Source organism: Streptomyces sp. NPDC031100, assembly GCF_055570785.1.
Genome location: NZ_JBVIGN010000009.1, coordinates 55318 through 111297 on the forward strand (window position 1 = coordinate 55318; position 55980 = coordinate 111297).

52 protein-coding genes, 1 tRNA gene and 3 pseudogenes (2 of these 56 cut by a window edge) are annotated in these 55980 nt (G+C 71.0%); 24 read left to right on the forward strand and 32 right to left on the reverse strand.

The window, feature by feature from the left end:
* The 6 genes from ACZ5DS_RS24840 to ACZ5DS_RS24865 all read left to right on the forward strand — a co-directional run.
* Positions 1-264: the 3' end of a phosphatidylglycerol lysyltransferase domain-containing protein gene (locus ACZ5DS_RS24840; protein WP_468242310.1), read on the forward strand. 1551 nt of this gene lie to the left of the window's left edge; the window shows 264 of its 1815 coding nt (coding positions 1552-1815); its start codon lies beyond the left edge, outside the window; its stop codon occupies positions 262-264.
* A gap of 136 nt (positions 265-400) precedes the next feature.
* Complete coding sequence (gene folP, locus ACZ5DS_RS24845; RefSeq protein WP_468242312.1) at positions 401-1261, forward strand: dihydropteroate synthase; 861 nt, start codon at positions 401-403, stop codon at positions 1259-1261.
* Positions 1258-1797, forward strand: coding sequence for a nuclear transport factor 2 family protein (locus ACZ5DS_RS24850; protein WP_468242314.1), 540 nt, complete (start codon positions 1258-1260; stop codon positions 1795-1797). The genes folP and ACZ5DS_RS24850 overlap by 4 nt, the downstream gene beginning before the upstream one ends.
* A gap of 249 nt (positions 1798-2046) precedes the next feature.
* Positions 2047-2406: a dihydroneopterin aldolase gene (folB, locus tag ACZ5DS_RS24855; RefSeq protein ID WP_359064435.1), complete on the forward strand. Its 360-nt coding sequence runs from the start codon at positions 2047-2049 to the stop codon at positions 2404-2406.
* On the forward strand, positions 2403-3014 hold the full coding sequence (gene folK / locus ACZ5DS_RS24860; RefSeq protein WP_468242317.1) for a 2-amino-4-hydroxy-6-hydroxymethyldihydropteridine diphosphokinase: 612 nt from the start codon (positions 2403-2405) through the stop codon (positions 3012-3014). The genes folB and folK overlap by 4 nt, the downstream gene beginning before the upstream one ends.
* Positions 3015-3072: 58 nt before the next feature.
* Positions 3073-3561, forward strand: a complete 489-nt coding sequence (locus ACZ5DS_RS24865; protein ID WP_468242319.1) for a DUF3180 domain-containing protein — start codon at positions 3073-3075, stop codon at positions 3559-3561.
* A gap of 22 nt (positions 3562-3583) precedes the next feature.
* Here the strand turns inward: ACZ5DS_RS24865 and folE are convergent, their stop codons facing one another.
* The 6 genes from folE to dacB form a co-directional block, all read right to left on the reverse strand.
* A complete protein-coding gene (gene folE / locus ACZ5DS_RS24870) occupies positions 3584-4189 on the reverse strand; it encodes a GTP cyclohydrolase I FolE (protein WP_100827524.1) in 606 nt (201 codons plus the stop codon).
* Positions 4190-4321: 132 nt separating this feature from the next.
* Positions 4322-6361, reverse strand: coding sequence for an ATP-dependent zinc metalloprotease FtsH (ftsH, locus tag ACZ5DS_RS24875; protein WP_468242321.1), 2040 nt, complete (start codon positions 6359-6361; stop codon positions 4322-4324).
* Between the two features lie 195 nt (positions 6362-6556).
* Positions 6557-7117: a hypoxanthine phosphoribosyltransferase gene (gene hpt, locus ACZ5DS_RS24880; RefSeq protein WP_031165039.1), complete on the reverse strand. Its 561-nt coding sequence runs from the start codon at positions 7115-7117 to the stop codon at positions 6557-6559.
* An 83-nt stretch (positions 7118-7200) separates the two neighbouring features.
* Positions 7201-8271 (reverse strand): tRNA lysidine(34) synthetase TilS, encoded by a 1071-nt coding sequence (gene tilS, locus ACZ5DS_RS24885; RefSeq protein ID WP_468242324.1) that lies wholly within the window; start codon positions 8269-8271, stop codon positions 7201-7203.
* Between the two features lie 193 nt (positions 8272-8464).
* Positions 8465-9598 (reverse strand): zinc-dependent metalloprotease, encoded by a 1134-nt coding sequence (locus ACZ5DS_RS24890; protein ID WP_468242326.1) that lies wholly within the window; start codon positions 9596-9598, stop codon positions 8465-8467.
* A gap of 99 nt (positions 9599-9697) precedes the next feature.
* On the reverse strand, positions 9698-11299 hold the full coding sequence (dacB, locus tag ACZ5DS_RS24895) for a D-alanyl-D-alanine carboxypeptidase/D-alanyl-D-alanine endopeptidase (RefSeq protein WP_468242329.1): 1602 nt from the start codon (positions 11297-11299) through the stop codon (positions 9698-9700).
* 79 nt (positions 11300-11378) lie between these two features.
* Here dacB and ACZ5DS_RS24900 point away from each other — a divergent pair, with 79 nt between their 5' ends.
* Complete coding sequence (locus tag ACZ5DS_RS24900; protein ID WP_067316824.1) at positions 11379-11870, forward strand: inorganic diphosphatase; 492 nt, start codon at positions 11379-11381, stop codon at positions 11868-11870.
* A 194-nt stretch (positions 11871-12064) separates the two neighbouring features.
* A complete protein-coding gene (locus ACZ5DS_RS24905) occupies positions 12065-13726 on the forward strand; it encodes a threonine/serine exporter family protein (protein ID WP_468242331.1) in 1662 nt (553 codons plus the stop codon).
* 5 nt (positions 13727-13731) lie between these two features.
* On the opposite strand, the gene ACZ5DS_RS24910 is transcribed toward ACZ5DS_RS24905, so the two are convergent.
* The gene (locus ACZ5DS_RS24910; RefSeq protein ID WP_468242334.1) at positions 13732-14661 is read right to left on the reverse strand and encodes a DedA family protein; all 930 of its coding nucleotides are present in this window, start codon (positions 14659-14661) and stop codon (positions 13732-13734) included.
* A gap of 140 nt (positions 14662-14801) precedes the next feature.
* Between ACZ5DS_RS24910 and ACZ5DS_RS24915 the strand changes: the two genes are divergently transcribed.
* On the forward strand, positions 14802-15167 hold the full coding sequence (locus ACZ5DS_RS24915) for a YbjQ family protein (RefSeq protein WP_404061080.1): 366 nt from the start codon (positions 14802-14804) through the stop codon (positions 15165-15167).
* Between the two features lie 21 nt (positions 15168-15188).
* Here the strand turns inward: ACZ5DS_RS24915 and ACZ5DS_RS24920 are convergent, their stop codons facing one another.
* A complete protein-coding gene (locus tag ACZ5DS_RS24920) occupies positions 15189-15950 on the reverse strand; it encodes a MerR family transcriptional regulator (RefSeq protein WP_468242336.1) in 762 nt (253 codons plus the stop codon).
* A gap of 122 nt (positions 15951-16072) precedes the next feature.
* On the opposite strand from ACZ5DS_RS24920, the gene ACZ5DS_RS24925 reads away from it, so the two are divergent.
* Together ACZ5DS_RS24925 and ACZ5DS_RS24930 are read left to right on the forward strand one after the other, a co-directional pair.
* Entirely contained in the window at positions 16073-17278 is a 1206-nt protein-coding gene (locus ACZ5DS_RS24925) for a chloride channel protein (protein WP_468242338.1), read from the forward strand.
* 77 nt (positions 17279-17355) lie between these two features.
* The gene (locus tag ACZ5DS_RS24930) at positions 17356-18762 is read left to right on the forward strand and encodes a glutamate decarboxylase (protein WP_468242341.1); all 1407 of its coding nucleotides are present in this window, start codon (positions 17356-17358) and stop codon (positions 18760-18762) included.
* 188 nt (positions 18763-18950) lie between these two features.
* Here ACZ5DS_RS24930 and ACZ5DS_RS24935 read toward each other — a convergent pair whose 3' ends face one another.
* The 6 genes from ACZ5DS_RS24935 to ACZ5DS_RS24960 form a co-directional block, all read right to left on the reverse strand.
* Positions 18951-19727, reverse strand: a complete 777-nt coding sequence (locus tag ACZ5DS_RS24935; protein ID WP_468242343.1) for an ABC transporter permease — start codon at positions 19725-19727, stop codon at positions 18951-18953.
* Positions 19727-20692, reverse strand: coding sequence for an ATP-binding cassette domain-containing protein (locus tag ACZ5DS_RS24940; protein WP_468242346.1), 966 nt, complete (start codon positions 20690-20692; stop codon positions 19727-19729). Before ACZ5DS_RS24940 ends, ACZ5DS_RS24935 begins: the two co-directional genes overlap by 1 nt.
* Before the next feature lie 120 nt (positions 20693-20812).
* The gene (locus ACZ5DS_RS24945; protein WP_468242348.1) at positions 20813-21454 is read right to left on the reverse strand and encodes a PadR family transcriptional regulator; all 642 of its coding nucleotides are present in this window, start codon (positions 21452-21454) and stop codon (positions 20813-20815) included.
* Between the two features lie 24 nt (positions 21455-21478).
* A complete protein-coding gene (locus ACZ5DS_RS24950; RefSeq protein WP_468242351.1) occupies positions 21479-22018 on the reverse strand; it encodes a DinB family protein in 540 nt (179 codons plus the stop codon).
* A gap of 121 nt (positions 22019-22139) precedes the next feature.
* Entirely contained in the window at positions 22140-23600 is a 1461-nt protein-coding gene (locus ACZ5DS_RS24955; protein ID WP_468242353.1) for an aldehyde dehydrogenase family protein, read from the reverse strand.
* Between the two features lie 93 nt (positions 23601-23693).
* Entirely contained in the window at positions 23694-24518 is an 825-nt protein-coding gene (locus tag ACZ5DS_RS24960; protein ID WP_468242982.1) for a helix-turn-helix domain-containing protein, read from the reverse strand.
* A gap of 354 nt (positions 24519-24872) precedes the next feature.
* Here ACZ5DS_RS24960 and ACZ5DS_RS24965 point away from each other — a divergent pair, with 354 nt between their 5' ends.
* Positions 24873-25397, forward strand: coding sequence for an ATP-binding protein (locus tag ACZ5DS_RS24965; protein ID WP_468242355.1), 525 nt, complete (start codon positions 24873-24875; stop codon positions 25395-25397).
* Between the two features lie 131 nt (positions 25398-25528).
* On the opposite strand, the gene ACZ5DS_RS24970 is transcribed toward ACZ5DS_RS24965, so the two are convergent.
* From ACZ5DS_RS24970 to rpmG, 8 genes are all read right to left on the reverse strand, one after another.
* A complete protein-coding gene (locus ACZ5DS_RS24970; RefSeq protein ID WP_388793180.1) occupies positions 25529-25798 on the reverse strand; it encodes a DUF397 domain-containing protein in 270 nt (89 codons plus the stop codon).
* 146 nt (positions 25799-25944) lie between these two features.
* Entirely contained in the window at positions 25945-26418 is a 474-nt protein-coding gene (locus tag ACZ5DS_RS24975; RefSeq protein WP_468242358.1) for an SRPBCC family protein, read from the reverse strand.
* On the reverse strand, positions 26415-26762 hold the full coding sequence (locus ACZ5DS_RS24980) for an ArsR/SmtB family transcription factor (RefSeq protein WP_468242360.1): 348 nt from the start codon (positions 26760-26762) through the stop codon (positions 26415-26417). Before ACZ5DS_RS24980 ends, ACZ5DS_RS24975 begins: the two co-directional genes overlap by 4 nt.
* 7 nt (positions 26763-26769) lie before the next feature.
* Entirely contained in the window at positions 26770-27144 is a 375-nt protein-coding gene (locus ACZ5DS_RS24985; RefSeq protein ID WP_468242363.1) for a VOC family protein, read from the reverse strand.
* Between the two features lie 65 nt (positions 27145-27209).
* Positions 27210-27443 (reverse strand): 30S ribosomal protein S18, encoded by a 234-nt coding sequence (rpsR, locus tag ACZ5DS_RS24990; RefSeq protein WP_468242365.1) that lies wholly within the window; start codon positions 27441-27443, stop codon positions 27210-27212.
* On the reverse strand, positions 27443-28618 hold the full coding sequence (locus ACZ5DS_RS24995) for a CobW family GTP-binding protein (protein WP_468242367.1): 1176 nt from the start codon (positions 28616-28618) through the stop codon (positions 27443-27445). The genes rpsR and ACZ5DS_RS24995 overlap by 1 nt, the downstream gene beginning before the upstream one ends.
* Positions 28615-28869, reverse strand: a complete 255-nt coding sequence (locus tag ACZ5DS_RS25000; protein WP_094218349.1) for a type B 50S ribosomal protein L31 — start codon at positions 28867-28869, stop codon at positions 28615-28617. The genes ACZ5DS_RS24995 and ACZ5DS_RS25000 overlap by 4 nt, the downstream gene beginning before the upstream one ends.
* 9 nt (positions 28870-28878) lie before the next feature.
* On the reverse strand, positions 28879-29043 hold the full coding sequence (rpmG, locus tag ACZ5DS_RS25005) for a 50S ribosomal protein L33 (RefSeq protein ID WP_468242370.1): 165 nt from the start codon (positions 29041-29043) through the stop codon (positions 28879-28881).
* A 61-nt stretch (positions 29044-29104) separates the two neighbouring features.
* Between rpmG and rpmB the strand changes: the two genes are divergently transcribed.
* The 4 genes from rpmB to ACZ5DS_RS25025 all read left to right on the forward strand — a co-directional run bounded on the left by rpmB (position 29105) and on the right by ACZ5DS_RS25025 (position 30872).
* Complete coding sequence (gene rpmB, locus ACZ5DS_RS25010; protein WP_468242372.1) at positions 29105-29341, forward strand: 50S ribosomal protein L28; 237 nt, start codon at positions 29105-29107, stop codon at positions 29339-29341.
* Entirely contained in the window at positions 29341-29646 is a 306-nt protein-coding gene (rpsN, locus tag ACZ5DS_RS25015) for a 30S ribosomal protein S14 (protein WP_468242375.1), read from the forward strand. Before rpmB ends, rpsN begins: the two co-directional genes overlap by 1 nt.
* 99 nt (positions 29647-29745) lie before the next feature.
* Complete coding sequence (locus tag ACZ5DS_RS25020) at positions 29746-30231, forward strand: hypothetical protein (RefSeq protein WP_468242377.1); 486 nt, start codon at positions 29746-29748, stop codon at positions 30229-30231.
* Between the two features lie 125 nt (positions 30232-30356).
* Positions 30357-30872: a DUF4232 domain-containing protein gene (locus ACZ5DS_RS25025; RefSeq protein ID WP_468242380.1), complete on the forward strand. Its 516-nt coding sequence runs from the start codon at positions 30357-30359 to the stop codon at positions 30870-30872.
* Between the two features lie 39 nt (positions 30873-30911).
* On the opposite strand, the gene ACZ5DS_RS25030 is transcribed toward ACZ5DS_RS25025, so the two are convergent.
* Positions 30912-32018, reverse strand: a complete 1107-nt coding sequence (locus ACZ5DS_RS25030) for a DUF2786 domain-containing protein (RefSeq protein ID WP_468242382.1) — start codon at positions 32016-32018, stop codon at positions 30912-30914.
* Between the two features lie 152 nt (positions 32019-32170).
* Here ACZ5DS_RS25030 and ACZ5DS_RS25035 point away from each other — a divergent pair, with 152 nt between their 5' ends.
* The 3 genes from ACZ5DS_RS25035 (at position 32171) to ACZ5DS_RS25045 (ending at position 35366) form a co-directional block, all read left to right on the forward strand.
* Entirely contained in the window at positions 32171-32797 is a 627-nt protein-coding gene (locus ACZ5DS_RS25035; RefSeq protein ID WP_468242384.1) for a LysE family translocator, read from the forward strand.
* A 94-nt stretch (positions 32798-32891) separates the two neighbouring features.
* The gene (locus tag ACZ5DS_RS25040; protein WP_468242386.1) at positions 32892-33635 is read left to right on the forward strand and encodes a Clp protease N-terminal domain-containing protein; all 744 of its coding nucleotides are present in this window, start codon (positions 32892-32894) and stop codon (positions 33633-33635) included.
* Between the two features lie 48 nt (positions 33636-33683).
* Positions 33684-35366, forward strand: coding sequence for a bifunctional 3'-5' exonuclease/DNA polymerase (locus tag ACZ5DS_RS25045; protein ID WP_468242389.1), 1683 nt, complete (start codon positions 33684-33686; stop codon positions 35364-35366).
* Positions 35367-35412: 46 nt separating this feature from the next.
* Here the strand turns inward: ACZ5DS_RS25045 and ACZ5DS_RS25050 are convergent, their stop codons facing one another.
* The 3 genes from ACZ5DS_RS25050 to ACZ5DS_RS25060 all read right to left on the reverse strand — a co-directional run bounded on the left by ACZ5DS_RS25050 (position 35413) and on the right by ACZ5DS_RS25060 (position 41829).
* Positions 35413-38583, reverse strand: coding sequence for an AfsR/SARP family transcriptional regulator (locus ACZ5DS_RS25050; RefSeq protein WP_468242391.1), 3171 nt, complete (start codon positions 38581-38583; stop codon positions 35413-35415).
* Between the two features lie 474 nt (positions 38584-39057).
* Positions 39058-39951, reverse strand: coding sequence for a glycosyltransferase family 2 protein (locus ACZ5DS_RS25055; protein ID WP_468242393.1), 894 nt, complete (start codon positions 39949-39951; stop codon positions 39058-39060).
* A gap of 195 nt (positions 39952-40146) precedes the next feature.
* Positions 40147-41829 (reverse strand): hypothetical protein, encoded by a 1683-nt coding sequence (locus tag ACZ5DS_RS25060; RefSeq protein WP_468242396.1) that lies wholly within the window; start codon positions 41827-41829, stop codon positions 40147-40149.
* 315 nt (positions 41830-42144) lie between these two features.
* On the opposite strand from ACZ5DS_RS25060, the pseudogene ACZ5DS_RS25065 reads away from it, so the two are divergent.
* The 4 genes and pseudogenes from ACZ5DS_RS25065 to ACZ5DS_RS25080 all read left to right on the forward strand — a co-directional run.
* A pseudogene (locus ACZ5DS_RS25065) lies at positions 42145-42507 on the forward strand (hypothetical protein); the annotation flags it as partial.
* A gap of 796 nt (positions 42508-43303) precedes the next feature.
* Positions 43304-43648, forward strand: a complete 345-nt coding sequence (locus tag ACZ5DS_RS25070; RefSeq protein ID WP_468242398.1) for a hypothetical protein — start codon at positions 43304-43306, stop codon at positions 43646-43648.
* A gap of 131 nt (positions 43649-43779) precedes the next feature.
* Positions 43780-44424, forward strand: a complete 645-nt coding sequence (locus ACZ5DS_RS25075) for a NucA/NucB deoxyribonuclease domain-containing protein (protein ID WP_468242401.1) — start codon at positions 43780-43782, stop codon at positions 44422-44424.
* 79 nt (positions 44425-44503) lie between these two features.
* Positions 44504-44956 (forward strand): hypothetical protein, encoded by a 453-nt coding sequence (locus tag ACZ5DS_RS25080; protein ID WP_468242403.1) that lies wholly within the window; start codon positions 44504-44506, stop codon positions 44954-44956.
* 91 nt (positions 44957-45047) lie between these two features.
* On the opposite strand, the pseudogene ACZ5DS_RS25085 reads toward ACZ5DS_RS25080, so the two are convergent.
* A pseudogene (locus ACZ5DS_RS25085) lies at positions 45048-46104 on the reverse strand (mobilization protein); the annotation flags it as partial.
* Position 46105: 1 nt separating this feature from the next.
* Between ACZ5DS_RS25085 and ACZ5DS_RS25090 the strand changes: the two are divergent.
* A pseudogene (locus tag ACZ5DS_RS25090) lies at positions 46106-46498 on the forward strand (tyrosine-type recombinase/integrase); the annotation flags it as partial.
* Positions 46499-46623: 125 nt separating this feature from the next.
* Here ACZ5DS_RS25090 and ACZ5DS_RS25095 read toward each other — a convergent pair.
* The 5 genes from ACZ5DS_RS25095 to topA all read right to left on the reverse strand — a co-directional run.
* Positions 46624-46700 (reverse strand) — tRNA-Thr (locus tag ACZ5DS_RS25095).
* A 108-nt stretch (positions 46701-46808) separates the two neighbouring features.
* Positions 46809-48461: an alpha/beta hydrolase gene (locus ACZ5DS_RS25100; protein ID WP_468242406.1), complete on the reverse strand. Its 1653-nt coding sequence runs from the start codon at positions 48459-48461 to the stop codon at positions 46809-46811.
* A 96-nt stretch (positions 48462-48557) separates the two neighbouring features.
* Positions 48558-49763 carry a DNA polymerase III subunit delta' gene (locus ACZ5DS_RS25105; protein WP_468242408.1) on the reverse strand — a complete coding sequence of 402 codons (1206 nt, stop codon included), beginning with the start codon at positions 49761-49763 and terminating at the stop codon, positions 48558-48560.
* Between the two features lie 143 nt (positions 49764-49906).
* Positions 49907-53224: a dTMP kinase gene (gene tmk / locus ACZ5DS_RS25110; protein ID WP_468242410.1), complete on the reverse strand. Its 3318-nt coding sequence runs from the start codon at positions 53222-53224 to the stop codon at positions 49907-49909.
* 136 nt (positions 53225-53360) lie between these two features.
* On the reverse strand, positions 53361-55980 hold the 3' portion of the coding sequence (gene topA, locus ACZ5DS_RS25115; protein WP_468242413.1) for a type I DNA topoisomerase. Its footprint extends 218 nt past the window's final position; only the last 2620 of its 2838 coding nucleotides appear in the window; its start codon lies beyond the right edge, outside the window — the gene reads right to left on this strand; it ends in the stop codon at positions 53361-53363.

Below are 55980 nucleotides of genomic sequence, written 5' to 3' on the forward strand. Positions count from 1 at the left end.
CGCGGACTGCTGGTGTTCCTCTCCCGCTGGTTCCAGATCGAGTCGCTGTACAAGTTCAACGCCAAGTTCCAGCCGCGCTGGGAGCCGCGGTTCGTCGTCTACCGCGCCTCCGCCGACCTGCCCCGCATCGGCTTCGCGGCCATGCAGGCCGAGGGCTTCGTCAACCTCGCCCTGCCGCTGCCGCGCGCCCTGCGCCGGCGCAGGGCGGCCGCCGCGCGCCCCTGCGCGCACGCCGTCGCGGAGCGCGACGTCCGAGCCGCCTGACCACCCGCTCTGCGGCTGCGCAGAGTCCGGCCCGGCCCCCGACTGGCCCGGGCGGAAGCCCCACCCCCTCCAGCACGGGGCCTTCCGCCCGGGCCGCAGCGCGTTGACGGCGCCCCCCTGGGCCTACGCTGAACGTATGAACAACCTCAGCGGACGCGGTCGAGTGACAGGCCTTCCGGCATGGGACCGGTGCGCGGTCATGGGAGTCGTCAACGTGACCCCCGATTCCTTCTCCGACGGCGGCCGCTGGTTCGACACGACCCTCGCCGTCAAGCACGGCCTGGACCTGGTCGCCGAGGGCGCGGACCTGGTCGACGTCGGCGGCGAGTCCACCCGACCCGGCGCCACCCGCGTCGACGAGGCCGAGGAACTCAGGCGCGTCGTCCCCGTCGTCCGCGGCCTCGCCTCCGAAGGCGTGGTCGTCTCCGTCGACACCATGCGCGCCTCCGTCGCCGAACAGGCCCTCGCGGCCGGCGCCTCCCTCGTCAACGACGTCAGCGGCGGCCTCGCCGACCCCGCCATGATCCCGGTGGTCGCCGCCACGGGCGCCCCCTTCGTCGTCATGCACTGGCGCGGTTTCCTCGAGGGCGGCAACGTCAAGGGCGTCTACGAGGACGTCGTCGCCGAAGTCGCGGACGAACTGCACGCGCGCGTGGAGGCCGTTCTCGAGGGCGGCATCGCCCCCGACCGCATCGTCGTCGACCCCGGCCTCGGCTTCTCCAAGGAGGCCGAGCACGACCTCACCCTCCTCGCCCACCTCGACCGGCTGCACGCTCTCGGCCACCCCCTGCTCGTCGCCGCCTCCCGCAAGCGGTTCCTCGGCCGCGTCCTCGCAGGACCGGACGGCGCACCCCCGCCGGCCCGCGAGCGCGACGCCGCCACGGCCGCCGTCTCCGCGCTCGCGGCGCACGCCGGCGCGTGGGCGGTGCGCGTGCACGAGGTTCACGCCACAGCGGACGCGGTACGGGTCGCGCGCGCCGTGGAAGGAGCCCGGTGAGCGCCCCCCACACCGACGTCGAACAGGTGGAGGCCGCCAACACCGCCTTCTACGAGGCGATGGAGCGCGGCGACTACGAGGAGCTGTCCGCGCTCTGGCTCACGCCCTCCGACCTGGGCGTCGACGAGGAGTACCACGACCCCGCGGACACCGGCGTGATCTCCTGTGTCCACCCGGGCTGGCCGGTGCTCACCGGCCGCCCCGAGGTGCTGAGGTCGTACGCGCTGATCATGGCGAACACCGACTACATCCAGTTCTTCCTCACCGACGTACACGTCTCGGTCACCGGCGACACCGCCCTCGTCACCTGCACCGAGAACATCCTCAGCGGCGGCCCCGCTCCCGAGGACGGCGCGGAGCTCGGCCCCCTGGTCGGCCAGCTCGTCGTGGCCACGAACGTGTTCCGGCGCACACCCACCGGCTGGAAACTGTGGTCGCACCACGCCTCCCCCGTCCTGGCCGAGACCGACGAGGAAGACGAAAACGGCCAGAACGGAGCGAATGACGTGGAACCGGACGACAACCCCCTCGCCTGAACCGGTCCGCACCCCATAGGGACGAAGAAGTGGTTGGAATCACGAACTCGCGGGTAGGTGCCGCTACCAACCCATGACGCGACCGGGTTCCCCAGGGGAAACACCCGGTGAAGCCTCCGGGTCCCCGCGCGGGCCCGCGCCCTCATGACCCGGCCGTGTCACAGCCCGCAGGTAGATTCGTCTGAGGTCGGCGTGCCGCCCGCACGCGACACCGCCCGGCCGTTCCCGACGATTGCAGGAGTGATTCGCGTGGATCGTGTCGCGCTGCGCGGCCTGAAGGCCCGCGGGCACCACGGTGTGTTCCCCAAGGAACGCGAGGAGGGCCAGACCTTCATCGTGGACCTCGTCCTTGGCCTGGACACCCGGCCGGCCGCGGCCGACGACGACCTGGCGAAGACCGTGCACTACGGCATCGTGGCCGAAGAGGTCGTGGCCGTGGTCGAGGGCGAACCGGTGAACCTCATCGAGACCCTCGCCGAGCGGATCGCCCAGACCTGCCTGAAGCACGAAGGAGTCCTGGAGGTCGAGGTCCGCGTCCACAAGCCGGACGCCCCGATCACCGTCCCCTTCGACGACGTGACCGTCACCATCACCCGGAGCCGAGTATGACCCGATCTTTCCTCCAGGGTCACAGCGACCCGACCGTCCAGCCGGTGCCCGCCGCGGTCGTCGAACAGGTCGACGCCGCCGACACCACACTGAGCAACCCGAAACGCGCCGTCATCTCCATCGGCTCCAACCTGGGCAACCGCATGGAGACCCTCCAAGGAGCCGTCGACGCCCTCGAGGACACCCCCGGCGTCCGCGTGAAGGCCGTGTCCCCGGTCTACGAGACGGAGCCGTGGGGCGTCGAGCCGGGCAGCCAGCCCACCTACTTCAACGCCGTCGTCGTCCTCAAGACCACCCTGCCCCCGTCCTCCCTGCTGGAGCGAGCCCACGCCGTCGAGGAGGCCTTCAAACGGGTCCGCGACGAGCACTGGGGACCACGCACCCTGGACGTCGACATCGTCGCCTACGCCGACGTCACCTCCGACGACCCACAGCTCACCCTCCCCCACCCGCGCGCCCACGAACGCGCCTTCGTGCTCGCGCCCTGGTACGACGTCGACCCGCAGGCACAGCTGCCCGGCCGCGGCTCGGTGGCCGAACTGCTGACGGCCGTCACCCGCGACGGCATCGCGCCCCGCGCGGACCTGGAACTCCGACTGCCCGAGTAGTCGTTAAGGTCAAGACGACCACAGTCCGGGATCGGTCCGGGGGAGCTGAAGGGACACCGTGAGAGAGCTGCGCATCAGGGTGCTGGCCGGCGTGTTCGTCGTGGCCGGAATCCTGTCCTGGGCGGGAGCCCGCCTCTGGAACTCGATCGGGACTCTCCCCAGCGTCCCCCTGGCCGCCCCCATCGTCCTCGCCCTGATCGCGGTGGTCCTGCTCTCCACAGCGCTCTCGCTGCGCGCCCGCTTCAAGGCCCAGCGCGAGCGCCGCCCCGGCGCGAAGGGTGTCGACCCCCTGATGGCCGCCCGAGCGGTCGTCTTCGGCCAGGCGAGCGCCCTGGTGGCCGCTCTGGTCGCCGGCATGTACGCCGGGACGGGCGTCTTCCTCCTGGAACTCCTCGACATCCCCGCCCGCCGCGACCAGGCCGTCTACGCCGGCTTCTCGGTCCTGGCCGGCATCGCCGTGATAGCAGCGGCCATCTTCCTGGAGCGGGTCTGCAAGCTCCCGGAGGACGACGACCACGACCATGCGGGCGCGGAGCCGGTGGCCTGACCGCCGACTCCGCAGCGACCGCTCAGCGCGCCATGATCAGGCTCATCGCCTCGTTCCGCGTCGCCGCGTCCCGCAGCTGACCGCGCACCGCCGAGGTGATGGTCTTCGCACCCGGCTTGCGGATGCCGCGCATCGACATGCACATGTGTTCGCACTCGACGACCACGATCACGCCCCGCGGCTCCAGGATCTCCATCAGGGAGTCCGCTATCTGCGTCGTGAGGCGTTCCTGCACCTGCGGGCGCCGGGCGTAGACGTCCACCAGCCGGGCCAGCTTGGACAGACCGGTGATCTTCCCGGTCACGGACGGGATGTAGCCGACGTGGGCGACACCCCTGAACGGCACCAGATGATGCTCACAGGTGCTGTACACCTCGATGTCCTTCACGAGCACCATCTCGTCGTGCCCAAGGTCGAACGTCGTCGTCAGGACGTCCTCGGGCTTCTGCCACAGGCCCGCGAAGATCTCCTTGTACGCCCGCGCCACCCGGCCGGGCGTCTCCCTGAGACCCTCACGGTCCGGGTCCTCACCGACCGCGATCAGCAGTTCCCGTACGGCGTTCTCGGCGCGCTTCTCGTCGAACTCGCCGATGGTGCCCTCACCGTCCAGGGTCACGGGGTCGGTCATCTGGTTCCTCGTTCCTGTGCCTGTCACGCGTGCGCGCACGCGCTCTGTCTGCGGACAAACCGAAAAGCCGCGCCCCCCAGGCTAAAACCTGAGGGCCGCGGCATTCATTCCGGGCCGGTTGGCTGAAACTCGTCAGCTCTCGGGACGTTCCTCCGGGGCCCTGTCCGTCACCGGGGCGGACTCCGCGGCCGTGGACTTGGCCGTGCTGATCGCCGCCGTCGCTCCGTTCGTGCCGTTGGTCAGTGCCAGCTCCTTCGGGGAGAGCACCGGCGGGCGGGTGGAGGGCGTACGGCGGGAGGAGCCGGTCCAGGCGGGCCGCGGCGGGCGCTTGTGGATCGGGGCGAAGATCTCGGCGATCTCCTCCTTGCCCAGGGTCTCCTTCTCCAGGAGGGCCAGGACGAGGTTGTCCAGCACGTCGCGGTTCTCGACCAGGATCTCCCAGGCCTCGTTGTGAGCGGTCTCGATGAGCTTCTTGACCTCTTCGTCGACCAGCGCGGCGACCTCTTCCGAGTAATCGCGCTGGTGAGCCATCTCACGTCCGAGGAACGGCTCGCTGTTGTCGCCGCCGAACTTGATCGCACCGAGCCGCTCGGTCATGCCGTACTGCGTGACCATCGCGCGGGCCAGGTTGGTGGCCTTCTCGATGTCGTTGGCGGCGCCGGTGGTCGGGTCGTGGAAGACCAGTTCCTCGGCCGCGCGGCCGCCCAGCATGTACGCCAGCTGGTCGAGCATCTCGTTGCGGGTGGTCGAGTACTTGTCCTCGTCCGGCAGCACCATCGTGTAGCCGAGGGCGCGGCCGCGGGAGAGGATCGTGATCTTGTGGACCGGGTCGGCGTTCGGGGAAGCCGCCGCGACCAGGGCGTGGCCGCCCTCGTGGTACGCGGTGATCTTCTTCTCCTTGTCCGACATGATCCGGGTCCGCTTCTGCGGGCCCGCGACCACGCGGTCGATCGCCTCGTCCAGCGCCTTGTTGTCGATCAGCTTCTGGTCACCGCGGGCGGTGAGCAGCGCGGCCTCGTTGAGCACGTTGGCCAGGTCGGCGCCGGTCATGCCGGGGGTGCGGCGGGCGACGGCGGCGAGGTCGACGTCGGGCGCGACCGGCTTGCCCTTCTGGTGGACCTTGAGGATCTCCATGCGGCCCTGCAGGTCCGGCGGGTCGACGGCGATCTGCCGGTCGAAGCGGCCGGGGCGCAGGAGGGCCGGGTCGAGGATGTCCGGGCGGTTCGTGGCGGCGATGAGGATCACGCCGCCCTTGACGTCGAAGCCGTCCATCTCGACGAGCAGCTGGTTCAGGGTCTGCTCGCGCTCGTCGTGACCGCCGCCGAGGCCGGCGCCGCGGTGGCGGCCGACCGCGTCGATCTCGTCGACGAAGACGATCGCCGGGGCGTTCGCCTTGGCCTGCTCGAAGAGGTCACGGACTCGGGAGGCACCGACACCGACGAACATCTCGACGAAGTCGGAACCGGAGATCGAGTAGAAGGGGACTCCGGCCTCGCCGGCCACGGCGCGCGCGAGGAGCGTCTTGCCGGTGCCGGGGCGGCCGTAGAGGAGCACGCCCTTGGGGATCTTGGCGCCGACGGCCTGGAACTTGGCCGGTTCCTGGAGGAACTCCTTGATCTCGTGGAGTTCCTCGACGGCCTCGTCACAGCCGGCGACGTCGGCGAAGGTCGTCTTCGGGGTGTCCTTGGTGATGAGCTTGGCCTTGGACTTGCCGAAGTTCATGACCCGGGAGCCGCCGCCCTGCATCTGATTCATCAGGAACAGGAAGACGACCACGATCAGCACGAAGGGCAGCAGGGAGAGCAGGACGCCGAGGAACGGGTTCTGCTTGGACGGCGAGACCGTGTAGCCGTCCGGAATCTGCTTGTCCTGGTACTTGGTCTGCAGCGTGGCGGCGATGGTCACGCCCTGGTCGCCGATGTAGCTCGCCTGGATCTTCGAGCTGCCCTCGACCTTCTGGCCGTCCTTGAGGGTGACCTTGATGCTCTGCTCGTCACCGGTCGTCAGCTTGGCCGACTCGACCTTGTTCTCGCTGATCGCCGCAATGACTTGGCCGGTGTCCACCGTCTTGTAGCCGCCGGACGAGCCGACGACCTGCATCAACACGACCACGGCAAGGACGGCCAGCACGATCCACATGACCGGCCCACGGAAGTATCGCTTCACGTCCATCCATACGGAGCGGTGCCGCCCCGTCCCTCCTGCCATAGTGAGTTTGATAAGACAGTTCTTCTGACGGTACCCCAGCATTGTTGTCCGAAGCCGCACGGAGTGGCATGGACGGCCGGCGTTCCCGTCTCTGCTTGCTCCAACGGCGCGAAACCCGCTGGGGTTCCCGATCGTCTTACAAGAGCTGACCCGTTTGGCTCAGCCGCCGTAGACGTGAGGCGCGAGCGTACCGACGAACGGCAGGTTGCGGTACTTCTCGGCGTAGTCGAGGCCGTAGCCGACGACGAACTCGTTCGGGATGTCGAAGCCGACCCACTCCACGTCGATGGCGACCTTGGCGGCGTCCGGCTTGCGCAGCAGCGTGCACACCTTCAGGGAGGCGGGCTCGCGGGAGCCGAGGTTGTTGATCAGCCAGGACAGGGTCAGGCCGGAGTCGATGATGTCCTCGACGATCAGGACGTGCTTGCCCTTGATGTCGGTGTCGAGGTCCTTGAGGATCCGCACGACACCGGAGGACTGGGTGCCCGCGCCGTAGGAGGACACGGCCATCCAGTCCATGGTGACGGGGGTGGACAGCGCCCGGGCGAGATCCGCCATGACCATCACGGCGCCCTTGAGCACACCGACGATGAGCAGGTCCTTGCCCGCGTACTCCGCGTCGATCTTCGCGGCCAGCTCGGCCAGCTTCGCGTCGATCTCTTCCTTGGTGATGAGTACCTGCTGGAGGTCGGCACCCATGTCTTTCGCGTCCACCCGCATCACTTTCGGTCGTCCCGCACTTACGGCCGCTCTTACGGCGACCGGCTGCCCGGCCCGTCGGAGATCGCTCCGGGGGTCGGGAATCAGCCTTGCCGAATCACCAGTCTGCCACCCTGTCGCTGAGCGACGACTTTGCCCGGGAGATTGATGGCTCCCTGGCCGCGCCAGCCGGTGATCAACCGGTCGACTTCCTCGATGTGGCGGGCGAAGAGGGAACCGGCCGGGGCGCCCGCGTCGATGGCGGCGCGGCGCAGGATGCGGCGGCGCACGGCGGGCGGGAGGGCGTAGAGCTTGGCGCACTCCAGCAGGCCCGTGGCGTCGCGCACGGAGGCTTCGGCCTGGCTGGCCCAGGTGTCGAGGGCGTCGGCGTCGTCGCGGGAGAGCTGGGCGGTGCGGGCGAGCGCTTCCACGACGCCTTTGCCGAGGGCCTTTTCGAGGGCGGGCAGGCCCTCGTGCCGCAGCCGGGAACGGGTGTAGGCGGGGTCGGCGTTGTGCGGGTCGTCCCAGACGGGCAGGGACTGGACCATGCAGGCCTTGCGGGCGGTCTGCCGGTCGAGATGCAGGAAGGGCCGCCGGTAACGGCCGCCGGCCCCCGAGACCGCGGCCATGCCGGACAGGGAGCGGATGCCGGAGCCGCGGGCCAGGCCCAGCAGGACGGTTTCGGCCTGGTCGTCTCTGGTGTGGCCGAGCAGGACCGCGGTGGCGCCGAGGCGTTCGGCAGCGGCGTCGAGGGCGGCGTAGCGGGCGTCGCGGGCGGCGGCCTCAGGGCCGCCGTCGCGGCCGACGGTCACGGCGATGGACTCGGCGGGGCTCAGGCCGAGTTCGCGCAGCCTGAGGACGACCTCCGCGGCGCGGAGGTCGGAGCCGGGCTGAAGGCCGTGGTCGACGGTGATGCCGCCGGCTCGGATGCCGAGCTTGGGTGCCTCGAAGGCGAGGGCGGAGGCGAGCGCCATGGAGTCGGCGCCGCCGGAGCACGCGACGAGCACGAGCGGGGAGGGGGTCCCCTCGTTCCGGCTCGGTTCGCGGGCTGCATCGGTGGCTGCCGTGGCGGCTGTCGCTGCTGCTTCGAGGGTGCGGCTGTTGTGGGTGAGGATGTCGTGGAGGACGCGGCGGACCGCCAGGCGTATCGCCGCGACCGCAGGATGGGGACCCATGTCCGGTTCCCTTCATGAAGTTTTCGGGGGGTTGAGCCCGAGGTCGGTCACTCAGAGTGTGTAGATGGTGACAGAAACGGGCCGTTCCCCGAGCATTGCACGCCTACCCATGGCTCACGGTCCCTCGGACGGGTGATTGGCGGGGCGTTCGCCTGCCGTAGTCCGGATTCATTTCACGACCTCCCCGTGCGGTTCACGACTCGGTCCTGCCGTGCACCCGTGCGATCCAGTCCGCCGGTTTGGCGATCTCCGCCTTGGTGGGCAGGGTGTTGGGGGATGTCCACACGCGGTTGAAGCCGTCCATACCGACCTGCTCGACGACGGCTCGTACGAAGCGTTCGCCGTCCCGGTACTGCCTGAGTTTGGCATCCAGACCCAGCAGCTTGCGCAGGGCGAGGTCGAGGCGGGAGGCGCCCTTGGCGCGGCGCTGCTGGAACTTCTCGCGGATCTCGGAGACGGTCCGTACGACCTCCGGGCCCACCCCGTCCATGACGAAGTCGGCGTGGCCCTCCAGGAGCGACATGACCGCGGTGAGGCGGCCGAGGATCTCGCGCTGGGCCGGGGTCTGCACCAGTTCCACGAAGGAGCGTCCGCCGTCGTCCTCCTCGCCCTCGGGGCGGCCGCCGGCGAGGGACTGGGCGGCCTCCCGGACGCGTTCCAGGACGGTCATCGGGTCCACGTCGGTCTCCGCCAAGAACGACTGGATTTCACCCTCCAGGTGGTCGCGGAGCCAGGGCACGGCGGTGAACTGGGTGCGGTGGGTCTCCTCGTGCAGGCACACCCAGAGCCTGAAGTCGTGCGGCTCGACGTCGAGTTCGCGCTCCACGTGGACGATGTTGGGTGCGACGAGGAGGAGGCGCCCGCCGCCGTTCTCACCGGACGGGAGGTCGCGGGCGGCGGGGGCGAAGGTCTCGTACTGGCCGAGGACGCGGGAGGAGAGGAACGACAGCAGCATGCCGAGTTCCACGCCGGTGACCTTGCCGCCGACGGCGCCGAGGACGGCGTTGCCGGGGCCGCTGCCGCGCCGGTCCTGCATCTTCTCCAGGAGGGGCTTGAGGATCTCCCGGAAGCCGGCGACGTTCGCCCGGACCCAGCCGGGGCGGTCGACGACGAGGACGGGGGTGTCGTGGGTCTCCGCGGTGCCCATACGAGTGAAGCCCCGGACGTGTCCCTCCGAGGCTTTCGCGTGCCGGCGCAGCTCCGCGACGACGGCCCTGGCCTCGTCGCGGCTGACCTCGGGTCCCGGGCGTACGAGCCGCGTCGCGGTTGCCACCGCGAGGTTCCAGTCGACCATCCCGGGAGATGCGGTGCCACCGAAGCTCGTCATGTGTCAACCGTACGTGAGCGCTCCCGCTTGGGGCAGGCCGTGGGGGTCGGGTGAGGTGCGGTTTCCTGCGGAACGACTGCCCACGGCTGGAACAGGTTCCTACCGGCAGCCGCACCCCGCCAATGCGCTCGCCGTCCTGTCCAGGGCCGACTGCGCCCCCTGGGGATCCGTGGTGCCGGAGGCGAGGAAGGCGAAGGCCAGGAGGTGGCCGTCGTTGTCCACGACCGTGCCGGCCAGGGTGTTCACGCCGGTGAGGGTGCCGGTCTTCGCGCGTACGACTCCTGCGGCGCCGTCGGTGTAGCGGCGGGTCAGGGTTCCGGTGAAGCCGGCGACGGGGAGGCCGGTGAGGACCGGGCGGAGGCCGGGGCGGGCGGGGTCGGCGGCCCTGACCAGCAGGGCGGTGAGGAGGTTCGCCGTGAGACGGTCGTCGCGGTTGAGGCCGCTGCCGTCGTGGAAGGAGGCGCCGGACATCGGCAGGCCGAGGTTCCTCAGTTGTACGGCAACCGCCTTCGCGCCGCCGGCGAAGCTCGCCGGCTCGCCGCCGGCCAGGGCGGTCTGGCGGGCCAGGGCCTCGGCGATGTCGTTGTCGCTGTTGGTCAGCATGCGCTCGACCAGCGCGGACAGCGGGGGCGAGGAGACGGTGGCGAGGGTCTCGGCGCGGCTGGTGGCCTTGGAGGGGCCGGGGGGCGTGGTCGTGACGCCGGCGTCCCGCAGGAGACCGGCGAACCTGCCGGCCGCGTCCGCCGCGGGGTCGGTCACGCGGGCCGCCGGGCCGCTGGTGGAGTTGTTCGTGCGGCCCTCGTCGACCGTCAGGGCGCTGACGGAGGCGAGGTTGGCGTTGGGGCCGATGGGGTGCAGTGCGGGGCCGGCGTAGAGCGTGGTGTCGTAGGAGAGCTTGATCTTGTGGATGCCGCGCTTCTTCAGTGCGGCGGCCGTGTCGGCGGCGAGCGTGCGCAGGCTCGCCCAGTCGGCGGCCTTCCGGTGGGCGGTGAGGGTGGGGTCGCCGCCGCCGACGAGGACCAGTTCCCCGGTGTCGGGTTCGAGTGCGGCGCGGGTGGTGAGGCGGTGGTCGGGGCCGAGGGCGGACAGGGCTGCGACGGCGGTGGCGATCTTGGTGGTGGAGGCGGGTGTGAGGGGCTGTCCGGCGTCGGTGCCGTAGAGCTGCTTGCCGGTGGTGATGTCGACGACGGCCGCCGCGCGGTCGGCGCCGAGCGCGGGGGCGTCCAGGAGCGGCCCCAGGACGTCCGCGAGGGCCTTCTGGCCGGGCGGGGCCTTCTTGGTGCTGACGGTGCCCGTGGTACCGCCCAGACCCGCCAGGACGGCCGGGGCGCTCGGTGCGGGCCGGGGTGCCTGCGCGGCCGTGCCGGGGGCGCCGTGATCTGTGCCACCCGGCCGCTCCAGGGCGACCGCCCGGTCCCGCTCGGCCGTACGCTGACCGTTGGCGTCCCAGGGACCGGCGACGGTCACCACTGCGGCGGCCAGCGCCAGTCCGGCCGTGGCGGCGCCCGCGGTGTACTGCCAGGTCCTGACGGCCCGCGGCCGGGGAAGGTGTGCCGGCCCGGGACGCACGGCCCGCGCCAGCCGCACGACCCGCGGTCTCGCGGCCGTCGCGGCGCGCGCCAGACGCGGTCGTACGGCGTTCGCGACCCGCACCACGTGCGGTCTCGCGGCTCGCCAAGGCCTCAGCTCTGGCACGACCACCAGCCCCTTTCGCGATCACACACCTGCGTGAGGGACACTTAATCACCAGAACTATGTGCTGATCATGGAGGAGCCACCGGTGGAGTTCGACGTCACGATCGAGATCCCGAAGGGTTCGCGGAACAAGTACGAGGTGGACCACGAGACCGGTCGGATCCGGCTGGACCGTCGCCTCTTCACCTCGACCGCCTACCCGGCCGACTACGGCTTCGTCGAGAACACCCTCGGCGAGGACGGCGACCCGCTGGACGCGCTGGTCATCCTGGACGAGCCGACCTTCCCGGGCTGCCTGATCAAGTGCCGCGCGATCGGCATGTTCCGGATGACGGACGAGGCGGGCGGCGACGACAAGCTGCTGTGCGTTCCGTCCACCGACCCGCGGGTGGAGCACCTGCGCGACATCCACCACGTGTCGGAGTTCGACCGCCTGGAGATCCAGCACTTCTTCGAGGTGTACAAGGACCTGGAGCCCGGCAAGTCGGTCGAGGGTGCCAACTGGGTGGGCCGCACGGACGCCGAGGCGGAGATCGAGCGGTCGTACAAGCGCTTCGAGGAGCAGGGCGGTCACTGAGCACCCCCTTTGCGCCTAAACCGGCGCCGCTCTCGCGGACCTGGTTGCGCACCGTCGTGGTTGCGCAATTAATGGTTGCGGTGCGTGCGCCGAGACATGATCGGCCGTGCGGCCTCCTGGAGGCCGGGCGGCCGTTCGTCTGTCTGTGCGCATACTGAGCTCAACGGAAGGTGTCGTTCAGGGAGCGGTGCGAGGTGACGGAGGCGGAGGACAGGAAGCCCCGGTCGGACGAGGCGCGGACCACGTACGACTCGGAGATCACGTCCGAGTTCGCCATTCCCGAAGGCATCGACGTCCCCGAGGGCGGCGGTGAGCCGGACACCACCTCCGAGTTCGCCGTGCCGGAGGGCCTGCAGACGCCGGAGCCGCCGGGTGCCGAGCCGGAGGGGTCGGCGTTCAGCCTGCCGAGCACCTACAGCGCCAAGGACGCCCCGCCGGTGTTCACCCCGGCGACCGGCATACCGATGGTCAGCCTGGTCAAGGACGCGCCCTGGCAGGACCGGATGCGCACGATGCTGCGCATGCCGGTGGCCGAGCGGCCGGCGCCCGAGCCCGTGCAGCGGGCGGAGGAGGGCGGGCCCGCCGTCCCGCGCGTGCTCGACCTGACCCTGCGTATCGGGGAGCTGCTGCTGGCGGGCGGCGAGGGCGCGGAGGACGTGGAGGCCGCGATGTTCGCGGTGTGCCGGTCCTACGGCCTGGACCGCTGCGAGCCGACGGTGACCTTCACGCTGCTGTCGATCTCCCACCAGCCGTCGCTCGTGGACGACCCGGTCACGGCGTCGCGGACGGTACGGCGGCGGGGCACGGACTACACGCGGCTCGCGGCCGTGTTCCGGCTGGTGGACGATCTGACCGACCCGGAGACCCATGTCTCCCTGGAGGAGGCCTACCGGCGCCTGGCGGAGATGCGCCGCAACCGGCATCCCTACCCCGGCTGGGCCCTGACCCTCGCGAGCGGGCTGCTCGCGGGTGCGGCCTCCGTGCTGGTCGGCGGTGACCTGATCGTGTTCGTCGCGGCGGCGGTGGGCGCGATGCTCGGCGACCGGCTGGCGTGGCTGTGCGCGGGGCGCGGGCTGCCGGAGTTCTACCAGTTCACGGTGGCCGCGATGCCGCCCGCGGCGATCGGTGTGGCGTTCGCGCTGGCCGACGTCGACGTGAAGGCGTCCGCCGTCATCACCGGTGGACTGTTCGCGCTGCTGCCCGGGCGGGCGCTGGTGGCGGGTGTGCAGGACGGGCTGACGGGCTTCTACATCACCGCCGCCGCGCGCCTGCTGGAGGTCATGTACTTCTTCGTCGGCATCGTGATCGGCGTGCTGGTCGTCCTGTACTTCGGCGTCAAGCTCGGCGGCAAGCTGAACCCGGACGTCGCGCTGAACCTCTCCGAACGGCCGCTGATACAGATCGCCGCGTCCATGCTGCTGTCCCTGACGTTCGCCGTGCTGCTGCAGCAGGAACGCTCCACCGTGCTGGCGGTGACCCTGAACGGGGGTGTGGCCTGGTCGGTGTACGGCGCGATGCACTACGCGGGCGGCATCTCCCCCGTCGCCTCCACGGCCGTGGCGGCGGGGCTCGTGGGGCTGTTCGGGCAGCTGCTGTCGCGGTACCGGTTCGCGTCCGCGTTGCCGTACACGACGGCGGCGATCGGGCCGCTGCTGCCCGGTTCGGCCACGTACTTCGGGCTGCTGTCCATGGCTCAGAACGAGGTGGACAAGGGGTTGGTGTCCCTGGCCAAGGCGGCCTCCCTGGCCATGGCGATCGCCATCGGGGTCAACCTGGGATCGGAGATCTCCAGGCTGACCCTGCGGGTCGGCTCCGCGGGCAAGCGCCGGGCGGCCAAGCGGACCAGGGGGTTCTGAGCCTCCTAATAGCCCCGGGGGTACCCGTTCTGGTCGTACTGCTGCTGCGGGTACGGCTGCTGCGGGTACTGCTGGTCGCCGTAGGGCTGCTGCTGCGGGTACTGGTTGCCGTAGCCGTGATTGTCGTAGCCCTGGTTGTCGTAGCCCTGGTTCCAGTACTGCTGGTCCTGCTGGGGGTACGGCTGCTGCTGGTACTGCTGCTGGTAGGGCTCCTCCGGCTCGATGCGGCGGAGCTGGGCGGTGGCGTCGTCCATGACCGGGGGGTGCTGGTACTGGGACTGCTGGGGAGGCTGCGGCGTCTCCTGCGCCGCCTTCTTGTTCTTGCCCCGCGCGCGGAGGAACTCGATCGCGATCGGGATCACCGAGACGAGGACGATCAGGATGAGGATCGCCTCGATGTTCTTCTTGACGAAGTCGATGTTGCCCAGCCAGGAGCCGAGCAGCGTGACGCCCGCGCCCCACAGGACGCCGCCGATGACGTTGAAGATCAGGAACGAGCGGTACTTCATGCCGCTGACGCCGGCGATGATCGGCGTGAACGTGCGCACGACAGGCACGAAGCGGGCCAGGACCAGGGACTTCGGGCCGTACTTCTCGAAGAACTCGTGCGCCTTGGTGACGTTCTCCTGCTTGAAGAGGCGGGAGTCCGGGCGGTTGAAGAGCGACGGGCCGACCTTCTTGCCGAACATGTAGCCCGCCTGGTCGCCGAGGACCGCGGCGAGGCAGATCAGGGCGATCGCGCCCCACAACGGGAAGTCCAGGTCCCCGGACGTGATCAGCAGACCGCACGTGAACAGCAGCGAGTCGCCCGGCAGGAAGAAGCCGATGAGCAAGCCTGACTCGGCGAAGACGATGAGCAGCAGGCCCCAGATGCTGTAGTTGTCGAGCAGATAATTGGGATCCAGCCAGCTCGGGCCGAGGGCAAGTGTCATCACGGGTCCGGGCTCCTGAGGGGATGAGGGCGGCTACGGCGTCCAGTGCGGCCGCATAAAGCTATCAACGCGATGTGACCGCCCCAGGTTCCACCGGTGACTCCAGGATGCACTGTGCAGCAACTGGGATGAAGCTGTGCGCCATGGGACTCGACGACTACGGCGGCGGCCAGGGGCCCCAGCCGGACGTGCTGGTGGTCACGACCAACGATGTGCCCGGATACCGGGTGCAGCAGGTGATCGGTGAGGTCTTCGGTCTCACCGTGCGCTCGCGGCACCTGGGCAGCCAGATCGGTGCCGGGCTGAAATCGATGATCGGCGGCGAGCTGAAGGGGCTCACCAAGACGCTGGTGCAGACCCGCAACCAGGCCATGGAGCGGCTGGTGGAGCAGGCACGCGCGCGTGGAGCCAACGGAGTGCTGGCGTTCCGGTTCGACGTGACGGAGGCCGCGGACGTGGGCACGGAGGTGTGCGCGTACGGCACGGCGGTGGTCCTGGCCCGGGAGTAGGCCTCCTCCCGGACCAGCGGATCAGGCCGTGTGCCGGTCGGCGTTGGCGGCGATCGCCTCGCTCAGGTGATCGGCGAGCCCCGGCCGCATGGAGTCGTAGAACGCCTTGAAGCGCTCGTCGGCGACGTACATCGCGCCCAGGCAACGGTGCATGGCGTGCGGGCACTCGTAGTACCACTTGCTGATGTGCCGACGATGCTCCTCGGCCAGTTCCATGGCCGGCTCGCCGGTCGGCTGCTCACCGGCGGTCATCAGGGCGACGTAGCGCTCGGTCCAGTCGTCGACCTCGGCCTGGAGACGCTTCCAGTCCTCCTTGGTGTAGCGGGCGGCCCGGCGCTGCGACTCGGTGTACGCCTCCGTACCGCCCCAGCGCCGCTCGGCCTCCTCGGCGTATTGCTCGGGATCCTTGTCCCCGAAGACCTCGAACCGCTCCTCGGGCGTGAGGTTGATGCCCATCGTGCGTGCCTCCATGGCGTGCTCCACGGCCGCGGCCATCTTCTGCAGCTTCTCGATCCGGGCGGTCAGCAGTTCGTGCTGGCGGCGCAGGTGTGCGCGCGGGTCCGCATCCGGGTCGTCGAGCAGGGCCGCGACCTCGTCGAGCGGGAAGCCGAGCTCCCGGTAGAACAGGATCTGCTGAAGCCGGTCGAGGTCGGCGTCGCCGTAGCGCCGGTGGCCGGCGTGGGTGCGCTCGCTGGGCACGAGCAGGCCGATCTCGTCGTAGTGGTGCAGGGTGCGCACCGTGACCCCGGCGAACCCCGCGACCTGTCCCACGGAGTAGCTCACTTTCCGCTCCTTTTCGTCGGTAGGCCCTCCACGCTGAGGCCTCACGTCACGTGAGGTGCAAGCCGGTTTCGCTTCGGGATGTTCAACATCATTTGTCCGCTTATTCCGCTTATGGTGAGCCCGTGGCCCAGGACAGCGCGCAGCCGGCTCCCGCGACCCGCCCGGCGACCCCGGCCCGGGCCCTGCTGCCGTTCATCCTGCCCGCCGCGGCCGTGGGGGTGGGCTCCAGCCTGGTCTTCGTCGGGGTGAGCGCCGCGGCGGAACAGCTCCAGCACGTGCTGTGGGGGCCGCTGCCGGACGCGCTGGGCGTGGGCCGCTATTCGGTGCTGTGGATGGCCGTGATGCTGATCGCGACCGGGCTCGCGGTCGGGCTGGTGGTGTGGAAGGCGCCCGGGCATGCCGGCCCCGACCCGGCCACCATGGGCCTGAACGCGCCCGTCCTGCCGCCGCTCGTGCTGCCGGGCCTGGTGCTGGCGACCGGTCTGATGCTGGCGGGCGGGCCGAGCCTCGGCCCCGAGAACCCGATCATCGCCGCGAACATCGCCCTGGCGGCCTGGCTCGGCGGGCGCTTCCTGCCCCGCACGCCCGGCACTCCGTGGCCGGTGCTGGCCGAGTCGGCGACGATCGGGGCGCTGTTCGGCACGCCGGTGGCGGCAGCGCTGGTCATCTCCGAGGCGCTGGCCGGCAGGCCGATCCGGGGGCTGCTGTGGGACAACCTGTTCGCACCGCTGACCGCGGCCGCCTGCGGGGCCATGACGACCACCCTGGTGTCCCATCCGACCTTCGACCTGGATCTGCCGCCCCTCGGCCACCCGCACCGGAGGGACCTGGCGGCCGCGCTCGTGGTCGCCTCGGCGGCCGCGGTGCTCGGCTCTGCGTCCGGCAACTTCAGGAGTAGGCGGATCATCCCGGCCGCACCCCTAGGCGCCACCTGTGGTCTCACCGCCCACACCCCTGTGCCTCTCATCACCCGGCAGGGCTGGGTGAGCGTCTCTGACTGGCGTCGCGATGCCGGGTCTCCCCGGCATTCACGCACGGCTGTGTGCCGGACGTACGCCAATCGTCTTCGTGCCCTGGTGCCGACCGGCAAGCGGTCGGCCCGTGTGAGCACGTCCCTCCGGACGCTGATTGGCCCAGCCTGCACAGCTATGGGGCCAAGGAGGGTGCCCGACGTCGCCTGGGCGCCGGGCGTGCGTGCACATACTGTCACAGGATCGCTACGGATCGCTAATTCGAGGTCCGCCTGTTCACCGCCGCCGTCCTGGTCGCCTCGCCCAGCATCCTCGCCCTCCTGTGCATCGCCTCGCTGCCGGCCTGGCTGCTGGTGACGGGGCGCCCGCAGATGCAGCTACGGCACGACGGCACCCCGGTCCGCTGACCCGCTCCCCCTCTGGAGGCATGTCCCATGGCCCTGCACAAAGGTCCCGAGAAGCACGAAGAGCGGCCGATGTCGGTCAACCCGTTCTTCGGGGAGGCGAACCCGGTCGGCGGCATGACCGAGGCCCCGCCCACGCACCGGCTCCCGGACACTCCGCTGCCCCCGGCGACGGCGTACCAGCTGGTGCACGACGAGCTGATGCTGGACGGCAACGCCCGGCTGAACCTGGCCACTTTCGTCACCACCTGGATGGAGCCGCAAGCCGGGGTGCTGATGGGTGAGTGCCGGGACAAGAACATGATCGACAAGGACGAGTACCCGCGCACGGCCGAGCTGGAGCGGCGCTGTGTGGCGATGCTCGCCGACCTGTGGAACGCGCCGGACCCGTCGGCCGCCATGGGCTGTTCGACCACAGGCTCCAGCGAGGCGTGCATGCTGGCCGGGATGGCGCTGAAGCGGCGCTGGGCGGGGCGCAACGCCGACCGCTACCCGGGAGCCCGCCCGAACCTGGTCATGGGCGCCAATGTCCAGGTCTGCTGGGAGAAGTTCTGCACGTTCTGGGAGGTGGAGGCCCGGCTGGTCCCGATGGAGGGCGACCGGTACCACCTGGATCCGCAGGCGGCGGCCGAGCTGTGCGACGAGAACACCATCGGGGTCGTCGGCATCCTCGGTTCCACCTTCGACGGGTCCTACGAGCCGATCGCGGACCTGTGCGTGGCCCTGGACGACCTCCAGGAGCGCACCGGTCTCGACATCCCGGTGCACGTGGACGGCGCGTCCGGCGGCATGGTGGCGCCTTTCCTGGACGAGGACCTGGTGTGGGACTTCCGGCTGCCGCGCGTGGCCTCGATCAACACCTCGGGGCACAAGTACGGCCTGGTCTACCCGGGCGTCGGCTGGGCGCTGTGGCGGGACAAGGAGGCGCTGCCCGAGGAGCTGGTCTTCCGGGTCAACTACCTGGGCGGCGATATGCCGACCTTCGCGCTCAACTTCTCCCGGCCCGGCGCCCAGGTGGTGGCGCAGTACTACACGTTCCTGCGCCTCGGCCGGGACGGCTACCGCGCGGTGCAGCAGTCGACGCGGGACGTGGCGACCTCGCTCGCCGGGAAGATCGAGGCGCTCGGTGACTTCCGGCTGCTGACCCGGGGCGACCAACTGCCGGTGTTCGCCTTCACCACCGCCCCGGACGTCACCGCGTACGACGTCTTCGACGTCTCCCGGCGGCTGCGCGAGGGCGGCTGGCTGGTGCCCGCGTACACCTTCCCGCCGAACCGTGAAGACCTGTCCGTGGTGCGCGTCGTGTGCCGCAACGGCTTCTCCCACGATCTCGCGGAGCTGTTCGTCGACGACCTGGCCCGCCTGCTGCCGGAGCTGCGCCGGCAGCCGCACCCCCTGACCCGGGACAAGGAGGCGGCCACCGGCTTCCACCACTAGGGCCTGTCCGGCGGATCATGCCGGAGACGCGGGGTCTGGCACGCCCATCTGCCGCGTTGTCGTCGGTCCCCGACGCTCCGCGTCGACTCCCTCCTCCGCCTTGCAGCTGGACGCTCCCCCATCGCCCCCGCTGACCTGCGCCGATGAGGCACCGTTGCCTGGAGCCGGCCTGATCCGCCGGACAGGCCCTAGCGGCCGAGGCGGGCGAACTTCCCCACAGCCAGCGGGAAGAACACGGCCAGCAGGCCCAGCGGCCAGGCCACGGCCGCCCACACATGGCCCGGCTCTCCGCCCTGGCTGCCGAGCAGGTCCCGTACGGCTGTCGCCGTCTGGGAGAGCGGGTTCCACTGGACGGCCGTGCCCAGCCAGTCGGGCATGGCCTCCGGTGTGGCCAGGGCGTTGGAGAGGAAGCCGACGGGCCAGACGAGGATCTGGACCGCCTGGACCATCTCGGGCCGGCCGGCGATCAGGGCGAGATGGATGCCGACCCAGAGCATCGCGAAGCGGAGCAGGAGGAGCAGTCCGAAGGCGGCCAGGAAGGCCCCGGGGCCGCCCTGCGCCCGCCAGCCCAGCGCGTACGCCACGGCCGCCAGCAGCGCGAGCGTCACCGCCGACTGGAGCATGTCGGCCGCCGAACGGCCCACCAGGACGGCGCCGTTGGCCATGGGCAGGGAGCGGAAGCGGTCGATGACGCCCTTGGTGAGGTCCTGGGTGACGTTGAGCATGGTGCCCTCCAGGCCGAAGGCCATGGTGAGCGCCAGCATGCCGGGCACCAGGTAGTCGACGTAGTCGCCGGTGACGCCCCGGCCGCCGCCGATCAGGTAGCCGAACATCAGCAGCAGCATCACCGGGAAGACCAGGGCGACCAGCACCTGCCCGGGCTGCCGTGCCCAGTGGGCGAGTTCGCGCCGGGTCATGGTCCAGGAGTCGGTCAGGACATGCTGGACGGACGGGACCATCGCCATCACGCAGCCTCCTTCACTCGGTTCTCCTCGCCGGTGAGGTGCAGGAACACCTCGTCCAGCGTGGGCCGGCGCAGGGCGACGTCCGCCGCCTCGATGCCGGCTGCCTCCAGGGCGCGTACGACCCCGGAGAGCGCGCTCATACGGTCGGTGACCGGGGCGCTGAGCAGCCGGCGGTCGGTGTCCACCGAGACGCCGGTGACGGGCAGCAGGGCGACGGCCGCGCCGAGTTGGCCCGCGTCACGCAGGACGACGTCGATGCGGTCGCCGCCGGTGAGGGTCTTCAGCTCGTCGGGGGTGCCGTCGACGACGACCCGGCCGTGGTCCACGAAGGCGATGCGGTGGGCCAGTTGGTCGGCCTCCTCCAGGTACTGGGTGGTGAGCAGGACCGTCGTACCGCCGCCGACCAGGGAGCGGACGGCGGCCCAGACCTCGGCGCGGCCGCGCGGGTCGAGGCCGGTGGTGGGCTCGTCCAGGAACAGCACCTCGGGATCGGTGCTGTGCTTGTTACCGATGAGGGAGGCGGCGAGGTCGAGGCGGCGGCGCATGCCGCCGCTGTAGTGGGCGACCGGGGTGCGGCCGGTGTCGGTGAGGTCGAAGCGCTCCAGGAGCTCGGCGGCGCGCACGCGCGCGTGGCGGGCGCCGAGGTGGTGCAGCCGGGCGAACATCTCCAGGTTCTGCCGGCCGTCCAGCTGCTCGTCCAGGGCCGCGTACTGGCCCAGCAGTCCGATGCGCCGGCGGACCGCGCGGGCCTCGGTGAGCACGTCGTGCCCGGCGACCTCGATGCGGCCGCCGTCCGGCCTGAGCAGGGTGGACAGGATCCGGACCAGGGTGGTCTTGCCCGCCCCGTTGGGCCCGAGCACCGCGTGCACGGTGCCGCGGGTGACGTGCAGGTCGAGCCCGTCCAGGGCGTGCTTGGTGCCGTAGGTCTTGCGTGCGTCCTCGACGGTGATCGCCGTGTCGGCCACGTGCCACTCCCTCGCTAGTCAAACTTGACTACCCTGGAAAGGTAACCCCGGCCTGCTGATTGGTCAAACTTGATTAGTGGTTTTCCGTTGAATCAGTGGTCTTCCTCTGAATCAACTGAATCAGCGGTCGTCCTCCGGATGCCGCTCCCCCGTCGCGTACGGGTTCTCCTGGCCCTCGGTGAGCACACCCACGAAGCGCTCGCCCTCGCCGGCGAACGTGTAGGCGCCCGCCTCCAGCCGGGCGATCAGCCCCCGGGTCCAGGCGGCGTCGGAGTCGGCCGTGTGGACCCAGAGGTTCATGATCTCGCCGATGTGGCCGAGCTGCTCGGGGCCGTCCTCGGGGATGTAGTGCTCGGTGACGGCCGCCCGCCACTGCTCGATCCGCCGGATCCGCTCCCGGAGCAGGTCCAGCGCCTCGGCCCGCTCCAGCTCGACCAGGAAGCCGATGGCCGCCGACTGGATGTCCATCTTCTGGTCGTAGGCGACCAGGGACTCCCGCAGCAGCCGGAAGAACTCCTCCGCGCCCCGGTCCGTGATCTCGTACTCGGTGCGCGGCGGGCCCCCGGCCGTGGACGGCGCGATCTCGTGCGCGTGCAGCAGCCCCTGCTTCTCCATCTGCTTCAGGGCGTGGTAGATCGAGCCCGGCTTGGCGTTGGACCACTCGTGCGCGCCCCAGTACTCCAGGTCGTTGCGCACCTGGTAGCCGTGGGCCCGCCCGTGCTGGCGGACCGCACCCAGCACGAGAAGACGGATCGCTGACATGCGGTCCAGGTTATGGCCGCAGCGCTAGCCTTCCTGCTCCAGGGCCACCAGCTCGAACGCGGTCTTCCCGTCCAGGGACTCCCGGATGATGTCCGCGTGGCCCGCGTGCCGGGCCGTCTCGCGGATCAGGTGCAGGCACAGCCAGCGCAGGGAGACCCGGCCCTCCGGCGGGAACCAGGGGTCGGGCGGCAGCGGGAAGCTGTCGTCCAGGCCGGGCGCGGAGCGGATGAACTTCTCCGTCTCGGCGGCGACCTGCTCCCAGTACGCGAGCTGCGAGGCGACCGTCTCGTCGCCGGCCAGCTGGAAGCACTCGTGCCAGTTGGACTCGTCACGGTGGACCGCCGGCGGCTCCTGCTTGGCCCGGGCCACCCAGCCCTGCTCCACCTCGGCGACATGCTTGAGCAGGCCGCCCAGGGACAGCTCGCTGGCGCTCGGGCGCAGGCGTGCCTGCTCCTCCGTCAGCCCCAGCAGCGCCCGGCGGATGCCTCCGCGCTGCTCCTCCAGGAACGCCAGCAGCGCCCCGCGCTCGTCGCCCTGGGTCTCCGCCGCCACGTGCGTGACCATGATCGGCCGCCTTTCATCGGGTCCGTTTCCCTGACACCGACGAAGCTACGGGCCCTTGCGGTCAGCTTCTGTCCGCAAGGGCCCGCCGCGAGAGGCAATCTCGAAAGAGAGCGGGAGAGACCTAGAAGGGGAAGCCGCTGCGGCCGTGCTGCACCGAGATCCACTTGATCGTGGTGAAGGCCTCCAGCGTGGTCTCGCCGTTCAGACGGCCGAGGCCGGAGTGCTTCTCGCCGCCGAAGGGCACGAGCGGCTCGTCGTGCACGGTGCCGTCGTTCACGTGGAACATGCCGGTGTCGATCCGCTTGGCGAACGCCACACCGCGCTCGATGTCACCCGTGTGGACGGCGCCGCTGAGGCCGTACGGGGTGTCGTTGACGATCCGGACCGCCTCCTCCTCGCCGTCGAACGGGACGAGGAAGACGACCGGGCCGAAGACCTCCTGCTGGAGCAGGGCGGAGTCGGCGGGGACGTCGGTGAGCACGCTGGGCTCGACCAGGTTGCCGGTGGTGGCGCCGTGCACCAGGGCCGTGGCGCCCTCGGCGAGCGCCTGCTCGACCGTGCCGGAAATGGCGTTGGCCTGGGCGGAGTTGATCACCGGGCCGATGACGGTCTGCGGGTCGCGCGGGTCGCCGACCTTGAGCGTTCTGACCTTGGCGACGAACTTCTCGGTGAACTCGTCCGCGACCGACCGGTCCACGAGCACCCGGTTCGCGGCCATGCAGACCTGCCCCTGGTGGACGTACCGGCTGAAGACCGCCGCGTCGACCGCGTAGTCGATGTCGGCGTCGTCCAGGACCACCAGCGCGCTGTTGCCGCCCAGTTCGAGCACCGCGCGCTTGAAGTGCGAGGCGCAGACGGTGGCGACGTGCCGGCCGACCTTGTCGGAGCCGGTGAAGGAGATGACCTTGGGGATCGGGTGCTCGATGAAGGCGTCGCCGATCTCGGCTATGTCGGTGACGACGACGTTGAACAGACCGCCCGGCAGCCCCGCCTCCTCGAAGATCTTCGCGACCAGGGTGCCGCCGGCGATCGGGGTGTTCTGGTGCGGCTTGAGCACCACGCCGTTGCCGAGGGCGAGGGCCGGGGCCACCGACTTGATCGACAGCAGGAACGGGAAGTTGAACGGGCTGATCACACCCACCACGCCCACCGGGACCCGGTAGACGCGGTTCTCCTTGCCGTCGCCCGGGGAGGGCAGGATCTTCCCCTCGGGGCGCAGCGCCAGGTGGATCGACTCGCGCAGGAACTCCTTGGCGAGGTGCAGCTCGAAGCCCGCCTTCACGCGCGTGCCGCCCAGCTCCGCGATGATCAGGTCGGCTATCTCCTGCTCGCGCTCCTCTATCAGTCGCAGCGCCCGCTCGAAGACCGCGCGGCGGGTGTACGGATTGGTCGCGGCCCACTGCTTCTGGGCCCGGGCGGCTGCCCGGTAGGCCTGGTCGACCTCGTCGACGGTGGCCACGGTGATCGAGGCCAGCTTCTCGTCGTCGTACGGGTTGAAGTCGATGACGTCCCAGGAACCGGTGCCCGGGCGCCATTCACCGTCGATGTACTGCTGGGCCAGGTCGCTGAAGTAGGACGACATGTGATCCCTCAATCACTAGCAGCTGCCAGATCCTGGTCACGGTCTGATCGCTCGTCATCGTACTTGTGATTAAGGAGAGTTGAGGGTGGCCTCTCAAGACAGTTGCAGAAGACCGCGCAGCAGGTCCCGGCTCTCGTCGGGGCCGGGGCTGTCCTGCTGCAGCTCCTTCAGCGCCTGCTCGTACTGGGCGACGTCCTCCCGTTTGTCCAGGTAGAGGGCGCTGGTCAGCTGCTCCACGTACACCACGTCGGACAGGTCCGACTCGGGGAAGCTGAGAATGGTGAAGGCGCCGCTCTCGCCGGAGTGCCCGCCGAAACCGAACGGCATGACCTGGAGCCGTACGTTGGGCCGCTGCGAGACGTCGATCAGGTGCTGGAGCTGACCGCGCATCACGTCGCGGTCGCCGTAGGGGCGGCGCAGGGCGGCCTCGTCCAGGACGATGTGGAACTCGGGCGCGTTGTCGTCGAGCAGGTGCTTCTGGCGCTCCAGGCGCAGCGCGACCCGCCGCTCCACGTCGGCCGCGCTGGCGCCCTTCATGCCGCGCCGGACCACCGCGCGGGCGTACTCCTCGGTCTGGAGCAGGCCGTGCACGAACTGCACCTCGTACACCCGCACCAGGGAGGCGGCGCCCTCCAGGCCCACATAGGTGGGGAACCAGCTGGGCAGTACGTCGGTGTAACTGTGCCACCAGCCCGCCACGTTGGCCTCCCGGGCGAGGGAGAGCAGCGACTCGCGCTCGGCCTCGTCGGTGATGCCGTACAGCGTCAGCAGGTCTTCGACGTCCCTGGTCTTGAAGCTCACCCGGCCCAGCTCCATCCGGCTGATCTTCGACTCCGACGCTCGGATCGAGTACCCCGCCGCCTCGCGCGTGATCCCCCGAGCTTCACGCAGTCGCCTGAGTTGCGAGCCGAGCAGCATGCGCCGCACCACCGATCCGGGCTCTCCCGCGCTCACGTTCGCCAGCCTCCCCAACCGTCTTCAGGGCCCGAAGTCTGCCACTAAAACACTCCGAGCAGTACTCGTCCGGTTACGGAAACGGAAAGAGGTCAGCCGTTTTCCGCTGGAAGAGGTAGGGACCTCTGACAGAACGGCAATCCAAGTTGGCGGAAAAAATGGCCAAGAAGCGGTCGGGGAGGTTCAATTCGGTCGCGTGCACGTGCATCTGCCCTTGCATCTGCCCTTCCCATCCGAAACCATGGAGCCGCGCCACCGCTGCATCGCAACGACCGCGAATTCCCGGGAGTGCCTCGCATGGGGACGAATGGATCGACCATGCTCAAGCCGTTACGGCAGGGCCTTCCGCCGTTGGATCCCGCGGCCGTGTCCGATGCCGCCTCCTGCGCCCTGCCCGCCCGCTACGAAGCGGTGCGCGAGGCCCGCCGCTTCACCCGCGGCACCCTGGACCAGTGGGACGTGGGCGACCGCTTCGACGACATATGTCTCGTCGTCTCCGAACTCGTCACCAACGCCCTGCGCCATGGCCTGCCGCTTCCCCACCACCACCCTTCCAACGAGGCCCTGCGGGCCGCACCTTCCGACTCGGCCGACGCGGGATGCCCCGAACAGGCCGCGGTGCGGCTGCACCTGATGCGCTGGGCCGAGCGGCTGGTGTGCGCGGTGCGCGACCCCAGCCACGAGTCGCCCGCACCGCGCGACTCGGACGACTTCTCGGCCGAGTCGGGCCGCGGACTGTTCCTGGTCGACTCGTTCGCCGACAGCTGGGGCTGGCACCCGCTCGCGGGCACGCTCCACGGCAAGGTGGTCTGGGCGCTGTTCCGGCTCTCGCCGGCCGAGTGACGCGCCGCGGCGCCGATCGACGCCGCGTTTCTCTGCGCGCACAGCCGAATCTACGCGCGTCCACCCGAACTCGGCCCGGCCTCGCGGTCGGTGAGTCGTTTCACCGGCGGCCGTTCCTCCGGTGAGTCGTTTCAGCCGGCGATGAGATGGTCGAACTCGCCGTCCTTGACGCCGAGGAGCATGGCCTCGATCTCCGCGCGGGTGTAGACGAGCGCGGGCCCGTCCGGGAAGCGCGAGTTGCGTACGGCCACATCGCCGCCGGGCAGCCGCGCGAACTCCACGCAGGAACCCTGCGAGTTGCTGTGCCTGCTCTTCTGCCAGGCCACGCCGTCCAGCTGCGTGGCAGCCATGCCGTTGTACACGTCGTACCCCCCGTACACGCCGTCAACGTCGCGGTCCACAGGTCGCTCCCCGGTGGTGCACTGGCTGGTGTGGCCATGGATGCTGTAGTCAACCGATCCGGATCATAACCCCGTTCACATGCAGACGCATGTGCAGATGCACGTGCACGGGGAGTGTTCCCGCGATTACTGCTTTGACGTTCGCTTTACCGAAGCTGTTCCAGCGTCTGCCCCAGAGCCGGCAGGACATGCCGCCTCCAGCCCCCGCCCATGATCTTCCGCGCCATCATCTGCATCGGGTCGTCCGGATCGAATCCCTCGTGCACTAGGAAGAGACGCGTACCGCGCCCTTCCTGTTCCAGCGTCCACGTGATGGTCCAGTCCGCGGGATTGGCGGGATCGGCATCCGTCCACCGGAGGGACAGCGTCCGCTCGGTGTCGTAGGCGAGGACCTGCACTTCCACGACACCGGAGAAGCGGGAACCGGGACGCGGGACCGAGGTCATCCGGTACCGGTGGCCGACCTCCAGCCGGAAGTTCTCGGCGCCGGGCATCTGCCAGCGGGCCAGCAGGTCGGGCTCGGTCAGGGCCCGCCAGACCTTGGCGGGCGGATGCGGGAAGAACTGGTCGACGCGGATCGTCGTGAGGTCGTCGGCGTCGTCAGGCGGTGCGGTGCTCATGGGTGGTCATCGTCGGGCATGCGGTCGAGCAGATCGCCGAGGCCCTTCAACTTCTCGCGCCAGAACCGCTCGTACGGATGGAGCCAGTCCTGCACCTCGGCGAGCGGGGCCGCCTCGAGGCGGTAGATGCGCTGCCGGCCGGCGCGCTGCTCGGAGACGAGGCCGGCCCCCCGGAGCACCTTGAGGTGTTCCGAGAGGCTCGGGCGGCGCATGTCGAAGTGGTCGGCCAGGGCCTGCACGGGCTGGGGCCCGCGCTCGCGCAGCAGCCGCAGCACCTCGCGGCGCGTGGCGTTGGCCAGCGCGGCGAAGACGCGGTCCTCGGCAGCGGTACCCGTCCCGTTCATCGAGCGGTCAGAAGCCTTCCTTCTCCGTCAGCAGCATCAGACCGTTGCCGTCGGGGTCCGTGAAGGAGGCCATGCGGCCCCAGGGGAGTTCGTCCGGCCCCTGCACGGAAATCCCGGCCGCGGCGAGCCGGGCACAGTCGGCGTCGACATCGGTCGTCACCAACATGATCCCCCGGGCCGAACCGGGCTCGAAACCACCCATGCCCGGCCCCGAGAGCGTGAAGACGGTCTGTGCGCCCCTGGGGGCCACCTGGAGCCAGCGCCCCTGGGGCATGTCCCGGTCGGCGGTGACCTCCAGGCCGAGGACATCCCGGTAGAAGCGCAGGGCGCGGTCCTGGTCGGAGACGGGAAGCGTGACGAAGGAGGCGTGCGTGATGGTCATGCCCTGAAGGCTAGGTAGGCAATCCCCTACGCGTCAACCGTAGGAGATTGCCTACCTATAGGCGTTCACCTGCTGGAGTACGGCAGCAGCGCCATCTCCCGCGCGTTCTTGATGGCCCGCGCCAACAGCCGCTGCTGCCGGGCGGTGACCCGGGTGACGCGGCGGCTGCGGATCTTGCCGCGGTCGGAGACGAACTTCCGGAGAAGGTCGGTGTCCTTGTAGTCGATGAAGGTGATCCCGGCCTGGTCCAGGGGGTTGGGCCGGTTCTTGGCGGGCTTGCGGTCGCTCTTGCGGGGCATCAGACCTCCAGCAGGGTGTCGAAGGCGGGCGGCAGCTTCTTCCAGGCGTCGCGCCCGGCGGCGTACTCGGCGTCGGTGAGCAGGCAGGACTCCAGCAGGTGGGTGAGTCCGTCGCGGTCCAGGCCGGGCGAGGTGAACACCAGGTGGTTGCCGCAGTCGCCGTGCTCCGGGTGCCAGTCCAGGGCGGCGGCGGCCCGGCGCACCGGCGGGACCATCTCCCAGGCCGCGTCCGGCAGCGCGGCGAGCCAGGGCCCGGCGCTCTCGACGCACAGCGCGCCGCCGGCCGCGTCCCAGTGCAGCAGCACGTCGGGCTTGTCGGCGAGCCAGAACCGGCCGCGGCTGCGGGCCGCGGCGCAGGTCAGGTCCTCCAGGGCCGCGTACAGCCGCTCGGGGTGGAAGGGGCGGCGCCGGTGCCAGACCAGCGTGGAGACGCCGTGGTGGTCGGCCTCGGCGGGCAGCAGGGCGCAGGCCGGGTGCTGTGCGGCCGCTGCGGCCTCCACGTCGAAGCCGCCGAGGGCGGCCGCGGCCAGCGGGGAGGGCGCTGCGGATGCACGTGCAGGTGCCGGTGCGCCCGCCAGGCCACCGTGGCCGATCGGAACCTGGCGGGCCGTCGGATGGAGCTGCGCCAGCAGCTCGCGGTCCTCGTCGTCGGCCTCCGGGGAATCGGCGACAGCAAGGACGGGGGCGTATTCCAGCTGCCGGGCGAAGGTGTCGGCGACCGTGCGCTGGTCGGTGGCGGCCGCGGCGAGGCCGGCCTCGGCGAGGTCGTCGCCGTTGCCGAGGTACGGCAGCACCAGCGCCGGGTCGACGGCGGTGATCACGCCCGTGACGGTGAGGCCGCCGGCCGTGACCACCTCGGCCATCGCCTTGGGCTCGACCGAGTCCCACAGCTCGACGATCGCGAGCCGGGTGGTGCCGTCGTCGGCGAGCCGGCGCAACTCCGGCACCAGATCCTCCCGCAGGGCGCAGCAGGCACAGTCGTTGACCAGGGGTGTCTCACCGGCCCAGCGGACGCCGTCGCGGTCCCGAACGGTGCGCACGACCGTACCGGCGGCGGCCGTCGCCAGGTCATGGTGGAGTACGACGCTGCCGCGCACGTCGGTGAGCAGCCGCTCCACGGCCGCCTTGCGGGCCTCGGCATGCAGCCCGCCGACGACGGCCACCGGCAGGCTCACGCCCCGCCCCGCTTCCCGTACCGGCGCTCGAAGCGCTCGACCCGCCCGGCCGTGTCCAGGACGCGGGCGGTGCCGGTGTAGAAGGGGTGGCTGACGTTCGAGATCTCGACGTCCACGACCGGATAGGTGTGGCCGTCCTCCCATTCGATCGTCTTCTCGCTCGTCATCGTCGAGCGGGTGAGGAAGGCGTGGTTCGCGGCACGGTCACGGAACACGACGGGCCCGTAGCCGGGGTGGATTCCCTTGCGCATGGCGATGCCTCAGCGCTCCTCTCGGAACTCGACGTGCCGGCCGACGACCGGGTCGTACTTGCGCAGCGTCAGGCGGTCCGGGTTGTTGCGGCGGTTCTTGCGGGTCACGTAGGTGTGGCCGGTGCCGGCCGTGGACCGGAGCTTGATGACCGGGCGGAGTTCGTTGCGTGCCATGCTGCTATGTTACTGAAAATGAATCCCATTACCAGTCACTGAGTGCGAGAGGTACGTCACCATGTCCGCCCACTGCATGCTGGCCGGGGCCCGGCCGGGCTTCGGCAACCGCATCTCCCCCTCCCACCGGCGCACCTCGCGCCGCTTCGACCCGAACATCCAGGCCAAGCGCTACTGGCTGCCGAGCGAGGCCCGGTACGTCCGGCTGCGGCTGAGCGCGAAGGCGATCAGGACCGTGGACACGATCGGTGTCGAGGCGGCCGTGGCCCGGATCCGTGCCCGGGGAGTGAAGGTCTGATGGCGAAGAAGAGCAAGATCGCGAAGAACGACAAGCGCAGGGAGATCGTCGCCCGCTACGCCCGGCGGCGCGCCGAGCTCAAGGAGATCATCCGGCGGCCGACCTCCACGGAGACCGAACGACTCGCGGCCCAGCGGGAGTTGCGCAGGCAGCCGCGCGACGCCTCCGCCACCCGGACGCGCAACCGCGACCAGGTGGACGGCCGCCCCCGCGGCTACCTGCGCACCTTCGGCCTGTCCCGGGTGAACCTGCGCGAGCAGGCTCACAAGGGATTCCTGCCCGGCGTCCGGAAGTCCTCGTGGTAACGGCTGGTAGCTTGCTGCGGTCCCTCCCGTCCGGGGGGTGTCGTCCGCGACGGGCCGGCGGCCCCGGGCGGCCGGCTCGCTACAGCTTGGGAGCTTGACGTGACTACGGCGACTGCAAGGGTGCGGACCGCGGCCGCGGCCGCGGGGCTGGTGGGCGCGCTCGCGCTGACCGCGTGCAGCGGGGGCGGCCACAAGGGCGACTCCTCGCCCACCCCGAGCGCGAGCGCGACCTCGACGTCCACGGGCAAGGGCGCCGTGACGGGCTCCTCCGGCACACTCCAGGGCAGCTGGATCACCACCAGCAAGGGCGCGGTCGTGGCCCTGGTGATCACCGGCAAACAGGCCGGGCTCTTCGCTACCGGCGGGACCGTGTGCAGCGGCACCGCGGGCACCGAATCGGGCATGCAGATGATCCATCTGACCTGCACCAACGGCAGCAAGGACCGGGTCACCGGCATGGTCGACTCGGTGAACAAGGACGCCCTGAAGGTGACCTGGTCGGGCAAGCTCGGCCAGGAGACCTACAGCAAGGCCGAGGGCGGCAAGCTGCCGTCGGGGCTGCCTACGGCGGCCGCGAAGCAGTGACGGCGCACCTGCTGAAGCGGTGACGGCGCACCTGAAGCGGTGAATTCGCCCGGGGCGCCTGATCACGCCCCGGGCGCAGGGGCCATGATGCGAGGAGACCGTCACGACCTCGATGGGACCTGCTCATGCGCGCCATTCCGCTCACCGCCACCGCTCTCGCCGCCGCCCTGCTGCTGACCGCCTGCAACGACAGCGGCGGTGGCAAGAACGGGAAGAGCAGCTCCGCCTGCGAGATCGGCGGGGTCTCGGTACAGATCGGGTCGGCGAGCGTCGCACCGGCCGCCGGTGACACGGGTGAGGTGCCCGTGAGCATCACCAACCAGAGCGCGCCCTGCACCCTGGACAAGTTCCCGAGCGCCCTGCTGAACAGCGGCGACTCCGAGGTCGAGGTGCCCGTGCTGCAGGGCGCCAAGGCCCAGCAGCTGAAGCTCGCCAAGGGTGACTCGGCGTCGTTCACGATCAGCTACGTGCGCGGCAAGGCGGGCGACAAGAGCAGCCTGGAGGCGAAGACCGTGAAGGTGGCCCTGCCCGGCTCCAAGGCCACCCGCAGCTTCCCGTGGTCGTACGGCCCCATCGCCACCAAGGGCTCCTCGAACACCCCGGATGCTTCCGTCAGCGCCTTCCAGCAGGTCGGGGACTGACCCGTAGGCGGCCTCGCGGCGGCTGCGCGGCGGCGGCCCTCAGGACAGTCTGGGGCGGGCTCTGACCTGCGCCTCGTCCGCCGCCCGCGCGCCCTCCGTCCAGCCCGCCGCGTCGCTCACACCGCGCAGCCGGGTCGTGGTGGTCTCCGGGAACATGCGCTCCAGCCGGTGGGTGACGGCTACTTCGCGGGTGGCGAGGACCGGCAGCAGGTCCTGGGTCACCTGGGTCTCGGCCGCTGCCGCGAGCCGGTCGCCGACCCGGTGGGCGTAGGCCGCCAGGAACGACTGCCGGAAGGTCTTGGTCCGCTTGCGGCCGCCGGCTCTCTGGGCCGCCTCCGCCTTGGTCATCGCGTGCGTGGCCTGCACCAGCAGCGAGGTGTAGAGCAGCTCGACCGCCTCCAGGTCCGCCTCGAAACCGACGACCGTGGAGAAGGCCAGCGGTTCGTTCCACACCGCCCGGCAGTGGTTGGCGGTGGCGACCGCGTCCAGGAGGACCGCCTTGGCCTGCTCGTACGGCGGCTCCACGCCGATGCGGCAGGCGCCGGGCGCATCCGGTGCGGGGGCCGCGGCGGCGAGCAGCGCCTCGTCGATGCTGTGCCGGGCCATCAGCTCCTGCGCCTTGGCGCTCAGCGCCTCCGCCTCCTCCGGATACCCGGTCGCCTCGGCCTTGGCGAGCAGGGCGCGGATCCGGGTGAGCATGCGGGAGGCGGTGGGTCCGTGCTCGCGGAGGGGCTCTTCGAGGGGCTCCAGGGCGGGCAGGCGCAGCAGCAGGCGGTACAGCTGGAGGACGGCGGTGGCGTGCGAGAAGCGGTCGCTCCCGCGCGCGGGGTCCTCGGGCAGCGCCTCCAGCTGGGCGGCCCAGCGGCGCCCGCGCGGGCGGTCCTGTCCGGCCTGGGTCCGGATCAGCCCCGCGGCCAGGCGTACGTGGACGTCCTCCAGGTCGCGCCGCAGGAGCCGTACGACGTCGGCGGGCTGCCAGCCGCGCTGCCAGGCCGTCGCGACGAACTCCTCGCCCCGCCGGGCGAGTTCCGCGTCCGCGGCGGGGTCGGCGGCGAGCAGGGAGGCGCCCGTGTCGAGTCCGGCGTCGGTGTCGTCGTACAGGGCGGCCCGGAAGGCCCGCTCGACGGTGTTGGCAGTGCTGGTCACGCCGTCGATCGTGCCATGCGCCGCTGACAGCGGGGCGGCGCCGTCCACACCCTGTGGACAGCTTCCGGCGCGGGCGGTCGGCTCCGGGGCTTCGGTGTCTCACTCCGCGGAATTCGGCCGCCCGCGCGCAGGAGCGCGCCGAGCATGACCCCATGGTGGACATGTCTCTCTACGCGGCCTTCCTGGTGGCCGCCTTCGCGCTCTGTGTCACTCCCGGTCCGGACATGATGTTCATCGTGGCGATGGGCGGCCGGGGCGGCCCGCTGACGGGCGTGACGGCCGCCGCCGGGGTGGCCTGCGCGATGTTCGTGCACGCGGTCGCCGCGGCGCTCGGCCTGTCGGCGCTGTTCCTGACCCTGCCGGCGCTGTATCACGTATTGCGCTGGGCGGGCGCGGCCTATCTGCTGTTCCTCGCGGTCAGGGCGTTCCGCGGCGAGGGTGGGCCCGTCGAGGCGGAGGCAGTGCCGCAAGCGGGACGCCGGCGGGCCTTCTGTCGGGGCGCCGTCACCAATCTCCTCAACCCCAAGGTGATCCTCTTCAACGTCTCGTTCCTGCCGCAGTTCGTGAATCCGGACCTCGGGCACGTGCGTGAGCAGTTCCTGGTCCTGGGGTTCACGATCACGGTGATGGGCCTCCTGATGGACGGCTCGGTCGGGCTGCTCTCCGGGAAGCTCGCCTCCCTGCTGCGGCGCAGCCGGCGCGTGGCCCGGGGCCTCGACTACTTCAGCGGGACGGTGTTCGCCGGACTGGCGGTGCGTCTGGCGGCCGCGCCCAAGTAGTCGCCAAGTAGTCGCCAGTAGTCGCTGCGGGCGGGAGAAGCCGGACTGTCAACTATCGGTTGACAGTGCCGGGGTGGCAACCTACGGTTGACACATGGCGACCAATCCGAACATCACGGCATCCGTACGCCTCGACGACCTCATCGATGCGATCAAGAAGGCCCATACCGAACCCCTCGACCAGCTCCAGGACGCGGTGATCGCCGCCGATCACCTCAGTGACGTGGCCGACCATCTGATCGGCCACTTCGTCGACCAGGCCCGCCGCTCGGGCGCGTCCTGGACCGACATCGGCAAGAGCATGGGCGTGACCCGGCAGGCGGCGCAGAAGCGGTTCGTGCCGAAGGAGTCCACCGACCTCGACGCCGGCCAGGGCTTCAGCCGCTACACCCCGCGCGCGCGGAACGTGGTCATGGCCGCCCACAACGAGGCGGTGGCGGCCCGCAACCCCGAGGGCCGCCCCGAGCACCTGGTCCTCGGCCTGCTGGCCGAGCCGGAGGGCCTCGCCGCGAAGGCGATCCTCCACCAGGGGGCCCTGCTGGACTCCGTACGCCAGGCCGCGACCGCCGCGCTGCCGCCGGCCGCGGAGGACGTCCCCGAGCTCATCCCCTACGGCCCCGAGGCCAAGAAGGTCCTGGAACTCACCTTCCGCGAGGCCCTGCGCCTCGGCCACGACTACATCGGCACCGAGCACCTCCTGATGGCCCTGCTGGAGCACGAGAACGGCGAGGGCGTCCTCAGCGGGCTCGGCATCACCAAGGCGGCGACCGAGGGTTACGTCAGCAGGATGCTGGCCACGCTGCTGGAGCAGACGTCGGCCGCGCCGGACGCGGAGTAAATCCGCAGGTCAGACCTATTGTCAGTACCGCCTGCCACACTCGCAGTCATGACCGACCGGTGGGCTCTCGCGCCGGCCGAGGACGGTGGCGTGGACGTCGCCCCCCTCGGCCCGGACGGGCTGCCCGCCGGTCCGGTGCGGCGGGAGAGCGATCTCGCCGAGGCGGTGCGGAGCCGCCCGGAGGTGACGCGCTGGGTGTGGCGGTCGACACCCGAGGTCTACCCGCGTCTGCTCGCCACGGGGGTGCGAGTGGAGCGGTGTTACGACATCGAGGACGCCGAAACACTCCTGCTGGGCCACGAGGGCCGGTACGGCGAGCCGCGCTCGGCCGCCGCCGCCCTGGCCCGCCTCCGGGGCGGCCCCGTACCGCCCGATCCGCCGCAGCGCTCGGCCGAACCGGGCGCCCAGTCCCCGCTGTTCGAAACAACCGGCACCCGCCTGCCCCTCGAGGACCTCCTCGCGGTCTACGCCGACCAGCAGCGGCGGCACGAGAAGACCGCCCACCCCGACCGGATGCGGCTGCTGACCGCCGCCGAGTCGGCCGGGATGCTGGTGGCCGCCGAGATGAACCGGTCCGGCCTCCCCTGGAGCGCCGAGGTCCACCGCGAGCTGCTGCACGACCTGCTCGGCGAGCGGTACGCGGGCGGCGGCGAGCCGCGCCGCCTCGCCGAACTGGCCGACGAGGTGTCCGCGGCCTTCGGCCGCCGAGTCCGGCCCGACCTGCCCGCCGACGTGGTCAAGGCCTTCGCGCAGGCCGGGATCAAGGTGAAGTCCACCCGCCGCTGGGAGATCGAGTCCATCGACCACCCGGCGGTGAAACCGCTGCTGGAGTACAAGAAGCTGTACCGCATCCGGGTCGCGCACGGCTGGTCCTGGCTGCAGGACTGGGTCCGTGACGGCCGCTTCCGGCCCGAGTTCCAGGCCGGCGGCACGGTCACCGGACGCTGGGTGACCAACGGCGGGGGCGCGCTGCAGATCCCCAAGGTGATCCGGCGGGCCGTGGTCGCCGACCCGGGCTGGCGGCTGGTCGTGGCGGACGCCGACCAGATGGAGCCGCGCGTGCTGGCGGCGATCTCCCGCGACCCCGGCCTGATGGAGGTGGCCGGCCGCGAGAGCGACCTGTACCAGGCGGTTTCCGACCGCGCCTTCTCCGGCGACCGGAACCAGGCCAAGCTCGCCGTGCTCGGCGCGGTCTACGGCCAGACGTCCGGCGACGGCCTGAAGAACCTCGCGGCGCTGCGCCGCCGCTTCCCCAAGGCGGTGGCCTACGTCGACGACGCCGCGCGGGCCGGCGAAGAGGGCCGGCTCGTGCGCACCTGGCTGGGCCGGACCTGCCCGCCCGCCGCCCAGGGCGAGGACGCGGAGGAGGAGGCGGGCATCCCCGTCGGCGAGGACGACGCCGAAGGCCAGGCCTGGGTCCCTGGTTACGCCTCCACCAACTCCCGCGCGCGCGGACGCTTCGCCCGCAACTTCGTCGTCCAGGGCAGCGCCGCCGACTGGGCCCTGCTGCTGCTCGCCGCGCTGCGCCGGTCCTGCGCGGACCTGGCGGCAGAGCTGGTCTTCTTCCAGCACGACGAGGTGATCGTGCACTGTCCCGCCGAGGAGGCCGGCACCGTCGTCCAGGCCATCCGGGACGCCGCCGACCTCGCCGGGCGGCTGACCTTCGGCGAGACCCCGGTGCGCTTCCCGTTCACCACGGCGGTGGTGGAGTGCTATGCCGACGCCAAGTGAGGGCCCTCGGTGCACGTCGGCTCACCGGACCGGCCGCGACGGCCCGTCACCGGGCAAGGCCGTCGGACAGCAGCCTCCGCAGCTCCGCGAGGACCGCCTGCTCGTCCGTGCCGTCCAGCGCCGCGAGGGCCGCGTGCCAGGCGTCGTATGCCTCCGTCCGGCGCCCCTCCTCGTGCAGCAGCAGCCCGTGCTGGTGGCGGGCGAGGCCGCCGATGTAGCAGTCGGCGCGGGCGTCGGCCCGGCGCAGCAGCTCGGCGCACTCGGCGGCGGCCCGCTCGGCCTCACCCAGTTCCCGCAGCGCGCGGACCAGACCGAGCCGGGTCTGCGACTCGCCGTGCCAGTCGCCGTGGCCGCCGAGGATCCGCAGGCTCTCCTCGAAGTGCCCTGCGGCGGCGGCCGGTTCGCCGAGCGTGAGGTGGGCGTAGCCGATGTTGCAGTGCGCCGAGTGCTGCACGATCACCGCGCCGATCGCGTCCCCGATCGCCAGCGAGCGCCGGTGCTGCTCGATGGCGGCCCGCGGATCGGTGTGCTCGTAGAGGTTGCCGAGGTGGCTGCGGGTGACGGCCTCGCCGTAGGGGTCGTTCAGCTGCCGGGAGTAGGCGAGGCTCCGCCGCAGCGCCTCCTCCGACTCCGCGAACCGGCCGAGCCCCTCCAGCAGCAGGCCGCGGTTGTTCAGGGAGCGGCGGATCCAGGAGACCGTGCCGAGCCGCCGCCAGATCGCGAGGGCCTGGTCGGTGAGGGCGAGGGCGTCGTTCTGCCGGCCGGTGAGGAAGTGCAGGCCCGCAAGGTCGCCCAGGGCGTACGCCTCGGCGGCTGCGTCCCCGAGCCGCCGTGCGGCGCCGAGCGCGGCCCGCCCCAGCACCTCCATCTCGGCGACCCGGCCGCTGCGCTGCGCGTAGGGGAAGAACAGCCGGACGAGGACGGAGAGATGGGCGGCCCGGCGCTCGTGGTCCGTGCACGCGTTGCGCTCGACCAGCGCGACGATGTTCTCCAGCTCCACATCGCCCCAGGCGAAGGCCACCTCGGCGGACTCGAAGGTGCCCAGCGCGGCCACGTCCGCCGCGTGCTCCGGCGGCTGGGCCGAGGTGGGCCGTCGACGGTCGTCCTGGTCGAGACCGGGCTCCACGATGGCGACCAGGGCACGCTCGGCGGCGGCGGCGTACCAGCGCAGGGCGATGAGGTCCGCGTCGGCGCCGGCGGCCGGCTCGGGGCTCTGGGCGGCCAGTTCGCGTGCGAAGTCGCGGACCAGGTCGTGCGGGGCGTAGCGGCCGTACGCCGTCTCCTCCAGCAGGGCCACGTCGACGAGCCGGTCCAGGGCGGCCTCCGCGCGGCGCGCGTCGGTGCCGGTGAGGCGGGCGACCAGCGGGGCGCCGTAGGTGGGCAGGTCGAGGGCGCCGAGGTGGCGCAGGGCGAGGGCCGCGTCCCGGTCGGCCTCGTGCGCGGCGGCGGCGAGCGCGTCGTGCGCGACGGCAAGGGAGCGGCGGACGCTCAGGTCGTCGTACTCCAGATGGTGCAGGCGGCCTTCGGTGGCGGCCAGTTGACCGGCCAGCACCTCCGGGGTGAGGGCCCGGCGGGCGGCCAGCCGGGCGGCGACGACCCGCAGCGCGAGCGGCAGTCTGCCGGTCAGCTCGACCAGGGCGTGGCCGGCGTCGAGCCCCTCGCGTCCGCTCACCGCGCGCAGCAGGGCCGCGCTCTCCTCCCCGGTCAGCGGGGTCAGCGGGAAGCGCCGGGCGCCGTCGAGCGCGGTCAGCGGCGAGCGGCTGGTGACGATCACGGCGCAGCCGGGCCCGGCCGGGAGCAGGGGCCGTACCTGGGCCGCGCTCGCCGCGTCGTCCAGCACCAGCAGGATGCGGGCCGGTGCGAGCAGCGAGCGGAGCAATGCGGCTGCGGCGTCCGGGTGTTCGGGGATGTTCCGGGACTCGGCGCCCAGGTCGCGCAGCAGGGCGGCGAGTGCCTGGGCGGAGGTGAGGGGGGTCATGCCGGGGGTGGCGCCGTGCAGGTTGACGTACAGCTGGCCGTCGGGGAAACGTTCCCGCAGTCCGTGGGCCACGTGGAGGGCGAGGGCGCTCTTGCCCACGCCGGCCATGCCGCTGATCACGGCGAGTTGGCTCCGCCGGGTGGCGAAGGATTCCTGCAGGCCCTTGATTTCAGGTGCTCGGCCGGTGAAGTGGGCGGGGGGTGCGGGGAGTTGGGCCGGTGCGGGTGGGTGCGGGGAGGAAGGCCGGCCGTCGGCCGGAATGGGGTTCCCACCCGCACCACCTGCACCGCCTTCGTCGTCGGGTGCGGGCGGCTCCTGTGGGGCCGGTTCGCCGCCAGCGGCTGCGGGTGTGTGGGTATGGGTGCGTTGGGCGGGGACGCGGGGGGCTTCCTGTGCGGTCTTCGGGGGCGTGGAGCCTCGTAGGACCTCGGCGTGGGCCTCGCGGACCGCTCGGCCCGGCTCGATGCCGAGTTCCTCGATCAGGTGGGCGCGCAGATCGCGGTGGACGGCCAGGGCCTCGGCCTGACGGCCGGTGTGGTGCAGGGCGAGCATCAGCTGGCGGTGGTACGCCTCGCGCAGCGGATGCCCGGCGACCAGGGCCGCCAGCTCCGGGACGAGTCCGGCCACCCTGGCTCCGCCGAGGGCGAGTTCGGCGTCGTACCGCCATTCCAGCAGCAGCAGCCGCGCCTCCTCCAGACGCTGTACGAGGGCGTAGCCGCCGAAGTCGGCGGGGAGTCCGCTGAGCGGGGTGCCGCGCCAGAGCGCGAGCGCGGCCGCGCAGGGGCGCACGACACCCGCCCAGTCCCGCCGGGCGTGCGCGGCGCGCGCCTCGGCGACCCGGGCGTCGAACACGTGCACGTCCAGCTCGCCGTCGTCCACGCGCAGCAGATAGCCGGGCGCCACGGCTCTGAGCCGCTCGGGGTCGTCCAGGAGCCGGCGCAGCCGGGTGACGTGGTTGTGCAGCGAGGCCTGTGCGGAGACGGGGGGTGCCCCGCCCCACAGGGCGTCCTTCAGCGACTCGACCGACACGACCCGGCCGGCCTCCAGCAGCAGCGCGGCGAGCAGGGCGCGGACCTTGGGGCTGCCGATGGCACGGACGAAGTTGTCGGGGTTGGGGTCCGAGGGGCTGTCAGGGGTGGTCGGCGCGCGACTGGAGCCGTCGTACGAAATCTCGTACGGCTGCCGGTCGTACAGGACGGGCGGCCCCAGCAGTCCGAACCGCAGCTCGCACCGCCGCATCACGCCACTCCACTGCCTTTCCGCGCGGTCCTGTCCGACCGTGCTGCGCGGCGGGCGCGCGCCCGCCGTTCCCTGGCGGAAATCCGCCCCGTCCACAACGGTTTTCCGCCAGCTTCCACCTGCCGATCGGGGCAGGATTCGGTTAGCGTTCCGTCGTACCGCCGCTACCGTCCGGCGACTTCCGGCCAACCGGCCCGCGACCTGCGGACGAACCGTTGGCCACATGTTAGCGATCCGTTGGTGCGCCCTGATGTGATCTTTTCATCGGATCCGGCCCATCGGTGCGCGCGTGAAGTCGCGTAACTCGGGGGAGTGTCGCCGCAGGCCTGGTCCGGGGACGCAAAGGGGTCCCGGTCGGCGGAGGTGAACGACCGGGTCCCTGTCCCGTATCTACGCGCGGTGCTCAGATGACCGGCGATGCCCGGATGACCGGCCCTGCTCGGATGACCGGCCCTGCCCAGTTGACGGGCGCTGCTAGATGACGGGCGGGCGCCCGAGGCGGGTGAGTTGCCACACCGTCCGCCAGCGCATGGGCCGTCGCTCGCCGGCCGACTCCCGCAGCCCTTCCACGAATCCGCCGAACCACGCTCGCAGTCCGGCCAGGGAGCGGGCGCGGGCGAGGGTGAGCAGCGTCCACGCCCCGAGGTGCACGGGGATCAGCGGCAGGGGCAGCCGGCGCCGGACCAGCCAGACCCGGTTGCGGGCGTTGACCCGGTAGTAGATGGCGTGCCGGGCCGGCGAGGTCCTGGGGTGCTGGAGCAGCAACTCGGGGGCGTAGAGGATCTTCCAGCCGGCGTCGGCGGCCCGCCAGGCGAGGTCGGTCTCCTCGTGCGCGAAGAAGAACTCGGCGGGCCAGTCCCCGGTCTCGGCCAGCATGGCCATGGAGAGGGCGTGGCCGCCGCCTAGGAAGCAGGTGACGTAACCACCACGCAGGGGGTCGGCCTTGCCCACCCGCGGCACGTGCCGCTGCTGGGTCTCGCCGTGCTCGTCGGCGATGCGGAAGCCGACGATGCCGAGGCGCGGGTCGGCCGCGTACAGCTCACGGACCCGGCGCAGCACGTCGGGGTCGACGAGCAGTCCGTCGTCGTCCAGCTCCACGACGATGTCGATGTCGCCGTACTCCCGCAGCCGGGCGAGGGCGACGTTCCGGCCGCCCGGGCAGCCGAGGTTCTCCTCGACGTCGACGGTGGTGACCTCACCGGGCAGGGAGAGCCGCTGGGCGAACTCGGGCAGCCGGCAGCCGTTGCCGACGATCACGATGCGGGCGGGGGCGACGTCCTGCTTGGCCACGGACTCCAGCAGGGCGTCGACCTCGGCGGGCCGGTTGCCCATGGTCACCACGGCGACGGCGATCCTCGGCTCCACCACGTCCCTCACCCCATCCGGCCGACGACGGCGGCGCCGTGTCCCGATCGCACGGCGCTCGCCGTTCACCAAGATGTTGCCTCAGAGGCGCCGGTTCATCTGAGGCGGATTCACTTTGCAGCCCCTTTGCTGCAGTTTTGTCCGGGCCTGGCGCGGCGCACCGAGTACGGACGGATCACCGGCCAGGGCGAGCAGCGTTCAGGGCCGTCGGCGCCGGCGCGCGGCGAGGAACAGGACCGTGCCGGTGCCCACGGCGAGGACGCCCGCCGTCCCGGCGATCCACGGCAGGGAGCCGGCACCCGTGCCCGCCATGGACCCGGTGGGCGTGGAAGTGGACGACGTGTCGTGGGCGCCCCCGGTGGACCCGGACCCGCCGCCGGACCCCGAGCCGGACGTGCCGCCCGTCGAGCCTCCGGAAGACCCGTTTCCGCCACCGTCGGAGCCACCGGTACCACCCGCCGTGCCCGGCACCTTCACGGTGATGGCGGCGGTGTCGTTCTTCGGGTCGCTGTCATGCTCGGACAGCACCTTCAGCGAGACCTTGCCGGGCTTGAGCGCGGACGCCTTGTCGATGCGCAGGCCGAAGGACCACATGAGACGCTCGCCCGGCTCGATCGACCATTCGGTCCGCTTCTCCACGCAGCGGTAGCCGCGGCCGCCGGCCTCGCTCTCGTGCGTGTCCGTCCTCCGGCACCCCATCGGCGCCTTCACCACGGTCGTGCCCTGGGGAACGGTGACCGTCGTCTCCACCGAAGGATCCTCGATGGGCTCGCTGCCGTTCCAGGTGGGCACGGCGCCGGGACCGTTGTTGCGGTAGCCGACGTCCATCGTGACCACGTCACCCGGCCGCCCCTTCGCCGAGGCGCCGACGGCCTCGATGTCCGCCGTGTTGTCGACCTCGTAGTGGACGCTGTACCTGCCCTCCTTCGGCTCCCCCTGCGGGGCGTCGGCCGGGCGCGGCACGAGCTTCAGCTCCGGGCCGGTGCCGGGGTGGACGTCCGTCAGCTCCTTCAGCCGGTCCGTGGCACCCGGCTCGGCGTACCAGGTGGCGTTACGTGCGGCGTCGTCGATCCGGAGCGGCCCCGGGGCCATGTCGAAGGAGTCGCCCACCTCGATCGTGTTGTCGAAGTGGCAGACGGCCGCCGGGAACGACACGTCGGTGGGCTCCCCGATCGGGTCGTCGAACAGGTGGACCCACATCGTGCCGTACTGGCAGTTGCTGTACTCCTGCTCGAACGACGCGCGCCGGGCATCCATGTAGAGGTCGGTTCCCTTGAGCTCATGCGCGCCGAAGTAGGTGAAGCCCGCGCCCGGGTGCACTTCGGCGCCGGGCTTGACCTTGCCCTTCACGGCTCCCGTCGCGCGGTCCTGGACGAACCCGCTGTCCTTGATGTCGACCTTCCACACCCGCTCGGCGATCTCGGCACCGTCGGCCTTTCCGCTGACCCGGATCTCGCCGCTGGTAGCACCCCGCGCACCCTTCAGACTCCGCACCCGGAATCCGCCGAGCCGGCTCGTCCTGCCGGGCGCGGGGGCGTCCGCGCCCTGGCAGACCAGGACGCCCTCGGTCTTCTTCGCGCATCCGGAGAAGGGGGCGGTGACGTCCACGACTCCGCCGAGCGAGCTGTAGTCGACCGTGAGCGTGTACGACGTGATCTTCGTCGTGCCCGTGTTGGTCAGCGTCACGGAATTCCCGGAGTTCGGGTCCATGTCCGTGTACGGCAAGGCCTGCAGGGTGTAGCCGCCGTAACCCGCGGCAGCGATCTCCAGCCCCGCCCCGGCCGCGACGGCGTGCTCGGCCGGCAGCCCCACCACCGCCACGGCCACTGCCAGCGCCCCGGCCGCGCCCCACGCCCCCCGTCGAGCCTCGCTCGCTCTCACAGAACCCCTCCAAAGCTCAAGAACACACGCCGTGAACGGCGCGAGAACACCGCCTGTCCAGACAGGGCAGGGTGCCGGAGGGTTGTACGACCACGATCACTTCGTCCCGGGCGGGTGCCACCGCCCTCGCCGTGGGGCTGCTGGCCCTTGGCGCGCCCTCCCCCATCCAGGCCGCCGAGGCCGCGCCGTCGCTGGATACGAGAAAACCCCAGGTCAGACAAGAGCTGACCTGGGATTCAAGAAGAGCCGCCTTCGGGATTCGAACCCGAGGCCTACGCATTACGAGGGCCTGCATGATCGTGACAGACAGCGCCACGCCGAGTGGGCCTCACCGAGGTCCGCTACTAGGAGAACTACCGCGAGGAGTGGCGCCTGGGAGAGGTCGCCTTCGACTTCGACGCCTGGCCCGACCTCACCACGTTCCTGGAGATCGAGGGGCCCGACGAGGCGTCCGTCCGGCAGGCCGCCGATCTCCTGGAACTAGACTACTCCGAGGCCCGGTTCAGCAGCGTCGACGCGATCTACTAGAGCGAGGCCGGCCACGACATCCTCGCCGAGTCCACCCTGCTGTTCTCCGACGCCGAGAAGCAGCGATGTCTCCTCGGCAGTCCAGGGCCGCCATTGACCAAAAGGCGGACAGGTCATGCTTCCGGAAGTCGCCTTACAGCACGGAGGTGATCCCCGGGATCGCCGAGTTCGCTCGCGGAGGGCTGCCTGCACCAGCGGCCACGGACGACGGCAACGAGTGGGTCGACGGTTTCTGTTGGCTCTGCTGCGGCCAGCGGCGGACTCGCGTCCTGTGGATCGGCCCCGCGAGCGTCGCCGGCGCCCAGGCTCCCATGTACGCGTGCGGGCCATGCATCCGTGCACTTCAGGAACGGGTCTGGCAGTCCTTCCTCAACAGGGACGAACCGGCTTGCCTTGACCGGCCGAACGAGACCACCGCCGCGAGACCGCCCTCGGCTCGGCGTACTGGCAGGCACCGCGGCCCGAGCAGGTTCCTCCGCCGCGGTTAAGCCCCCGTCCTGGTCACGGAAGAGCCTGCCATCCCCCGCGGTATGAGCCCCGTGACCAGGACAGGTCTCCACTGGTACGCCGACGCGTCAGTGACGGCCGACTCTCAGGAGAGTCTCCTCGGAGCATGCTCGAACCCACGAGGTCCGGGACATGGCCGACGCGCGCAAGACGCAGGAGAGGGCGACGTTCGCCGCCAGCACCGCCATTTTCCCCACTAACCGGCCTACAACGGCGCCCAGGTGGGGTGCCTGTGATGCTGCTCCGGCCTGACAACCCGGGCGGGAGCACGGCCTGGACCGGAACAAGCCACATGCCCTGCTGTCGGAACTGACTGATACCGAACGCCAGTTCGTCTCAAGAGTGCCTGTCATGAACGTTTCGACCCGTGATGCGATCACCATGAGCGACAGACCGGTCACAGGCGTCACTCGAAATCGACCACTACGGGGAGAGATTCGTGCACCATCAAGCCAAAAGCAGCAGCAAGCCGATCGCTACAGCCGTGACGCTGATGCTCGCCGCCACCGGCACCATCGCTGCTTCCGCCCCGAGCAGCGCGGCCAGCGGAAATGCCATCACCGTTACCGCCAGCAAGGTGATCTCTGACTTCGCCGCCAACGGCAAGGCCATCGCGCCGAATGCCACCGGCGAGCCCAGGGGCTACTGCAAGGTTCCCAAGCCTCTGACCAACGTGGTCAACCGCACCTGGGAATGTTTCCACCAGGACATCAAGATCCAGTCAAATACCGGGGCCGCACCGTCGGCACTGCTTCCTTCACCGTCTGGCACGAGACGCACCTGAACCTCAAGAGCGTCAAGTGGACGGAGACAATCACCGCAAGCAAGACCAAGATCGTCGGCACTGCCGACACTATCCTCGCCGCCTTCCACCCCTCCTGCGGCTCCAGCTGTCAGGTCCACGCCACAGGCGCCATGGCCAGGCCGTTCATCCTGAACGGGTCGGCCCACTCCGGCGGTAACAAGTACGTCTTCACCGTCAGCCACGGACACCCCCGCTCCACCCACACCCACTACGAATGGGACTTCACCAAGCCCGGCTACGGCGCAGGACAGGTCACCTATAACGGACAGACCTACCGGTGCGACGACGAAGACCGCCAGTACGGGGCAGGCTGCGTCCACCCGACCATGCTCTCAGTGGAATCCGACTTCACCCATCTTTCTAAGATGGCCGCCCTCCCGGGCATCAAGGACAACATCCGCAAGGTCCAGAACGCCGGACTCCACATCGGCCGCATGAACTCCACGGTTCCGCTCACCCGAGCCACCAAGGACCAGGCCGACGACAACCGCAGGGCCGTCTGCGGGCCCGACGTCCACCCCAAGCCGGGTGACATCTGGTGGCACGTCGACCCCCACGACGACGGCACCAAGCCCTCGTGCGACGAATACCCCTTCGCCGAGACCAAGCAGGGCGGCAGGACCTACAACCCGCCGAACCGTTCCATCAAGTGGGTGCCGCTGAAGGAGAACCGCCAGCAGGGCGGCATCCTTCGCACCTTCTTCGGCCGCTACCACATCCTGCCCGGCGACAAGTTCTACGTGAACATGGGCTGATCACAGCGGCTACTCGATAATGGCAGGCCCCCACGCCGTCCGTGTGGGGGCCTGCCCTGTCTCTGGAAAGAAGCCGACCATGACAGAGATCCTGCCGGTGGACCAGTACACCGGAATGGCCACCCTGAACCACGCCTTCTACGTCATCGACATGGGAGAACCGGAGGGCATCGCCCTGCCTTCCATGTCCTCCCAGACCCGCGTCACCGCAACCGAAAGCAAGAGCTGTCTCACTATCACCGCGGGCTCCACCGAGTGGGAGCCGGTCAAGATCAGCTTCCTCATCTACGACCAGGAACCCGAGCCGCTGCCGGGAAAGTGGACCCACACCGAAACCTTCACCTGCACCGCCACCGACGCCCCGGCCGGCTTCACCACCGGCACCGACCTCGACGACATGTTCCAAGACCCCATGCCGCCGGAGCACTTGTTCAACCGGCCCGGCCTCGAACCCCCCTACGACTGGAAGGGTCGCCTCCTCATCGCTTCGTACGAGGTAGAGGAACACGTCATCCAGTTCTGGCCCGCGTAGAGCGTTGTTTAGGTGATTGCCCTCGTCTTGGGACTGCCGTGGGCGGGGCGCCCGTGCCGATCGGATGCGCGATCGGCGGCAGGTGATCTCGCTAGCGGCGGGGTCGTATGGGCTGGCCCATGGGCGGCGTGGGAGCCGTGCCTGGACGCATGCTTCCGGCCTGTTGACCGGAATCTGGTGCGCCATTGGTGGTGCGGCGGCGAGCGGCTTCAGCTCGGCGGTTCGGTATCGGGTTCCGGCCAGTGTGCTGGATACGGGTGATCAACACCCGGGCGGGTTGGCAAGCAGTGGTCAGTTCACGCTGGGCGGCTGCCTCCGCAAGGAGTTGGTCGGGCTTGTGACCGCGGCCTTCGGCGTCAGCGAGCACGGTGGCGAGGGCCGGCCATGCGGGGTCGGTGAGGATGCGGTCGGCGTGGTCAGGGTACGGCGGTGCGTACGTCGTGGGCGAGGCTGCGCCGTATTCGGTCCGTGGGACGACGCGGCGCCAGTTCCTCCAGTACGGGGTTGAGTGCTTGGTCGGAAGCGGTCTGAAGGTGTTGGAGGGCTTGGTGGGCAGCCTCGGCTTGCTGGGCATGATGCTTCGCCTCATGCCAGCGGCCGGCGATGATCGTGGCCCAGACGAGAGCAGCAACGAAGGCGGCGAGTGCGCTGCTGTCGGGCCCCATGGCAGTGTGGGCAATGTCGCGAGCAGCGGTGCGCAGAGCGTTCGTTGCTCGGTGCTCGGCTCGGATCTGGGAGCGCTGGGCGCGGGCGAACTTCTGTGAGGCGGATCGGAGTTCGGCGCGGAGTCCGGGTGGGGCTTTCTGGGCGGTGACCTCGATCAGTTCCCCCAGGGCAGCGATGTGTGCCTGGGCACGGACGTCGTCGTCCATACCGGTGTCGATCACGTCGAGGGCATCGGCCGCCCGTTCCCAGGGTCTGGTGGGGCGGTTGCGGCGAGCGGTTGGGTGCTCTTCTGGAGCAGTTGTGTCCAAGCGTGCCTTGAGTTTGGGCAGACTCAGGTCTGGGGCGATCTTCCCGCCGGGGTGGTAGATCTGTTCGTCGTCGTTGCTGACGTCACCGGGGCGGCCGACGGCATGGCCGAGTAGGTCGCCGGACGGCCCGCGGCGGGGCTTGACCGCGATGCCGTCGGCTTCGAGGTAGGCCAGGCTCCACCCCGGCACGGTGACCGACCTCTTCGAGCGGCTCGTCGCCACCTCCGGTCTCCCGCCGATCCGGCTCCACGACCTGCGCCACGGCGCAGCCACCCTCATGCTGGCCGCCGACATCTATATCAAGATCGTGTCGGACACCCTCAGTCACAGTGATACCCGGATCACGCGGGACATTTACCAGAGTGTCCTGCCCCAGGTCGGCAAGAACGCTGCCGAGGCCACCGCCAAGTTGGTCCCGCTACAGCGCAAGGCCGAGGCAGAGAAGGCGGCCCGCAAGGCTGCAAAGTCCGCCAAGAACAACGGCAAGGGCAACGGCAAGCCGAAGGACAAGGCGAACGCCCAGGCCAAAGCCAAGAAGAAGGCCAAGCGCCGGAAGCCCGAGAAGTAGGTCCCGGCGGCGCTCCGCTCACGCATCGCTCACGCAAGCCATCCCACGGCACCTCGACTGTGTGGCACACCATGCCCCGAGCAACAGAAAACCCCAGGTCAGCGACTGTCTGACCTGGGGTTTGATGGAGCCGCCTTCGGGATTCGAACCCGAGACCTACGCATTACGAGTGCGTTGCTCTGGCCATCTGAGCTAAGGCGGCGCGCCGTCCGCACTATGGTGCGATCAGCAACGTCGGTAAGTCTACACAGTTTCCGGGGGTGCTCCGTACCACCTCCCGGAGCACCCCCGGCCGACCGGGCGATCAGACCTATGAGCAGCGCTTTCCCTCCGCCGGAGGCGTCCCGCGGAGGAGGTAGGTGTCGATCGCCGAGTCGATGCAGGCGCTGCCGCGGCCGTAGGCGGTGTGGCCGTCGCCGACGTAGGTCAGCAGGCGGCCCGAGGAGAGCTGGCGGGCGAGGGACTCGGCCCAGGGGTAGGGGGTGGCCGGGTCGCGGGTGGTGCCGACCACGACGATGGGCGCCGCGCCCTTCGCCTCGATGCGATGCGGCTCGCCCGTGGCCTTCACCGGCCAGTACGCGCAGTTCAGCGAGGCCCACGCCAGGCCCTCGCCGAAGACCGCGGACGCCTTCTCGAACTCGGGCAGAGCCTTCTCCACCTGCTCGGGGCCGGTGAAGGCGGGCGGCAGGTCGAGACAGTTCACGGCGGCGTTGGCCATCATCAGATTGCTGTAGTGGCCTTTCGCGTCCCGTTCGTAGTAGCTGTCGGAGAGGGCGAGCAGGCCCGCGCCGTCGATCTTCCGCATCGCCGAGGTCAGCGACTCGCGCAGCTGTTCCCAGGCACTTTCGTCGTACATCGCCGCGACCACCCCGGTGGTGGCCAGCGACTCGGTGAGCTCGCGGTGGTCCGCCTCGCCCGCCGGGATGGGGTGGGCGTCCAGCTTGTGGAAGAAGGCCCTGAGGTGGTCGCCGACCTGCGCGGGCGTCGTACCTCTGCCGCCGAGCGGGCAGTCGGGCTGCCGTACGCAGTCCTTCGCGAACGCCTGGAACGCCGTCTCGAAGCCCGCCGTCTGCTCCAGGTTGAGCTTCCGGGCGCCGAGGGACGGGTCCATCGCGCCGTCCAGCACCAGGCGGCCCGTCCGGTCCGGGAACAGACCGGCGTACGTCGCCCCGAGGAAGGTGCCGTACGACGCGCCGACGTAGTTCAGCTTGGGGTCGCCGAGCACGGCCCGCAGGATGTCCATGTCCCGCGCCGCCTCGATGGTGGACACGTGCCGCAGCAGCCGCGCCGAGCGTGCCCCGCAGCTCTCTGCGAACTTCTTGTACTCGCCGACCAGCGCGTTCGTCTCCTTCTGGTCGTCGGGCGTGGTGTCGGTCTCCGTGTATGCGTCCATCTGGCGTGCGCTGAGGCATTCGACCGGCTCGCTGCGGGCGACGCCGCGCGGGTCCATCGCGACCATGTCGTAGCGGGCGCGGACCTCGGCGGGGTAGCCGATGCCCGCGTAACTCTGGAGGTAGCTGATCGCCGAGCCGCCCGGGCCGCCCGGGTTGACCAGCAGCGAGCCGAGCGGCTTGCCCTTGCCGGTGGCCTTCTTGCGGGCCACGGCGAGCCGGATGTCACCCGCATCGGGCTTGGCGTAGTCCAGCGGCGCCTTCATCGTGGCGCACTGGAAACCGGCGGTGCCGCAGCTGCGCCAGTGCAGGTGCTGGGTGTAGTACGACGACAGTGCCGACGGTGTGGAGCGCGGCAGCGCGGTCAGCGCCGCCTCCGCCGTACTGGCGGACGGTGTGGTCGAGGTCCCGGAGGAACAGGCGGAGACGAGCAGCGCGGCCGCCGCGAGGAAGGTGCCCGTGACGCGCGCCGTCGCCCGGCTACGGCCTCGGGTCCGGGCTTCGGTCAGAGTCCGGGCTTCGGTCCGGGGCCGGGTCCGGCGGTTCCGGCGGCGGGATGACCAGGTGTGCATCAGGCGAGCGTAACGCTGGGCGACGGGGTGGGTGCGGTGCGTGCGGACGGTGGCCTCGTACGAGGGACGCGGCCCGTCAACCACCGTACGTCCGGCTCACCCCGCCCGCAGCGCCATCGTCATCGCCTCCACCGCCAGCAGCGGAGCCACGTTGCGGTCCAGGGCCTCGCGGCAGGCGGCGATCGCCTCGATGCGGCGGAGCGTGGACTCCGGGGAGCTGCCGCGGGCCAGCCGCTCCAGGGCGTCCTCGGCGTCGCCGTTGGCGATCGCCACCCGTGAACCGAGCTGGAGGGCGAGGACGTCGCGGTAGAAGCCGGTGAGGTCGCCGAGCGCGACGTCGAGGCTGTCGCGCTGCGTGCGGGCTCTGCGGCGCTTCTGCATGTCCTCGAGGTCCTTCATCACACCCGCCGTACCGCGCGGCAGCCGGCCGCCCTGTGCCGCGCCCAGAGCCGCCTTCAGCTCCTCGGTCTCCTTGCCGTCCATCTCCTCGGCGAGCTGCTTGGCGTCTTCGGCGGCCGCGTCGACCAGCTCCTGGGCCGCCTTGAGGCAGGCGCCCACCTCGTCCAGGCGCAGGGGGACCCTGAGCACGGCGGCGCGACGCTCACGGGCCGCCGGGTCGGTGGCCAGCCGGCGGGCCCGGTCGACATGCCCCTGGGTGGCGCGGGCGGCGGCCGCGGCGACCTGGGGTTCGATGCCGTCACGGCGTACGAGCATGTCGGTGACCGCGTCGACCGACGGTGTCCGCAGGTTCAGGTGGCGGCAGCGGGAGCGGATCGTGGGCAGGACGTCCTCGATCGAGGGGGCGCACAGCAGCCAGACCGTCCGCGGTGCGGGCTCCTCCACCGCCTTCAGGACGGCGTTGGCCGACTTCTCGTTCAGCCGCTCGGCGTCCTCGACCAGGATGATCTGCCAGCGGCCGTTCGCCGGGGCGGTGAACGACTTGCGGACCGTGTCCCGCATGTCCTTGACCAGGATCTCGGAGCCCACGGCGGCGACCGTGCTGACGTCCGCGTGGGTGCCGAGCAGCGCGGTGTGACAACCGTCGCAGAAACCGCAGCCCGGGGAGCCGCCGAGGGCACGGTCGGGGCTCACGCACTGCAGGGCGGCGGCGAAGGCTCGCGCCGCCTGGTTCCGGCCCGCTCCGGGCGGGCCCGTGAACAGCCAGGCGTGGGTCATCTTCGACGCCTCCGGCAGCGGCTCGGCCGCCGCGGCGGCCGTGACGAGGGCGTCGGCGTCCCGCGCGGCGGCGTCGAGCACCGCGCTCACCTTCTCCTGCCCGACGAGGTCGTCCCATACGGTCATGGGTCACGCCGCCCTTTCGTCACACTTCGCGTTCCGGGATCCATTGTGGGGGTGGGCACTGACAACGAGGGCGGCGCCCGTCGGTGCTCCGACGGGCGCCGCCCGATGTGCGCCGGCCCAGAGTCCGCGCTCTGCGTCCTCGCTCAGCCGCGGCGGCCGCGACCCCGGCCGCGGCGGCCCTGGTCGTCACCGGCGTCCCCGTACTCCTGCGCGTCGTACGAGCCCAGCAGCTCGTCCGCGAGCGTCGGCAGGTCGTCCAGCGGGGTCTCCTCGGCCCAGTCCGGGCGCGGCCGGCGACGAGGCGTGCCCTCGGCGTCGACCTGGGGCATCTCGCGCGTACGGTCCTCGGAGCCGTCGGGACCCGCTCCGGACCGCTCGTCCCGGAAGAAGCCGGACGGCACCCGGTCCGCCGGGTCCTCGCCCCGTACGGGCGGCAGGACGGCGGTCTCGTCGGCCGCGCCCGGAGTCACCGGCGGCAGGACCGCCGTCTCGTCCGCCGCGCCCGGAGCCACCGGCGGCAGCACCGCCGTCTCGTCAGCCGCGCCCGAGGCGTTCGGCGGCTGCGGCAGCTCGGCCGTCACCTCGGACTCCGAACCGGAACCGGAAGCGGCCCCGGACCCGGAGTTCCGGGCGTCGTCGGACCGCTCCTCGCGCACCGGCCGCAGCACCGTCGTCTCCTCGGCACCCGGCGACACGACCGGCGTCCGCACCGTCTCCTCCGCGCTGGGCGGGACCACCGGTGTAGGCGCGGTCGCCGCATCCGGGGTCATGCCCGGCACCGTCGGCTGCGGAGTGCTGGGCCTGCGGGCCGCCATGTCGGCCGCAGCCGCGGCCTCGGCCGCCTGGCGGCGGGCCTCCTCCGCGCGCAGCAGGGCCTCCTCGGCCTTGCGCTGCTTCTCCAGCCGTCGCGCCTCCTCCTCGGCGCGCAGCCGGGCCTGCCGTGCCTCTTCCTCGGCGCGCAGCCGCGCCTCCTCCTCGGCCTGCTGGCGCCGCAGCTCCTCCTCGGCCCTGCGGCGAGCCTCCTCCTCGGCGCGGGCCTTCTCCTCCGCAAGGAGCCGCTGCCGCTCCTCCTCCGCCCGGCGCCGCGCTTCCTCGGCCCGCTGCCGGGCCTCCTCCGCCTGCCGCTCGGCCTCGCGGCGCTGTGCCTCCTCCAGCTCGCGGCGCTTGCGCTCCTCCTCGTCGGCACGCAGCTTGGCGAGCTGCTCCTGGCGCTCGCGCTCCAGGCGCTCCTCCTCGGCCTTGCGCGCGGCCTCTTCCTCGGCCCTGCGGCGGGCCTCCTCCTCGGCCTTCCGCCGCGCCTCCTCCTGGGCCTTGATCTCGGCCTCGGACAGCGGCAGCACGGTGTCGAGCCGGTGCCGGATCACGGTGGTGACGGCCTCGGGCTCCTGCCCGGCGTCCACGACCAGATAGCGGCCGGGGTCGGAGGCGGCGAGGGTGAGGAAACCGGCCCGCACGCGCGCGTGGAACTCGGCCGGCTCCGACTCCAGCCGGTCCGGCGCCTCGGTGAACCGCTCGCGAGCGGCCTCCGGGGAGACGTCCAGCAGGACGGTGAGGTGCGGAACGAGCCCGTTGGTCGCCCAGCGGTTGATGCGGGCGATCTCGGTCGGGGACAGATCGCGGCCCGCGCCCTGGTAGGCCACGGACGAGTCGATGTACCGGTCCGAGATGACGACCGCGCCGCGCTCCAGGGCGGGCCGTACGACGGTGTCGACGTGCTCGGCCCGGTCGGCCGCGTACAGCAGCGCCTCCGCGCGGTGCGACAGGCCCGCCGAGGACACGTCCAGCAGGATCGAGCGCAGCCGCTTGCCCACGGGCGTGGCCCCCGGCTCGCGGGTGAGCACGACCTCGTGGCCCTTGGCGCGGATCCATTCCGCGAGCGCCTCGGCCTGGGTGGACTTGCCGGCTCCGTCACCGCCCTCCAGGGCGATGAAGAAGCCGCTCGCCGCCGGGGCCTGGACGGGGTCGTCGCCGCCGAGCAGCGCGTCCTTGAGGTCCTGCCGCAGCGGGACCCCGGAGCGGTCGTCGACCTTGGCGAGCACCAGCGCGGCCACCGGCAGCAGCAGCGCGCCGACCAGCATCAGTGTGAAGGCGGCGCCGCCGTGGGCGAAGACGAACTTGCCGTTCTCCAGCCGGTGCGGGCCGATCAGCGCCGCGACCAGGGGGGCGATCAGGACGCCGAGCGCGATGAAGACCCGGACGACGGCGTGCAGGTGCTCGGTGGTGCGCGCCCTGCGGTACTCCTCGGTCTCCTGGTCCAGCAGGGCGTGCCCGGTGTTGGCGGCCACGCCCGCGCCGACGCCGGCCAGCGTGACGATCAGCAGCACCGTGGTGACGTCCGGGACCAGCCCGGCGGCCAGCAGGGCGACGCCGGTGAAGGCGATCGCGAGGGCCAGCAGCCGGCGGCGCGAGAGCGAGGGCAGCAGCGCGGGCGCCGTACGGATGCCGACGGCGACACCGCCGGTCAGGCCCAGCACCAGCAGGCCGTAGAGGACCGGGCCGCCGCCCAGGTCCTTGGCGTGCAGCACGCACACCGCGACCGCGGCGGCGATGGCTCCGGCCACTGCGGCACAGGCCGGGACGAGCAGCGGGACGGCGCCCGTACGGCCCTTGTCGACGCCCGTGCCGGTGCGCGGGCGGCGCAGGCCCTCCAGCGGGGACCGCGGGCGCGGGGTACGCGTGTCGGGCAGCTCCAGGAAGGTCAGCACGGACAGGGACGCGGCGAAGAGTCCGGCCGCCACGTACGACCCGAGGGCCGCCTGGTGCTGGTCGAACCAGGTCACTCCGGCGCCGAGCAGGTTGTTCAGCAGCGCGGCGACGACCAGGGCGGCGGCCGCCAGCGGAATCGCCAGGAAGCTGGTGCGCAGCGCGAGGCGGCGCAGGGCGTCGAGGTGGTCCGGCAGCGGCCGTACCGTCGCCCCCTCCGGGGGCGGGGCGGGCAGCAGGGCGGGGGCCGCGCCCTCCCGGCACACCGTCCACAGCCGCTCGGCGACGCCGGTGACGAAGGCGGTGACCAGCAGGACGGCGAGTGCGTTGTCCGGGGTCCAGTCGATCCACAGGGGCGCGACGATCAGCAGCACGGCGCGCAGGCCGTCGGCACCGACCATGGTCCAGCGCCGGTCGAGCGGGCCCTCCTGCGCGGTGAGGTTGGTCAGCGGGCCGAGGAGGACCGCGCCGAAGAGGAGCGTGGCGAGTATCCGCGCGGCGAAGACGGTCGCCACTGCGAACGCCACGCCTCGGTAGCCACCGCCGAAAGAGCCCTCGACGATGGCCGCCTGGAGGACGAAGAGGACCAGCACGAGCAGCGCGAGGATGTCACCGACACCGCTCACGAGCTGTGCGCTCCACAGGCGTCGCACCTGCGGTCGGCGCAGCAGGGAGCGGACGGCTCGCTCGCGGGAGTCCGCGACCAGGGCGTCGTCCGGTGCTGTGGTGGGGGCCGTTGGCTGCTCGGCTCGCGTCATGCGTTCAGCCTATCGGCAGCCACCGACACCACGCCCAGGCCGTCCGGGCGTGCGCACGCCCCGACACCAAAGTGATGCCGGGGCGTTCGTTTCGCGAAGCCGCGGTGCCGGACCGGGTGCCGGTCCGGCACCCGCGTCAGTCCTCCGCGCCGGAAGCCGTCGCCTTGGAAGCCGTCGCCTTCTTGGCCGTCGTCTTCTTCGCCGTGGTCTTCTTCGCGGCCGCGGTCGTCTTCTTCGCCGCCGTCTTCTTGGCAGCCGCGGCGGTCTTCTTCGCCGGAGCCGCCTTCTTGGCCGGGGCCTTCTTCGCCGTCTTCTTGGCGGGCGCCTTCGCCCGCTTCTCGGCGAGGAGCTCGAAGCCGCGCTCCGGAGTGATCGTTTCCACACTGTCGCCGGAACGCAGGGTCGCGTTGGTCTCGCCGTCGGTGACGTACGGACCGAAGCGGCCGTCCTTGACCACGACCGGCTTGGCGGAGACCGGGTCCTCGCCCAGCTCCTTCAGCGGCGGCTTGGCGGCGGCCCGCCCGCGCTGCTTCGGCTGGGCGTAGATCGCCTGCGCCTCCTCCAGCGTGATCGTGAAGATCTGGTCCTCGGACTGCAGCGAGCGCGAGTCCGTGCCCTTCTTCAGGTACGGGCCGTAGCGGCCGTTCTGCGCGGTGATCTCCACACCGTCGGCGTCGGTGCCGACGACGCGCGGCAGCGACATCAGCTTCAGCGCGTCCTCGAGGGTCACCGTGTCCGGCGACATGGACTTGAAGAGGGAGGCGGTGCGCGGCTTGACCGCGTTCTTGCCCGTCTTCGGGGTGCCCTCGGGCAGGACCTCCGTGACGTACGGACCGTAGCGGCCGTCCTTGGCGACGATCGTGTGCCCGGTCGCCGGGTCGGTGCCCAGCTCGAAGTCGCCGCTCGGCTTGGCCAGCAGTTCCTCGGCCAGCTCGACGGACAGCTCGTCCGGCGCCAGGTCCGCCGGGATGTCGGCGCGCTGGTGCTGCTCGGTGTCCTTCTCGCCGCGCTCGATGTACGGGCCGTAGCGGCCGACCCGCAGCACGATGTCGTTGCCCACCGGGAACGAGGACACCTCGCGCGCGTCGATCGCGCCCAGGTCGGTGACCAGTTCCTTCAGGCCGCCGAGGTGGTCCCCGTCGCCGTTGCCGGCGTCGGCCGCGCCGCCCGTGACCGTGCCTTCGCCGAAGTAGAACCGCTTCAGCCACGGCACGGCCTGCGCCTCGCCGCGGGCGATGCGGTCGAGGTCGTCCTCCATCTTGGCGGTGAAGTCGTAGTCGACCAGCCGCCCGAAGTGCTTCTCCAGGAGGTTGACCACGGCGAAGGACAGGAAGGACGGCACCAGGGCCGTGCCCTTCTTGAACACGTAGCCGCGGTCGAGGATCGTGCCGATGATCGACGCGTACGTCGACGGGCGGCCGATCTCGCGCTCTTCCAGCTCCTTGACCAGGGAGGCCTCGGTGTAGCGGGCCGGGGCCTTGGTGGCGTGGCCGTCGACCGTGATCTCCTCGGCGGCCAGCGCGTCGCCCTCGGCGACCTGCGGCAGCCGACGCTCGCGGTCGTCCAGCTCGGCGTTCGGGTCGTCGGCGCCCTCGACGTAGGCCTTCAGGAAGCCGTGGAAGGTGATCGTCTTGCCGGAGGCGCTGAACTCGACGTCCCGGCCGTCGGCGGCGGCGCCGCCGATCTTCACGGTCACGCTGTTCCCGGTCGCGTCCTTCATCTGGGAGGCGACGGTCCGCTTCCAGATCAGCTCGTAGAGCTTGAACTGGTCACCGGTCAGGCCGGTCTCCGCCGGGGTGCGGAAACGATCACCCGAGGGACGGATCGCCTCGTGCGCCTCCTGGGCGTTCTTGACCTTGGCGGCGTACGTGCGCGGCGCGTCCGGCAGGTACTGGGCTCCATACAGGTGCGTGACCTGGGCACGGGCGGCCGCGATCGCGGTGTCGCTCAGCGTCGTGGAGTCCGTACGCATGTACGTGATGTAGCCGTTCTCGTACAGCTTCTGCGCGACCTGCATCGTGGCCTTCGCGCCGAAGCCGAGCTTGCGGCTGGCCTCCTGCTGCAGCGTCGTCGTACGGAACGGGGCGTACGGCGAGCGGCGGTACGGCTTGGACTCGACGGACCGCACCGAGAACCGGGTGTTCTCCAGGGCGGCGGCGAGGGCGCGGGCGTTCCCCTCGTCGAGGTGGAGGATGTTCTCGCTCTTGAGTTGTCCCAGGGAGTCGAAGTCGCGGCCCTGCGCGACCCGCCGGCCGTCGACGGTCTGCAGGCGGGCGACCAGCGACGACGGGTCCGACGGATCTCCCGCGCGGCCGGTCGCGAAGGTGCCCGTCAGGTCCCAGTACTCAGCCGAACGAAAAGCGATGCGCTCGCGTTCCCGCTCTACGACGAGCCGGGTCGCGACGGACTGGACACGGCCCGCCGACAGGCGCGGCATGACCTTCTTCCACAGCACCGGCGAGACCTCGTAGCCGTAGAGGCGGTCGAGGATGCGGCGGGTCTCCTGGGCGTCGACCATGCGCTGGTTCAGGGCGCGCGGGTTGGCGACGGCCTCCCGGATCGCCTCCTTGGTGATCTCGTGGAACACCATGCGCTTGACCGGGACCTTGGGCTTCAGGACCTCCAGCAGGTGCCACGCGATGGCCTCGCCCTCGCGGTCCTCATCGGTGGCGAGGAAGAGCTCGTCGGAGTCCTTCAGCAGGTCCTTGAGCTTCTTGACCTGGGCCTTCTTGTCGGCGTTGACGACATAGATCGGC

Excerpts from the sequence above, each read along its gene's own strand:
- ACZ5DS_RS25040 (WP_468242386.1), top strand. The coding sequence starts at position 32,892 with ATGGCGACCAATCCGAACATCACGGCATCCGTACGCCTCGACGACCTC.
- ACZ5DS_RS25045 (WP_468242389.1), top strand. The coding sequence starts at position 33,684 with ATGACCGACCGGTGGGCTCTCGCGCCGGCCGAGGACGGTGGCGTGGAC.
- tmk (WP_468242410.1), bottom strand. The coding sequence starts at position 53,224 with ATGACGCGAGCCGAGCAGCCAACGGCCCCCACCACAGCACCGGACGAC.
- rpmG (WP_468242370.1), bottom strand. The coding sequence starts at position 29,043 with ATGGCACGCAACGAACTCCGCCCGGTCATCAAGCTCCGGTCCACGGCC.
- ACZ5DS_RS24950 (WP_468242351.1), bottom strand. The coding sequence starts at position 22,018 with ATGGTCACGCACGTGGCGGCGGAGACCCAGGGCGACGAGCGCGGGGCG.
- ACZ5DS_RS24960 (WP_468242982.1), bottom strand. The coding sequence starts at position 24,518 with ATGCTGCTCGGCTCGCAACTCAGGCGACTGCGTGAAGCTCGGGGGATC.
- ACZ5DS_RS25105 (WP_468242408.1), bottom strand. The coding sequence starts at position 49,763 with ATGACCGTATGGGACGACCTCGTCGGGCAGGAGAAGGTGAGCGCGGTG.
- ACZ5DS_RS25075 (WP_468242401.1), top strand. The coding sequence starts at position 43,780 with ATGGCCAGGCCGTTCATCCTGAACGGGTCGGCCCACTCCGGCGGTAAC.
- hpt (WP_031165039.1), bottom strand. The coding sequence starts at position 7,117 with ATGCGGGTGGACGCGAAAGACATGGGTGCCGACCTCCAGCAGGTACTC.
- ACZ5DS_RS24975 (WP_468242358.1), bottom strand. The coding sequence starts at position 26,418 with ATGAGCACCGCACCGCCTGACGACGCCGACGACCTCACGACGATCCGC.
- ACZ5DS_RS25100 (WP_468242406.1), bottom strand. The coding sequence starts at position 48,461 with ATGCACACCTGGTCATCCCGCCGCCGGAACCGCCGGACCCGGCCCCGG.
- ACZ5DS_RS24955 (WP_468242353.1), bottom strand. The coding sequence starts at position 23,600 with ATGTCGTCCTACTTCAGCGACCTGGCCCAGCAGTACATCGACGGTGAA.
- folK (WP_468242317.1), top strand. The coding sequence starts at position 2,403 with ATGACCCGATCTTTCCTCCAGGGTCACAGCGACCCGACCGTCCAGCCG.
- ACZ5DS_RS25035 (WP_468242384.1), top strand. The coding sequence starts at position 32,171 with ATGGTGGACATGTCTCTCTACGCGGCCTTCCTGGTGGCCGCCTTCGCG.
- ACZ5DS_RS24980 (WP_468242360.1), bottom strand. The coding sequence starts at position 26,762 with ATGAACGGGACGGGTACCGCTGCCGAGGACCGCGTCTTCGCCGCGCTG.
- ACZ5DS_RS24935 (WP_468242343.1), bottom strand. The coding sequence starts at position 19,727 with ATGGCGATGGTCCCGTCCGTCCAGCATGTCCTGACCGACTCCTGGACC.
- rpsR (WP_468242365.1), bottom strand. The coding sequence starts at position 27,443 with ATGCCCCGCAAGAGCGACCGCAAGCCCGCCAAGAACCGGCCCAACCCC.
- ACZ5DS_RS25050 (WP_468242391.1), bottom strand. The coding sequence starts at position 38,583 with ATGCGGCGGTGCGAGCTGCGGTTCGGACTGCTGGGGCCGCCCGTCCTG.
- folP (WP_468242312.1), top strand. The coding sequence starts at position 401 with ATGAACAACCTCAGCGGACGCGGTCGAGTGACAGGCCTTCCGGCATGG.
- ACZ5DS_RS24945 (WP_468242348.1), bottom strand. The coding sequence starts at position 21,454 with ATGTCAGCGATCCGTCTTCTCGTGCTGGGTGCGGTCCGCCAGCACGGG.
- rpmB (WP_468242372.1), top strand. The coding sequence starts at position 29,105 with ATGTCCGCCCACTGCATGCTGGCCGGGGCCCGGCCGGGCTTCGGCAAC.
- ftsH (WP_468242321.1), bottom strand. The coding sequence starts at position 6,361 with ATGGACGTGAAGCGATACTTCCGTGGGCCGGTCATGTGGATCGTGCTG.
- ACZ5DS_RS24915 (WP_404061080.1), top strand. The coding sequence starts at position 14,802 with ATGGGACTCGACGACTACGGCGGCGGCCAGGGGCCCCAGCCGGACGTG.
- rpsN (WP_468242375.1), top strand. The coding sequence starts at position 29,341 with ATGGCGAAGAAGAGCAAGATCGCGAAGAACGACAAGCGCAGGGAGATC.
- ACZ5DS_RS24985 (WP_468242363.1), bottom strand. The coding sequence starts at position 27,144 with ATGACCATCACGCACGCCTCCTTCGTCACGCTTCCCGTCTCCGACCAG.
- ACZ5DS_RS25025 (WP_468242380.1), top strand. The coding sequence starts at position 30,357 with ATGCGCGCCATTCCGCTCACCGCCACCGCTCTCGCCGCCGCCCTGCTG.
- ACZ5DS_RS25000 (WP_094218349.1), bottom strand. The coding sequence starts at position 28,869 with ATGCGCAAGGGAATCCACCCCGGCTACGGGCCCGTCGTGTTCCGTGAC.
- ACZ5DS_RS25080 (WP_468242403.1), top strand. The coding sequence starts at position 44,504 with ATGACAGAGATCCTGCCGGTGGACCAGTACACCGGAATGGCCACCCTG.
- tilS (WP_468242324.1), bottom strand. The coding sequence starts at position 8,271 with ATGGGTCCCCATCCTGCGGTCGCGGCGATACGCCTGGCGGTCCGCCGC.
- ACZ5DS_RS24890 (WP_468242326.1), bottom strand. The coding sequence starts at position 9,598 with ATGACGAGCTTCGGTGGCACCGCATCTCCCGGGATGGTCGACTGGAAC.
- ACZ5DS_RS24965 (WP_468242355.1), top strand. The coding sequence starts at position 24,873 with ATGCTCAAGCCGTTACGGCAGGGCCTTCCGCCGTTGGATCCCGCGGCC.
- folE (WP_100827524.1), bottom strand. The coding sequence starts at position 4,189 with ATGACCGACCCCGTGACCCTGGACGGTGAGGGCACCATCGGCGAGTTC.
- ACZ5DS_RS24930 (WP_468242341.1), top strand. The coding sequence starts at position 17,356 with ATGGCCCTGCACAAAGGTCCCGAGAAGCACGAAGAGCGGCCGATGTCG.